Source organism: Pseudoduganella rivuli (assembly GCF_009674485.1).
GTDB classification, from domain to species: domain Bacteria; phylum Pseudomonadota; class Gammaproteobacteria; order Burkholderiales; family Burkholderiaceae_D; genus Rugamonas; species Rugamonas rivuli_B.
In genome coordinates, this window is record NZ_WKJJ01000035.1 from 1 (window position 1) to 50,584 (window position 50,584).

General features: G+C 62.2%; 45 protein-coding genes. 17 read left to right on the top strand and 28 right to left on the bottom strand.

The features are described from left to right. Both GJ700_RS33025 and GJ700_RS33030 read right to left on the bottom strand, forming a co-directional pair. The coding region (locus GJ700_RS33025; protein WP_195764088.1) for an Hpt domain-containing protein at positions 1-458 on the bottom strand (458 nt) is incomplete at its 3' end. Then, positions 458-1,297, bottom strand: a complete 840-nt coding sequence (locus tag GJ700_RS33030; RefSeq protein ID WP_154382158.1) for a protein phosphatase CheZ — start codon at positions 1,295-1,297, stop codon at positions 458-460. The genes GJ700_RS33030 and GJ700_RS33025, both read right to left, overlap by 1 nt. Positions 1,298-1,715: 418 nt before the next feature. Between GJ700_RS33030 and GJ700_RS33035 the strand changes: the two genes are divergently transcribed. The 7 genes from GJ700_RS33035 (at position 1,716) to GJ700_RS33065 (ending at position 7,060) form a co-directional block, all read left to right on the top strand. Further along, positions 1,716-2,183 carry a universal stress protein gene (locus tag GJ700_RS33035; RefSeq protein WP_154382160.1) on the top strand — a complete coding sequence of 156 codons (468 nt, stop codon included), beginning with the start codon at positions 1,716-1,718 and terminating at the stop codon, positions 2,181-2,183. A 64-nt stretch (positions 2,184-2,247) separates the two neighbouring features. Continuing rightward, the gene (locus tag GJ700_RS33040) at positions 2,248-2,892 is read left to right on the top strand and encodes a response regulator (protein WP_154382162.1); all 645 of its coding nucleotides are present in this window, start codon (positions 2,248-2,250) and stop codon (positions 2,890-2,892) included. A gap of 230 nt (positions 2,893-3,122) precedes the next feature. Continuing rightward, positions 3,123-3,977, top strand: coding sequence for a Crp/Fnr family transcriptional regulator (locus tag GJ700_RS33045; RefSeq protein ID WP_154382163.1), 855 nt, complete (start codon positions 3,123-3,125; stop codon positions 3,975-3,977). Between the two features lie 133 nt (positions 3,978-4,110). After that, complete coding sequence (gene hemP, locus GJ700_RS33050; RefSeq protein WP_154382165.1) at positions 4,111-4,305, top strand: hemin uptake protein HemP; 195 nt, start codon at positions 4,111-4,113, stop codon at positions 4,303-4,305. Between the two features lie 188 nt (positions 4,306-4,493). Then, positions 4,494-4,775 carry a hypothetical protein gene (locus GJ700_RS33055; protein WP_154382230.1) on the top strand — a complete coding sequence of 94 codons (282 nt, stop codon included), beginning with the start codon at positions 4,494-4,496 and terminating at the stop codon, positions 4,773-4,775. Positions 4,776-4,786: 11 nt separating this feature from the next. Further along, complete coding sequence (locus GJ700_RS33060) at positions 4,787-5,992, top strand: DUF2325 domain-containing protein (protein WP_195764089.1); 1,206 nt, start codon at positions 4,787-4,789, stop codon at positions 5,990-5,992. 99 nt (positions 5,993-6,091) lie between these two features. Next, entirely contained in the window at positions 6,092-7,060 is a 969-nt protein-coding gene (locus tag GJ700_RS33065) for an IS1595 family transposase (RefSeq protein ID WP_154382167.1), read from the top strand. Between the two features lie 86 nt (positions 7,061-7,146). Here GJ700_RS33065 and GJ700_RS33070 read toward each other — a convergent pair whose 3' ends face one another. The 6 genes from GJ700_RS33070 to GJ700_RS33095 all read right to left on the bottom strand — a co-directional run bounded on the left by GJ700_RS33070 (position 7,147) and on the right by GJ700_RS33095 (position 14,678). Further along, positions 7,147-9,903 (bottom strand): TonB-dependent receptor plug domain-containing protein, encoded by a 2,757-nt coding sequence (locus tag GJ700_RS33070; protein ID WP_154382169.1) that lies wholly within the window; start codon positions 9,901-9,903, stop codon positions 7,147-7,149. 353 nt (positions 9,904-10,256) lie between these two features. Then, positions 10,257-11,636: a sulfite reductase subunit alpha gene (locus GJ700_RS33075; protein WP_154382171.1), complete on the bottom strand. Its 1,380-nt coding sequence runs from the start codon at positions 11,634-11,636 to the stop codon at positions 10,257-10,259. 3 nt (positions 11,637-11,639) lie between these two features. Then, positions 11,640-12,671 (bottom strand): FAD:protein FMN transferase, encoded by a 1,032-nt coding sequence (locus GJ700_RS33080; protein WP_154382173.1) that lies wholly within the window; start codon positions 12,669-12,671, stop codon positions 11,640-11,642. 22 nt (positions 12,672-12,693) lie between these two features. Then, a complete protein-coding gene (locus GJ700_RS33085; protein WP_154382175.1) occupies positions 12,694-13,509 on the bottom strand; it encodes a DUF4198 domain-containing protein in 816 nt (271 codons plus the stop codon). A 14-nt stretch (positions 13,510-13,523) separates the two neighbouring features. Next, a complete protein-coding gene (locus GJ700_RS33090; RefSeq protein WP_154382177.1) occupies positions 13,524-14,036 on the bottom strand; it encodes a DUF2271 domain-containing protein in 513 nt (170 codons plus the stop codon). Between the two features lie 9 nt (positions 14,037-14,045). After that, positions 14,046-14,678: a PepSY-associated TM helix domain-containing protein gene (locus GJ700_RS33095; RefSeq protein WP_154382179.1), complete on the bottom strand. Its 633-nt coding sequence runs from the start codon at positions 14,676-14,678 to the stop codon at positions 14,046-14,048. 245 nt (positions 14,679-14,923) lie between these two features. On the opposite strand from GJ700_RS33095, the gene GJ700_RS33100 reads away from it, so the two are divergent. Beyond that, the gene (locus GJ700_RS33100) at positions 14,924-17,218 is read left to right on the top strand and encodes a catecholate siderophore receptor Fiu (RefSeq protein WP_371868238.1); all 2,295 of its coding nucleotides are present in this window, start codon (positions 14,924-14,926) and stop codon (positions 17,216-17,218) included. 100 nt (positions 17,219-17,318) lie between these two features. Here GJ700_RS33100 and GJ700_RS33105 read toward each other — a convergent pair whose 3' ends face one another. The 9 genes from GJ700_RS33105 to GJ700_RS33145 all read right to left on the bottom strand — a co-directional run bounded on the left by GJ700_RS33105 (position 17,319) and on the right by GJ700_RS33145 (position 30,304). Continuing rightward, positions 17,319-17,600: a KGG domain-containing protein gene (locus GJ700_RS33105; RefSeq protein WP_371868239.1), complete on the bottom strand. Its 282-nt coding sequence runs from the start codon at positions 17,598-17,600 to the stop codon at positions 17,319-17,321. 313 nt (positions 17,601-17,913) lie between these two features. Further along, complete coding sequence (gene pdeM / locus GJ700_RS33110; protein WP_154382184.1) at positions 17,914-18,579, bottom strand: ligase-associated DNA damage response endonuclease PdeM; 666 nt, start codon at positions 18,577-18,579, stop codon at positions 17,914-17,916. Next, the gene (locus tag GJ700_RS33115; protein ID WP_229507392.1) at positions 18,576-21,053 is read right to left on the bottom strand and encodes a ligase-associated DNA damage response DEXH box helicase; all 2,478 of its coding nucleotides are present in this window, start codon (positions 21,051-21,053) and stop codon (positions 18,576-18,578) included. Before GJ700_RS33115 ends, pdeM begins: the two co-directional genes overlap by 4 nt. A gap of 113 nt (positions 21,054-21,166) precedes the next feature. Beyond that, a complete protein-coding gene (locus tag GJ700_RS33120) occupies positions 21,167-22,801 on the bottom strand; it encodes an ATP-dependent DNA ligase (RefSeq protein ID WP_154382188.1) in 1,635 nt (544 codons plus the stop codon). Next, complete coding sequence (locus GJ700_RS33125) at positions 22,794-23,846, bottom strand: ligase-associated DNA damage response exonuclease (protein ID WP_229507389.1); 1,053 nt, start codon at positions 23,844-23,846, stop codon at positions 22,794-22,796. The genes GJ700_RS33120 and GJ700_RS33125 overlap by 8 nt, the downstream gene beginning before the upstream one ends. Positions 23,847-23,855: 9 nt before the next feature. Beyond that, positions 23,856-25,592 (bottom strand): RecQ family ATP-dependent DNA helicase, encoded by a 1,737-nt coding sequence (locus GJ700_RS33130; RefSeq protein WP_308700732.1) that lies wholly within the window; start codon positions 25,590-25,592, stop codon positions 23,856-23,858. Between the two features lie 85 nt (positions 25,593-25,677). After that, positions 25,678-28,155 carry a hybrid sensor histidine kinase/response regulator gene (locus GJ700_RS33135; protein WP_154382190.1) on the bottom strand — a complete coding sequence of 826 codons (2,478 nt, stop codon included), beginning with the start codon at positions 28,153-28,155 and terminating at the stop codon, positions 25,678-25,680. Next, the gene (locus GJ700_RS33140; RefSeq protein ID WP_371868240.1) at positions 28,152-29,261 is read right to left on the bottom strand and encodes a hybrid sensor histidine kinase/response regulator; all 1,110 of its coding nucleotides are present in this window, start codon (positions 29,259-29,261) and stop codon (positions 28,152-28,154) included. The genes GJ700_RS33135 and GJ700_RS33140 overlap by 4 nt, the downstream gene beginning before the upstream one ends. 206 nt (positions 29,262-29,467) lie before the next feature. Next, positions 29,468-30,304, bottom strand: coding sequence for an HDOD domain-containing protein (locus tag GJ700_RS33145; RefSeq protein ID WP_154382192.1), 837 nt, complete (start codon positions 30,302-30,304; stop codon positions 29,468-29,470). Between the two features lie 203 nt (positions 30,305-30,507). On the opposite strand from GJ700_RS33145, the gene GJ700_RS33150 reads away from it, so the two are divergent. Next, entirely contained in the window at positions 30,508-31,176 is a 669-nt protein-coding gene (locus GJ700_RS33150; RefSeq protein ID WP_371868241.1) for a substrate-binding periplasmic protein, read from the top strand. 22 nt (positions 31,177-31,198) lie between these two features. Here GJ700_RS33150 and GJ700_RS33155 read toward each other — a convergent pair whose 3' ends face one another. Next, positions 31,199-32,203, bottom strand: coding sequence for a hypothetical protein (locus tag GJ700_RS33155; protein ID WP_154382196.1), 1,005 nt, complete (start codon positions 32,201-32,203; stop codon positions 31,199-31,201). A gap of 396 nt (positions 32,204-32,599) precedes the next feature. Here GJ700_RS33155 and GJ700_RS33160 point away from each other — a divergent pair, with 396 nt between their 5' ends. From GJ700_RS33160 to GJ700_RS33170, 3 genes are all read left to right on the top strand, one after another. Next, positions 32,600-33,493: an SGNH/GDSL hydrolase family protein gene (locus tag GJ700_RS33160; RefSeq protein ID WP_154382198.1), complete on the top strand. Its 894-nt coding sequence runs from the start codon at positions 32,600-32,602 to the stop codon at positions 33,491-33,493. Between the two features lie 376 nt (positions 33,494-33,869). Further along, a complete protein-coding gene (mutS, locus tag GJ700_RS33165; RefSeq protein ID WP_154382200.1) occupies positions 33,870-36,590 on the top strand; it encodes a DNA mismatch repair protein MutS in 2,721 nt (906 codons plus the stop codon). Further along, on the top strand, positions 36,587-37,546 hold the full coding sequence (locus tag GJ700_RS33170) for a hypothetical protein (RefSeq protein ID WP_229507390.1): 960 nt from the start codon (positions 36,587-36,589) through the stop codon (positions 37,544-37,546). The genes mutS and GJ700_RS33170 overlap by 4 nt, the downstream gene beginning before the upstream one ends. 11 nt (positions 37,547-37,557) lie before the next feature. On the opposite strand, the gene GJ700_RS33175 is transcribed toward GJ700_RS33170, so the two are convergent. Continuing rightward, a complete protein-coding gene (locus GJ700_RS33175; RefSeq protein WP_154382201.1) occupies positions 37,558-38,103 on the bottom strand; it encodes an FKBP-type peptidyl-prolyl cis-trans isomerase in 546 nt (181 codons plus the stop codon). A 79-nt stretch (positions 38,104-38,182) separates the two neighbouring features. Here GJ700_RS33175 and GJ700_RS33180 point away from each other — a divergent pair, with 79 nt between their 5' ends. The 3 genes from GJ700_RS33180 (at position 38,183) to GJ700_RS36370 (ending at position 40,376) form a co-directional block, all read left to right on the top strand. After that, positions 38,183-39,307 carry a ribosomal protein uL16 3-hydroxylase gene (locus tag GJ700_RS33180; protein WP_154382203.1) on the top strand — a complete coding sequence of 375 codons (1,125 nt, stop codon included), beginning with the start codon at positions 38,183-38,185 and terminating at the stop codon, positions 39,305-39,307. A gap of 11 nt (positions 39,308-39,318) precedes the next feature. Further along, complete coding sequence (locus tag GJ700_RS33185; protein ID WP_229507391.1) at positions 39,319-39,816, top strand: DUF7931 domain-containing protein; 498 nt, start codon at positions 39,319-39,321, stop codon at positions 39,814-39,816. Positions 39,817-40,106: 290 nt separating this feature from the next. Further along, a complete protein-coding gene (locus GJ700_RS36370; protein WP_154382205.1) occupies positions 40,107-40,376 on the top strand; it encodes a hypothetical protein in 270 nt (89 codons plus the stop codon). A gap of 223 nt (positions 40,377-40,599) precedes the next feature. Here GJ700_RS36370 and bamC read toward each other — a convergent pair whose 3' ends face one another. The 9 genes from bamC to GJ700_RS33235 form a co-directional block, all read right to left on the bottom strand. Then, a complete protein-coding gene (gene bamC / locus GJ700_RS33195; protein WP_154382207.1) occupies positions 40,600-41,760 on the bottom strand; it encodes an NlpB/DapX family lipoprotein in 1,161 nt (386 codons plus the stop codon). Positions 41,761-41,800: 40 nt separating this feature from the next. Then, positions 41,801-42,679, bottom strand: a complete 879-nt coding sequence (dapA, locus tag GJ700_RS33200) for a 4-hydroxy-tetrahydrodipicolinate synthase (RefSeq protein WP_154382209.1) — start codon at positions 42,677-42,679, stop codon at positions 41,801-41,803. Between the two features lie 151 nt (positions 42,680-42,830). Then, entirely contained in the window at positions 42,831-43,382 is a 552-nt protein-coding gene (locus GJ700_RS33205; protein WP_154382211.1) for a class I SAM-dependent methyltransferase, read from the bottom strand. A gap of 31 nt (positions 43,383-43,413) precedes the next feature. Continuing rightward, positions 43,414-44,616, bottom strand: a complete 1,203-nt coding sequence (locus tag GJ700_RS33210) for a tryptophan--tRNA ligase (RefSeq protein WP_154382213.1) — start codon at positions 44,614-44,616, stop codon at positions 43,414-43,416. Between the two features lies 1 nt (position 44,617). Beyond that, a complete protein-coding gene (locus tag GJ700_RS33215; protein WP_371868242.1) occupies positions 44,618-45,271 on the bottom strand; it encodes a site-2 protease family protein in 654 nt (217 codons plus the stop codon). Positions 45,272-45,352: 81 nt separating this feature from the next. Further along, positions 45,353-45,976 (bottom strand): L-threonylcarbamoyladenylate synthase, encoded by a 624-nt coding sequence (locus GJ700_RS33220; protein WP_154382218.1) that lies wholly within the window; start codon positions 45,974-45,976, stop codon positions 45,353-45,355. Positions 45,977-45,994: 18 nt separating this feature from the next. Further along, positions 45,995-46,879, bottom strand: coding sequence for a protease HtpX (gene htpX / locus GJ700_RS33225; RefSeq protein WP_154382220.1), 885 nt, complete (start codon positions 46,877-46,879; stop codon positions 45,995-45,997). A gap of 61 nt (positions 46,880-46,940) precedes the next feature. Next, complete coding sequence (locus GJ700_RS33230) at positions 46,941-47,777, bottom strand: 3',5'-nucleoside bisphosphate phosphatase (RefSeq protein WP_154382222.1); 837 nt, start codon at positions 47,775-47,777, stop codon at positions 46,941-46,943. A gap of 59 nt (positions 47,778-47,836) precedes the next feature. Continuing rightward, a complete protein-coding gene (locus GJ700_RS33235; RefSeq protein WP_154382224.1) occupies positions 47,837-48,715 on the bottom strand; it encodes an alpha/beta fold hydrolase in 879 nt (292 codons plus the stop codon). 223 nt (positions 48,716-48,938) lie between these two features. Between GJ700_RS33235 and GJ700_RS33240 the strand changes: the two genes are divergently transcribed. Continuing rightward, positions 48,939-49,463, top strand: a complete 525-nt coding sequence (locus GJ700_RS33240) for a gamma carbonic anhydrase family protein (protein WP_154382226.1) — start codon at positions 48,939-48,941, stop codon at positions 49,461-49,463. 3 nt (positions 49,464-49,466) lie between these two features. Continuing rightward, positions 49,467-50,432, top strand: coding sequence for an Hsp33 family molecular chaperone HslO (hslO, locus tag GJ700_RS33245; RefSeq protein WP_154382228.1), 966 nt, complete (start codon positions 49,467-49,469; stop codon positions 50,430-50,432). Positions 50,433-50,584 lie beyond the last annotated feature (152 nt).

Here is a 50,584-nt window from a genome sequence, read left to right on the forward strand (position 1 = left end):
GGGGCCGGCGTCGCCGCGACCGGCGCGGCGGTTGGCGCCGGTGCGGCCGGGGCCGCCTTGGCCGGGGCGCTGGTCTTGCCTTCAATCGCATCCTTGAGGATGGCTTCCAGGTCGGCCGGCATCGCACCCAGGCTTTCCGCTGGTGCGCCGTTGTTCAGCTCCGACAACTGGTCGGCCACGAACCCGGAGGCCATCAGCGCCGCCTCGATCGACAGCGGCGTCACCGGCGCGGCGCCGGTACGCAATGCGTCGAACAGATTTTCCGTCAGGTGGCACGCCGCCACCAGCGCCGGCAAGTTCATGAAGCCGGCGCCGCCCTTGATCGTATGGAACGAGCGGAACACGGCATTCAGCGTTTCCTTGTTTTCGGGGTCGCGTTCGAGGCGCAACAGGTGTTCTTCAACATTTACTGCCAGGTCCATCGCCTCGACGACGAACTCCTTGAGCATATCGTCCATTAGAATCCCAGATCGGCAAGAAGGTCATCGACACTGTCCTGGTTCAGCGCAATCGTCGGTACGGAAGGACCGCTCATCAGCTGCACCTCTTTTTGCGCCATCTTCTCGCGCTTGTCGGCCGGCGCGTTGTCGCGCAGCAGCTGTGCCAGTTCCGATTCCACCGTCTTGGTGATGACCACCACTTTCTTGATCAGCTGGCCCGTGATGTCCTGGAAGTCCTGCGCCATCATGATTTCCAGCAAACGGGCTTTTTCCGCCTCGGTGGCTTCGGACACGGCCGCCGCGAAGGCGCGGGAGTCACCCGCCAGCACCTTGAATTCGTCGATCGACAGCTTGCCGGCAAACAGCGCGGCCCAGCGGTCTTCCATTTCCTTGGATTTTTTCGACAGCACATCCTGCGCCGGCATGCCGTCGTCCAGCGTGTTGAGCACCTTGTTGGCGGCCTGTTCGGTCAGCGACGCCACATATTCCAGGCGGTCTTGCGCATCGCCGATTTGCGCCGACGCTTCGGTCAGCGCCTTGTCGTAGCCCAGCTCGCGCAGCGAGTCGTGCAACAGGCGCACGATGCCGCCCAGGCGCTCAAACATCGGGTTGCCGTCGTGGTCGCCTTCGGCTGCGACCGCTGGCGCCGCTTCAGTGGCGGAGGCAGCAGGTGCAGCTGCTGCGGCCGGGGCCGCTTCCGGCGTACGGGAAGCGGCAACTTCGTCAAACAGGCTTTCCAGGTCATCTTCCGCTGAAGCTGCCGGCGCCGGAGCCGGCGCCGCTGGTGCTGGATCTGCGGCGCGTTGCGCAGACACTTCATCAAATAGTGCGTCGAAATCATCAGCGGCGTTGGTCATTCCTGCTTCTCCATGTCTGTATTGGTTGCTGCATATACTGCATCACTGCTGTTTTACCTGGGCGCGGGCATTTAATTGATGATGCCCGGCAATATCAAAACCGCTGGTGCGAGTTTAGCAGGGCGCAAGCCGGTTGTTCAATCGCCGGTACCGGAAAGCCGCTCACCATCCCCCTGCGGCGTGGGTAAAACCAAGTTTACTGTTGTATTTGCAGATACTATCATCGCTCGCCGGGCGCAGGGGCGCAATGCATGACAATTCGATGCTTCTATGCAAAAAAGACATCCCTGGCCACATTCAATTTGCGCTATACCCACGGGTTTATTGACAATTATCAAGACGTTATCACCCTACCATGGTCCAATCCGGGGCTACAATGAAGGTGCCAGCGCCATCTTCAGAGGGAAAGGAGTTCGATATGTACCGGAAAATCCTCATTACCACCGACGGTTCCGCGGTATCCAGCATGACGGCTTGCGCGGGCGTGAAATTCGCCCAGCAAATGGGGGCGGAAGTATTGGCGCTGTTTGTCGCGCCGGAATATCAATACCCGATCTATGTGGAAATTATCCCGCCCAGCTATCCCAGCGAAGAGGAATACCGCGCGGCGATGCAGCGCGCCGGACGCGAACACGTGCAACCGATCCTGGACGCGTGCGAAAAGAAAGGGCTGGCATGCCACGGCATCACGGCCTTTGCGGAAAGCGCGGCGCAGAAAATCGTCGATGTGGCCAACGAACATGGCTGCGACCTGATTTTCATCGGTTCGCACGGCCGCAGCGGCTGGGGCCAGCTGCTGCTGGGCAGCGTCACCAACAAGGTGCTGTCCCACTCGAAAATCCCGGTGCTGGTGCACCGTTTGCTGAAAGAACCCCTGCCGGATTAATCCGGCGATCCAAAACCGGGCGGCAGTGATCCAGTGACTATCTGCCGCCACTGACAAGGCCAACATGATTCGCATAGTCATTGCTGACGACCACACCATCATGCGCGAAGGTCTGAAGCGCATCCTCGACGGAGCGCCGGACATCGACATCACCGGCGAAGCCACCGACGGCTTCGAAGTTCTCAACCACGTGCGCCAGGGCGGCTTCGACTTGCTGCTGCTGGACTTGTCCATGCCGGGCCGCAGCGGTGTCGAGCTGATCCGGCAAATCAAGAGTGAAGCGCCCAAGCTCAACATCCTGATCCTCACCATGCACGAGGAAGAGCAATATGCGGTGCGCGCGATCCGCGCCGGCGCGCAGGGCTACCTCACCAAGGAAAGCGCAGGCACGCAACTGGTGGGCGCGATCCGCCGCGTCGCCTCGGGTCGTCCCTACATCAGCACGGAAGTGGCGGAACAGCTGGCGCTGAACATCATGATGCCTGGCGAGCACTTGCTGCATAAACAATTGTCGGACCGGGAATTCGAAGTGTTTTCCCTGCTGGTGGGCGGCAAATCCATCACAGACATCGCCAACGGCCTGCATTTATCCGTGAAAACCGTCAGTACGCACAAGACCCGCATCATGCAGAAAATGGGCATGAACTCATTGTCTGAGATGGTGCAATACGCCGTCGCACACCGCTTGCTGGCGCCGTTCAAGACGTAAATCCCGCTTCCCGGCGCGGCCTTTCGTTAGGAAAATTCCTACAAGGCTGCGTCGACTCCTACCCGTATATTCAGCGCCCGCTGATATCCGTGCTTGGCCTCGGTTGGCATACTGAAACCATTCAAAAAGTTGCCGAATAGTTATAACTCGTGGTCAATACACGTAGTGATTCCTATATGGCACGACAACCGACAATGTCCCAGGGATGGACCAAGCTACAGGAGATCACCATGCAGTCCACACATCTATCCGATTTACGTCCGGCAACAGCGCAGCCCACTGGCGCAGAAGCCGGCCGCCAGCGTCAAGGCCGCCTCTGGTCGAATCTGCGGGAAGTTTGCGACTTGCTCCATATTCCGACCACCAACATCCCGTCCAGCGACGAGCTGTTGTTCCAGCATGTGCAATTCAAAATGGGCCAGCGCGTCCACACCATCGGCCAAGCCTTCGATACGCTGTTCGTCGTCAATTCCGGCTTCCTCAAAACCGTGCTGATCGATGAATTCGGTAATGAACAGGTACTGAGCTTCCCCATGAAGGGCGACATGATGGGCGTCGACGGCATTCATACCCGCCATTACGCATCGGAAGCCGTGGCGCTGTCGGATTGCGACCTGATCCTGCTGCCGTTCCGCAAGCTGGCGGCGCTGGGCCGCGCCCACACGGAACTGGAAAACCTGCTGTATGGTGTGATGAGCCGCGAACTGGTGCGCGAACAAACCATGATCGGCATGCTGGGCGCCCTGTCGGCCGAAGCGCGCGTGGCGCGATTCCTGGTGTCGCTGGCGGACCGGTTTGCCGCCATGGGCTACTCCAGCAAACTGTTCAACTTGCGCATGACGCGCCATGAAATCGGCAGCTACCTGGGCTTGACGCTGGAAACCGTCAGCCGCACGCTGTCGGCCTTTAATGAAGTGGGCTTGATCAGCGTGGACCAGCGCACCATCGGCATCAAGGATGCGGACGCGCTGAAAAACCTGCGCCGCCTGCCACCGTCGCGCTCGCGCAGCCGCCAGCGCGCAAGGGCCGAAGCCACCGCCGCGGCTGCGTCAGTCGGCCCCGCGGTGCAACTGGCCACCGCCTGACTGCCGCACCGCCAGCATCGGCCCGCTTCGGCGGGCTTTTTTTATATCGGTCCCTGTAAAATTCACTTGCAAAGTTAATAGCAATGCTCAATAATAAAAATGAGAATCATTATCATTTATTAGGAGCCATTGCATGCACAGTGCCAAAAATACGTCGCCTCTCACCGTCGTCCCGGCTACCCCGGTGACGTCCAACGAGCCCGCTCCTGTCCGTCGCGTCACCAGCGCCGCGCTGATGCAAGACCAGCGTGAAGTGGAAATCGAACACAACAACAAGATTTACCGCCTGCGCATTACCCAGCTGGGCAAACTGATTCTGACCGCTTAACGCCCCTGGTCCCCGTCATACCTGCAACGCCGCACCACCAGCAACACCTGCCAGCCATCCGTCCCGCGCGGTAGCCAGCCTCCTCACGTATCCGATTTCGCAAGGAGAGCCTGATGGCCAGCATTGACCGTACCGATCCGCTTAGTGATCCGCTTAGTGATCCACTTCGTGATTCCCTCTTCGATCCCATGCCGGGCCAGCGCCCGGAACTGATGCTGTCCGCCGTGCTGCACTTGATGTCCCATTACACAGCCAACGCAGGCGAAGGCGGCTGCGTCAAACTCGCCTCGGTGATCGAGCGCCATTTGAAAGCCCTGGCTACGCTGCCCGGCCTGGCGCCCGTCCTCGCCGCCACGTGCCAGCAACTGTCGGAACAGTGGGCCGGCGAGGTGGAACGGGCCATGCCTGCACAGGAAAGCTTCCTGGCCCGCATCATGGCGCGCCATCGCACTCCGGCGCCCGCGCTGTAACGGAGGACGCCATGTGCGACAAGCATCAACCGGAACCCGCCATGCAGCAGGTTCCACAACCGCAGGCAGCGGCACAATCGTCGCGCCGCCGCAAGCTGTGGGAACTGGCCCCAGCCTGTCATTGCCCGCTGGTCGGCGTCGGCATGCCGCTGGCCGCCTTGCGCAAGCTGGTCGGCAAGGTCACCGGCGGCACCGTGATCGCCGGCGACTACGACGTCCATGTCGGCGTCGTCACGGAATGCGGCGCCCGCAACCGATTGTCCGAAGCGCTGCAAAAAGAACTGGACCGGCGCTACGCCCCTGTCTTGCAGCGCTTCCGCGCCGCCCGGGATACCGGACAGGTGGCCGCCCTGTGGCACGCGGCTGTCGCGCGCGGCGACGTGGCCGGCGCCTTCTGGGCCGCGCTGACCCATGCGCGCTGCACCACGGAACTGGAAGAACAGATGTGCCGCGACCTGCACATGATCCAGCACCAGGCCGGCGCCTGCGTCCGGGCCGATCTGGCGCGCTTCAGCGCCACCGTGGATGAGAACGCCCAGTTGACGCGCGAAATGGCGCGCCTGCAGCAGCGCCACGCCGCGCTGCAACAAGAGTGGCAGGCGGAGCGCGACCGCCACGGCGCGCAAATGATGCAGTTGCGCGCGCAGGTGGTGGGCCGCGACAGCCTGGCCGATTCGCTGCGCCACGAACTGGAACAGTTGCGCACGTCGATCCCGGGTCTCGAAACGCGCGACCGCCTGGCGCAGCGGCTGGCGCTGGCCGATGACCGGGAACGGGCGCTGCGCCAGCAAGTGCAGGATTTAAAACAGGAATTGGAGGCGCTGCGGCAAGAACGACGGCACGAACAGGCGCGTGCCCCTGGCATAACAGACAACCTGCCGCCGGCGCCGGCGGAACCGCACAACGTCATCTGGCTGTCGCAGCGCAACGTGCTGTGCGTGGGCGGCCGCAGCGGTAACGTGGCCAGCTACCGCGCGCTGGTGGAACAGGCGGGCGGCCAGTTCGCGCACCACGACGGCGGACTGGAAGACAATGTGGCGCGGCTGGAAGCAAGCATGGCGGCGGCCGACCTGGTGATTTGCCAGACCGGCTGCATCAGCCACAGCGCCTACTGGCGCGTGAAGGATTACTGCAAGCGCACCGGCAAACGCTGCGTCTTTGTCGACAACCCCAGCGTGTCGAGCCTGGCGCGCGGACTGGAAGAAGCCGGCGCCTGACCGTCCGCCGGCAATGAAAAGGCGCTGTCTGCAACTTTCGTGGAACTCTGCTTTTCGCTCCCGGTCCAAGCAATATCATCCCGGGACTGGAGACAGATCATGGAAACGCAGGCATTCGCATCGCTGTTGGCGCAACTGGCGTTACTGACTTCACGGCAATGCGCCCAGGTTCAGGTGCGGCTGGGGCAGACCGACGCCAGGCAGCACGTGGGCAAGCTGCTGGACCAGGCGGCGCAGGAAAAACTGTGCTGTCCGCGCTGCGCCGGCACCCGCTGGTACCGGCACGGCCGCGAAAGCGGCCTGCAGCGCTACCGCTGCCGCACGTGCGGTAAAACCTTCAATACGCTGACCGGCACGCCGCTGGCCAGGCTCCACTATAAGGAACGCTGGCTGGCCTACCTCGACGGCATGCTGGCGTCGCACTCGCTGCGCCATGCCGCCAGCCGCCTCGGCGTGCACCGCAACACCACGTTCCGCTGGCGCCACCGCTTCCTGGCGCTGCCGCGCACTGACCGCGCACCGCTGCTGCATGGCATTGCCGAGGCCGACGAAATGTTCTTGCTGGAGTCGCAGAAGGGATCACGCCACCTGGACCGGCCGCCGCGCCGCCGGGGCGGGCACGCACGCCGGCGCGGCATTTCACACGAGCAGGTGTGCATCCTGGTGGCGCGCGACCGCAACGGCCGCACGCTCGACTTCGTCACCGGGCGCGGCGCGCTCACCAGCACCGCCCTGCACCAGTGCCTGCGGCCGGCGCTCGATCCCGACATCCTGCTGGTGACCGACGCCAACGCGGCTTACCGCGCCTTTGCCCGCGAGAGCGGGATCACCCATGATGCGGTCAACCTTCGCGCCGGTGTGCGCACGCGCGGCGCGCTGCATGTGCAAAACGTCAACGCCTACCACAGCCGTTTCCGGGCCTGGCTGCACCGTTTCCACGGTGTCGCCACGCGCTACCTGCCGAACTACCTGGGCTGGCGCTGCATCCTTGATGCACATCGCATCGATACCGCGGAATCTCTGCTTAAAGCGGCAATTGGACTCTTTCCACGGTTTGCGGGGACATAGCCAATGAAAAAGCCCCGCTAGGCTCGCGCCTGCGGGGCTTTTTTTGACCGTCTGGCCACTTGCGCGGCCAGCATTCCAGGCTTCGATTAGAAGTTGTAGGAACCGGTCAGGTAGAACGTACGGCCCATCGTGTCTGCGTAACGCGGGTCGTAGCCAACCTGGTGGCCCGACGATGCACGCAGCGTCAGAGGCGGATTGCGGTCGGCGATGTTCTTGATGCCGGCGCGCAGCGAAGCCGCTTTGGTGATGGCCCACTTGCCTTGCCAGTCGAAGGTCAGGTACGACGGAACGTGCAGGCGCAGCGTTTCGTTGACCTTGGTGTTCATGTTACGCACCGACTGCTCCGCATCGGTGTAACCGTTGCGGTAGTTGGCCACCAGCGAGTTGCTGAACGCGCCGGTTTCCAGCGTGTTGGTCCAGCGAACGATGTGGCGGAACGACACGGCATCATCGATACCGAAGAAGTTCATGTCGTTGGTCCACACATTGCTGGTGCCTGGCACGGTGTAGTCAGCCTTCAGCAGGTAGGTGCCTGCCAGCGTCGAATCCAGCTTGCCGAAACCGAAGCGGTGACGGTAAGTGGTTTCCCAGTCAATACCCTGGTTGTGGGTCTGGCCAATGTTGATCGACAGCGTTTTCTTCGCCCAGTAGGTGTTGCCGGTCGACGGTTCGGTGTAGGTCGTGAACAGTTCACGGAACTTCACTGGATCAGCAAAGATCTGCGCTTCGTTGACGGACGACACGGCGTCACGCAGTTTCACGTCCCACAGGTCAGCCTGGATCGAGAACGACGCGGTCGGCTCGATACGGAAGCCCAGCGTGTATTGCTTGGATTTCTCTGGCTTCAGGTTTTCGTTGCCGCCCGAAATCACGTTGTACTGGGTCTTGCCGATACGGCAGAAGTTCGGGTTTTCCTTGGCCAGGTTGGCCGGGCAATCCCACGAGCTGGCGGTGAAGCCTGCGTTAACCAGCGGCTGGCCGATGTCCAGCATCGAAGGCGCCTTGAAGCCGGTGCCGTACGAAGCGCGGAACAGCATGGTTTGCGACGGCTGCCAGCGTGCCGACACCTTGTAGGTCGACGACGACTCTTTGGCACCCATGGTGCGGTTGGCGATCGCGTTCTTCACGGCTTCGAACGTGTCGTAGCGCGCCGCGCCGCTGATTTCCAGGCCCTTGATGACTGGAGCATTCACCTCGGTGAATACGCCGTAGTTGTTGCGCTCCAGGTCATACGCTGGCGAAGCGTTGAAGTTGTAGATCATCGTGCTGTCGGCGTTTGGCGTCTGCACGTAGTGGTAGTTACGGTAGTCACCGCCCACTGCGATCTGTGCTTTGCCGCCTGGCAGCGAGAACAGTTCGCGCGAACCGTGCGCATCGATACTCTTCAGGGTGGTCGACGCTTCACGGATCGAGCCATGGAAGATCGAGTTGGCGATCAGGGCCTTGGTGGCGTCCGATTGCGCGCCGATCGGAGCGAATGGATCGAACTGGTTCTTGGCCAGCATGTCGCGGAACTCGGTGTTCTTGGCGTAGCCGCCGACGTAGCGCTCGTCGATCTTGTTGCGCGACCAGGTCAGGCCGGTACCGAAGTCCCAGGCGCCGACGGTGCCTTCAGCACCAACCACGAAGTTGGCCGAGTCGGTCAGGGTCTGGCTGGCGCGTGGACCCCAGTCGTAGGTACGGTAGTTACCCGAAATGGTGCGGATCGCGGCTTGCTGCGCGGTGGTCAGGTTTGGCGCCACGTACTTGGTGTACATGTCGGTACCTTTGGTGATCGTGAACGGCGCGGTGTTCGCCGCGATACGCGCGGTCAGGTCCAGGCGCGAGAAGGCCATTTCCGTGAACACGTTGATGTCCGGGGTTGCCTTGAACGTTGCCTTGCCGAAGAACGAGTCACGCTTGCTCTCTGGTACCACTTCAACCATGGTCACGAAGTCGAATGCGCAGTTCTGCACGGTTGCGGTGTTGACCAGCGATTCGTAGTTCAGGGCCGGGCATTTGCCGTTGGCTTTCAGGAACGGGCTGAAGCCGACTGGCGACAGTTTGCTGTCGGCCGTGAAGGCGACGGAAACGTTCGCTGGAATGGTCGCGGTGCTGGTACGGTCGTAGACGTACGGCGTGCCATTGTGCATGAATGGCAGGTACGCGGTCTTGGAGAACTCGCGGTCGGTCGATTTCATCGCCGCCTGTTCGTCGTGACGGTACGACATCAGCACGTTGTAGCGGTTTTCTTCCAGGTCGCCGAAGCCGTAGGTCAGCGCAGCGTAGCTGTTGCGGCCGGCGCCGGACTGGCCAGGCTGGCGGTATTGCGCTTCAACGTTGCCGCCTTGCATGTTCTTCTTCAGGATGAAGTTGATCACGCCGCCGATGGCGTCGGAACCGTACAGGGCCGAAGCGCCGTCGGTCAGGATTTCAACGCTCTGCACCGCGCTCATTGGAATCGCGTTCAGGTTGATCGTGGAGCCGGAACCTTGTGGCGCGATACGGCGGCCGTTCAGCAGCACCAGCGTGTACGATTCGCCGATACCGTGGATGTTTGCCGAAACGCGGCCACCCGAGTTGGTGCCGGCGGCGACTGCTTCAATGGTGAAACCTTGCATCGAAGGCAGCGCCTGGATCAGGTCGGCAACGGTGGTCGCGCCCGATTTTGCGATGGCTTCTTGCGACAGGCGCTGCACTGGCAGTGCGCCTTCCACGTTGATGCGCTTGATCGCGGAACCCGTGATTTCAACTTTCTGGATTTGTTCTTCCGCGCCTGCTGCGCCGGCGAACAGGGCCGAACCGGCCAGGACTGCGAGTGCCAGGCGCACGTGACGGGCGCCGATCTTCTCTTGCAAATTCATTCATTACTCCCTGTAATGTGGGTGAAAAACAATGAGCAAGGGGAATGCAAATGCAAAAACGTGCCTGGCGGTCTGTCAGATCGTATGCGGGGAAAAACGCAGGAAATGGGACGAGAACTAGCTCAGCGACGGGTGCAGGAACTACCAGCCATTGCTCAATGGGAACGGATTATGCAAGGCTTTTATGGTGCAAGGACAGGTTTTTTCGACAATTCCGTTACATATCAGACATGAAATTGCAATAAAAGTAGAATGTTTAGAAAACTTTGTATCAGATCAAATTTAATTCCGGTTAACTGACCTAAAAACGAAGACAATAGTTGTGAATTCACAACAGCCAAACTATTGTTTAATTAATAAACATCTCTCTTGTAGCGATTTTCAGTTATCAGATCATCCAATTTGTCACGCCCCAGGATATCGCTCAACGCCCGGTCGACGCCGGCCGCCATGCCTTGCAAACTGCCGCACACGTAGATCGCCGCGCCTTGCGCCACCCAGTCGCGCAAGGCCGCGGCCTGCGCGGGCAGGATGTCTTGCACGTACCGGACGCAGCAGCCCTGCCCGCCGGCATCGCGCGACCAGGCCACGTCCAGTTGCTGCAATTGACCGGCCGCGCGCAGCGCGTCCCATTCGTGGCGATAGTGATAGTCGTGCTGGGCGTGGCGCTCGCCAAACAGCAGCCAGTTGCGGCCGTGTCCCGCCAGGGCCCGCGCCCGCAAATGGCCGCGCAGACCGGCAATGCCGCTGCCGTTGCCAATCAGGATCAGGGGCCGGTGTTCATTACCGTCCAGGCGGAAATGGCGGTGCTGGCGCACGCGCATTTGCAGGGTGGCGCCGACGGGCGCTTCGCGGCACAGCCAGCCTGACGCGACGCCGGCGCCCCGCTCTCCATGCAAATGCAGGCGCACCAGCAAATGCACGCGGCCGTCCGACGGGATCGACGCGATCGAATATTCGCGCGGCTTGTCCGGCTCGGCAGGGGCCACCACCTGCACCAGGTCGCCCGATTGCCAGTCCGGCAGCACGCCGTCTTCCGGTTCCAGTTCAATGTGATAAATCGGCGCCCCGCTGCTGCCTTCGTTGAGCCAGTGGCGCTCCGCCAAGCGCCACGCGCCAAACGCCGGTGCGCTCCAGTCCGGCGCATCGGTGGTGCCGGCCAGGTGGCTCAACGCATGGCGCCACGCCGCGATGGCGCTGTCCGCCAAGCGGTCCGCCTCGATGCGTTCCACCAGCGGCCGGGCGCCCTGCTGTTGCAGCCACGTGTCGAGCGCCCTTCCAAAACCACAATATTGCCCGTAGCTGCTGTCGCCCAGCGCCAGCAGCGCGTAGTGCAACTGCGGCAATGGCATCGTTCCCGTCATGATGCGGCCGACAAACGCCGCTGCCGCGTCCGGCGCATCGCCTTCTCCATACGTGCTGACAATGAACAGGATGCGCTCGGCCTGCTGTAGTTCGTCTGCGGACAGCGCCGACAGCGAACACAGGCGCACGGGCAGGCCCGCCAGGCGCAGGGTTTCCGCCGTCTGCGCGGCCAGTTGCTCGGCATTGCCGGTCTGGCTCGCATGCGCGACGATCCAGCCGGGGCCGGCTGCCTGCACCGCGGCGCGCCCGGCGGCTTCTCGTGCCGTTCGGCGGCGCCAGTCCAGCAACGGCGGTGCGCAGACCAGTCCATAGCTGATCAGGCAAGCTGCCGCCAGCGCCAGCCGGGTGGTATCGAGGGTGAGGATCATCGGTTATTCTTCTTCGTCCAGCATGGCGCGCATCGCGCTGCTGAACAATTCAGTACAGGCTGGGCCATCGCCCGTGCGCAGCACGAAGCGCGCCGCCAGGCCCTGCCGCTCCGCCAGCGCCAGCCCCTGTTCAGGACCGAGCACCGTCAAGGCGGTGGACCACGCATCGGCCGCCATGCATTGGGGATGGACGACGGTCACGGACGCCAGTCCGTTGCAGACCGGCATTGCGGTACGGGGGTCGATGGTGTGCGCATAGCGCCGGCCTTCATGCATGACAAACTTGCGGTAATCGCCCGAGGTGGCGACCGACAGGCCGTGCAGCGCCAGCACCATGTCGTCCAGTCCGCTGCCGGGCAACGGTTCCAGTTCCACCCACCACGGCTGCCCGTCCGGCCGCATGCCCGCTCCCCGCAACTCGCCGCCCACTTCAACCAGGAAATGTTTGACGCCGTGATGGGATAAAAAATAGGCGAGGCGGTCGACGCTGTAGCCTTTCGCAACGGCCGACAGGTCCAGCTGCACGCCCCCCGGCTGCAACGCGCGCCGGCGGTCGGGGTCGAGTTGAATGCGGGCAGCCTGGCGCTGTTCGCGCAGCAGGCGGATGTCGTTGGCGTCCGGCGGGGTATATGAATTGTCGCTGTGACGCTTGCCAGCGTTATCGGGTCCAAAACCCCAGCGATTAACGATGTGTCCGGCAGACGGATCGTACGCCTCGCCACTGAGCCGCCCCACGTCCACCGCAAAGGTCAGCACATCGAAAAACGCGCGGGGCAGCACGTGCCAGCTGCCGGCCGCCGCGCGGTTGAAGCGGCCCAGGTTCGAGTCCGGTTCCCAGTGGCTCATTTCCGCCACCACGATATCGAGCTGCTCCTGCAGCAATGCGTGCAAGCCATCCGGCGCCGGTTTGCCGGGCGGCGCGGCCAGCCGCACCGACCACGTGGTGCCCATGCTGTGGCCGGTGAAATCGTGCACGGCCGCGCCGGCCGGCGCCGGGTCGGAGGCGATATGGTTCGGCAATAAAACCCGGCGCATGGCGATCCTGCTCAGCTCCGGCTTATTGCGGCAACACTTCCACGGTGGCCGCGTACGAGGCGCGGCGCGGCACGACGGGGCGCGGCTGGCCCGGCTGCGGCGCCGCCATCGCCGGCCAGCTCGACGTCACCAGGTACATGCCTGCTTCCGGCAACGTGAACGTGATTTCACCTTTCGCATCCGTGCTTTGGCGGATTTCGCCCAGGGTGCCTCGGTAGCGCACGCCGCCCGGGATCAGGCTGAACGCCTGGTTGGCGGCGGGTTTGCCATCCAGCAGGAAGCGCCACGTGGCTTTCTCACCGGCGTGCATGTCGTTCGGGTGCGTGACCGGCACCAGTTCCAGGCCCGCGCCGGTTGGCTTGAAGACCGCGTCATCGGTCTTGTTGGCCGAGACGAACGTTTCCAGGCGGCTCTCCGTACGCGACACTTTCACGTCTTCCGCGCCGGCCGGCAGGTTTTTCAAATCCGCCTCGGCGCCACGGAACATCTTGTTTTCGCCATTGAGCTTGTAGCTGGCCAGCACGTTTTGCGACACCACCGACACTTTATAGGTGCCCGCCTTGGCCATCTGCACGTCGAAGGTCGAGCGCAGGCGACCCGTGACCGCATTCTTCGGTTCCACTTTGGCGCCGTCGGGTCCCGTCACGGTCAAGCCGTCCAGCTTCAGCGGCTGGTGGTCGATGGTAAACAAGTCTTCGGAAATGGCGGCATCCACCGTCACCCACGCATCCTTCGATTCCACCATCGTGGTCGATGGCAGCAGCCAGGGTTTGTGCGCGTACGCGTTCAGCGCGAAACCGGCCAGTGTCAGCGCCAGCAGTGGTTTGGTTGGGTTCATCAAAGCCGTTCTCCTTATTTATATAGTACGGTGACGTTGCCCAGCTCTTCCTTGCCCTTCGCCGTGCCCAACTGGCCCGGTTTCAACGGCAAGGTGAGCGGCACTTTGACGAGTTCGCGGCCGCCCGATTCGCGCGCCGCTTCCATCACCAGTTGATACTGGCCGGCCGGCAATTTGTCGATCGTGGCCGACGCCGCGTTGAACGTCAGCGTGTGTTCGCCCGGTGCGCGCGTCGCGCCGGACACGCCATCCATCGGCAACGTCACATCGCGCCCGGCCTTGCGCCACCACTGGCGCATGTCCTTGACCCACTTGGTGCCGCCATTGTCTTTTTTCTTTACGTCATACAGCACGGCCAGGTTGGTCACCACTTTCTGGTCCGCGTTTTCCAGCCAGGCGGCCACGTAAGGACGGTGGTATTCCGCCACGTTCAATTGCGGGATTTCAAACTTGACGGCCAGGTCGGCCGCCATGGCCTGGGCGCCGGCCAGCGGCAGCGTCATGGCGATGGAGTAGCGTAATTTCATGGAAAGACCTTAATGAATAAACAGCAAAGCAATGACAAACGGCACCAGCACGCCGAAGCCGACCACCGGCCACGTCGATGGGCGGTTGGCCGCGTGGAACTTCAATATCAGGAAACCGGTAATACAGAACACCAGGCAGCAGACGGCGAAAATATCGATGAACCAGTTCCAGGCCACGCCCGTATGGCGGCCCTTGTGCACGTCGTTGAGCCAGGAAATCCAGCCCCGGTCGGTATTTTCGAATTCCGCGGCGCCGTCTTCCAGACCGATGCGCACCCACGCATCGCCGCCGGCTTTCGGCAGCGGCACATACACTTCATCCACCGACCATTCCGCCGCGCGCCCGCCCACGTTGACCGACCATGTATCGCGCAGCCACTGTTCAGCCGCGTCCGGCAATGCATCCTTGGCGCCGTCGTGTGCTTCCGCATACGCCTTCAATTGCGCCACCAGCGGCGCAGGAACCGTGGCTTGCTTGCGCGTGACGGCGGGCCTGGCTTCGATTTGCGACGCATGGTTCAACGTGATGCCGGTAATACTGAACAGGAACATGCCCATCAGGCACAGCGCGGAGCTGATCCAATGCCATTGGTGCAGGTTTTTCAGCCAGACCGCGCGGCTGGCTTGCTTGGAAACGCTCAAGGGAATGCTTTCTTATTAGTGGGATACAGCCAGCGACTCGAAAATGATAATGATTATCATTTGCAGAGTCAATCAAACCTTCGGAAATTTACATAAATCTACTTTCATTGCTTGTATATTGCCAAATCATTGCGGCAAGTATTGAAAATGATAGTGAGAACGATTATCATTTACATCACTTGCCAGCCCATCCCCTCTCCGGACCAGCCAGCTTTCACATCCCTGAAACCCGCCTGGAGATTTTCGTGTCCGTCATCCGCAGCCGCAAGCACAATCCTGCCACCCAACCTCTGCTCACGCAGTCCATGCTGAACCACGCCCGGCTGAATCAGTCGCTGCTGGCGCTGGCCGCCCTCAGCCTGCCGCTGGCCGCATCGGCCCAGCAGGAAAAAACCATGTCGGAGGTGAAAGTCAATGCAGCAGCCGACGTGCCCTTCAAGGCCGACAAGGTGTCGTCACCGAAACTGACGCAACCGCTGATCGACACCACGCAAACCATCTCCGTGATTCGCAAGGAAGTGTTGCAGGAACAAGCGGCCTCGTCGCTGGTGGAAGCACTGCAAAATACGCCGGGCATCACCTTGCAGCTGGGGGAAAACGGCAATACCAGCGCCGGCGACACGTTCCAGATGCGGGGCTTTTCCGCGCAATCGTCGATCTTTGTCGACGGTATCCGCGACCTGGGCGCCGTCACGCGCGACGTCTTCAATATCGAGCAGATTGAAGTATCGAAAGGCCCGGCGGGCGCCGATATCGGCCGTGGCGCCGCCGCCGGCTACATCAACCTGTCGTCCAAGCTGCCGCAGCGTGAAAACGCGGTATCCGGCACGATCGGCTACAACTCCGGCGAAAAAGCCCGCGCCACCGCCGACCTGAACCGGATCATCGGCGACAACGCGGCATTCCGCCTCAACGCGATGGCGGAAGATGGCGGCCTGATGGGCCGTAAGGTCATCGACAAGCAGCGCCACGCGATTGCCCCGTCGCTCGCCTTCGGCCTGGGGACACCCACCCGCGTCTATATCTATTCGCAGCACGTGCGCTCGGAAGGCACGCCCGACGGCGGCATCCCGGCCATTGGCATCCAGGGCTTCAATCCAATTTTCACGGGCGCCGATGCCGCCGCCACCATGGCCATTGCCCGCTCCGCGCCGCGCGTCGGCCGCGAAGCATACTATGGCTACGGCAGCGACCATGAAAAGATGGATGCCGACATGGCGACCGTGAAAATCGAACACGAGCTGGGCGCGAAAACCACGCTGACCAACGTTACCCGCTATGGCCGCTCCAGCATCGACCGCATCCTCACCGGCATCAATGCCATTACCCCGACGGGCGGCGCCAACACCGCCACCTGGACCATTGCCCGCACCCGCCAGAGCGTGCTGCAGGAAAACAAGATCCTCGCCAACATCACCAACGTGGTGTCGGAATTCGCCGCCGCCGGCTTGCAGCATACAGTATCGGCCGGCCTGGAATTCATGTCGGAAGAACAGACGGGCCTGGGCCGCACGGGCCTGGGGACCACCACCGGCGCCAACCTGTACGCGCCGAATCCGAACGACGTGCTGGCCGCCTACAACCCGGTGCTGAGCGGCCAGGCCACGATCGGCAAGACCACCACCGCCGCCGTATATGCGTTCGACACCATCAAGCTGAGCGACCAATGGCAAGTCAACGGCGGCCTGCGCTCAGAGCACTACAGCGCCGAGACACTGCAAGCGCCGGCCGTGGGCGCCACCGTCGCCGCACCGCGCGTGACCAAATCCGACAACCTGAACAGCATGAAAGCCGGCATCCTGTATAAACCGGCCGACAATGGCAGCATTTACCTGTCGTATGCAACGTCCTACCTGCCACCGGGCGGCAACAACTTCACCTTGGCGGCCGACAACGCCAACAGCAATGCCAATGCCGCGCTGGATCCGCAAAAGACCACCAACCTCGAGCTCGGCACCAAGTGGGACGTGATTGAAAAGCAGCTGGCGCTGACGGCCGCACTGTACCGCACCGATAACAAGAATGAATTCACGCTGCAGGACGCCACCACCAACGACGTGTCGCAGCTGGGCAAACGCCGCGTGCAAGGGATCGAGCTGGGCGCGGTCGGCCAGATCACCCGCAACTGGAGCATCATCGCCGGCCTGGCCACGATGGATACCAGGATCCTGCAAGGCACCACGTTGAACAATGCGGTCGGCGCGGCCACCCGCTGGTCGCCGGACTTCACGGCAACCTTGTGGACCAGCTACAAGTGGAATGACGCGCTGAGCTTCGGCGGCGGCGTGCGCCACACGTCCGAGCAAAAACGCGTGGTCGATCCGGGCGCGAACATGGCGACCCAGAATACGCCGGCCATCCCGGCCTACACCGTGGCCGATGCCATGGCGTCGTTCAAGGTCAGCCGGAACGTCAGCCTGCAATTGAACGTGTATAACCTGTTCGACAAATTCTATGTCGGCACGCTGAACAACGGCGGTTCGCGCGCCACTGTCGGAGCGCCCCGTTCGGCGCAGCTGACGGCGAACTTCCTGTTCTGACGGGCATGACCATCCCCGCACAAAGCGGGGTGGTCGTCCCCGCGCAAGCAGGGATCCATGCTGCGTATCCTGCCTGCAGCCCATGCGGGCTGCGGCGGATTTATTGCTTGTTCTGATTATTCTGTTCGCCCTGTCGCTGGCTGCCGCCGTGCTGGCTGGCTGGCTGGCTCGATTGCGCGCCCAGGCTGTCGGCGCTGGCCTGGTTGCCGGCGGTATTCTGGCTGGCGCCACTGGCCGATGCGGTCCGTGCGCTCTGGCTGTTCTTATGGCTCATGCTGCCGGCGCGGCGCGCCTCTTCCGGCGTGAATTCATGCGCCGTGCCTTTCTGGTGGGCGGCGCGGCCGCCCTGTGCTGCAATTTCCCGCTGTCGTGCAGGGTCCATCGATGCAAAGCCGCGGTTGCTGGTATCACCGCTCTGCTTGTTGCCTGACTTATTGTCTGACTTATTGCCGGATTGATTCCCGGCCTGGTTCCCTGACGCCGCCTCGCGTCTGCCTGCATTGTTGTCGCCTTGTTTCGATGATGCCATCACATTCTCCTCTGTTTCGTTGTACTACATTGTGGAACCCTGACTAAGCTGTCAGTAAAGCCCTTACAGGGGCGATTTCATGGTAGATCAACGCTGTTGAGGAAGACATAGGACTCATGCAGCAGGCAATGTAGGAGCAGTCCTACGATGAGTGACTATCTTTTTCTTACGTACCGGATGTAATTTTTCCTACAGAAAAAACTGCATCACCAGCGACAACAAACACGCGGTCGCCGCCGGCCAGTCGCATGGCGTGGCCACCCGTGAAGGCGCCAAATGCAGGCAAGACCGTTCGCTGCACCCCGGCAGCAAAACAGGGCAAGCGCAACGCATCGCGCCCGTCGGACAAGCGGTACACCGGGTGGATATGGCCGGCGATCACGTGGCCGGTTCCGGCCGGGAAATCCGGGTGGTGGCAAAACGCGAACGGCGCCACGTGGTAGGGCTCATCGACGATATCGAGCGCCAGTTGCGCGGCCGGATCGCCCGCGTGACGGTCATGGTTGCCGCGCACCACCGTGACGCGCAAACCCGCATGGCGCGCGCGCCATGCCAGCAAGGCGTCGGTGGCGGCATGGGCCGCCTGCGCATGCAGGAAGTCGCCGAGGAAGATCAGGTGCGCCACGTCCACCGCGGCCAGCGCCGCGTCGAGCGCCGCCAGGTTTTCCTGCGTCGTCCCGTGCGGCACCGGCACGCCGTGGGCGCGGAAGGCGGCGGCCTTGCCGAAGTGGATGTCGGCCACCGCCAGCAGGCGCTCGCGCGGCCAGTACAGCGCCTTGTGCGGCAACAGTTGCACCCGCTCTCCACTGAGCTCGGTTTCGTGCACGCTCATGCGTCCTGCTCCGGTCGCGCGGCGTGTTCCAGTTCGCGCAACATGCGTGCCACCCGGTCCGCCAGTTTTTCCGTGCTGAGTTTTTCGCGGAAGCGTTCCACCATCAGTGCAAAGCCGAACGGCGTGGCGCGCTTCACGGCGTGAAAGGCGATGGCGCGCCGCTGCAATTCCTGCAAGGTGGCGCGCAACCGGCCCAGCTCCAGTTCCTGTTCCAGCACTTCGCGCTGCGCCTGCGTCAGCAGCAGGTTGCCCGCATCGTGCTTGCGGAACACGTCGAAGAACAGCGACGACGACGCCTGCAACTGGCGCGCGCTTTTGTGCCCGCCCGGATAGCCCTGGAACACCAGTCCGGCGATGCGGGCGATGTCGCGGAAGCGGCGCTGCGACAACTCCGCCGCATTCAGGCTGGCCAGCACATGTTCCAGCAAGTGGCCGTCATCGAACAGCGGCGCGCCCGGCCAGTCGAATGCTTCGGGCGCCAGCAACTCCAGTCCGTAATCGTTGACCGAAATGGAAAACGTGGCGGGCTGCGCCTGCGCCAGGCGCCACGCCAGCAATGACGCCAGTCCCGTATGCACGGCGCGCCCGGCAAACGGATAGAGAAACAGATGGTGGCCTTCGCGCGAGCGCAGGCTCTCCACCACCGTCACATCCGGCCCCGGCAACGCGGACCAGCGCTGCTGCACGTCCAGCAAGGGACGCACCGCCAGCATTTCCGGACCGTCGAACACGCCATGCGCTGCGCGCTGCAATTGCGCCAGCACGGCGTGCGCCAGTTCCGACGACAGCGGCATGCGTCCGCCCTGCCAGCGCGGCACCGCCCCCTTGGCGCCCTGCGCGCGCCGCACATAGGCCGTCATTTCATGCACGCGCACGAATTCCAGCACGCGGCCGCCGAACAGGAAATGGTCGCCCGGTTTCAGGCGCGCGATGAAAGCTTCCTCCACGGTGCCGAGGCGCGCGCCGCGCAGGAATTGCACGTGCATGCTGGCGTCCGCGACGATGGTGCCGATGTTCATGCGGTGGCGGCGCGCAATGGCGGCGTCGCGCACCCGCCAGACCCCCTGTTCGTCCGGCTGCACCCGATGGTATTCCGGATACGCCGTCAGGCTCTGGCCGCCGCGCGCCACGAAGTCCAGCGCCCACTGCCATTCGTCGTCCTGCAAATGGCGGTACGACCACGCGCCGCGCACTTCCGTTTTCAACGCGTCCGGCATGAAACCGCCGCCGGCCGCGATGGTGACCAGGTGCTGCACCAGCACATCGAGCGGCTTGTCCGGCGCCATGCGCGCTTCAACGCGGCGTTCCTTGACGGCCTGCTTTGCCGCCGCCGCTTCCAGCAATTCCAGGCTATGCGTGGGCACCAGCGTCACGCGCGATACGCGCCCCGGCGCGTGGCCGGAGCGCCCGGCCCGCTGCAGCAGGCGCGCCACGCCTTTCGCGCTACCCACTTGCAGTACGCGCTCAACCGGCAGGAAATCCACGCCCAGGTCCAGGCTGGAGGTGCAGACGACCGCCTTCAACCTGCCATCCTTCAGCCCCTGCTCGACCCACTCGCGCACGGCCTTGTCCAGCGACCCGTGGTGCAGCGCCAACATTCCGGCCCAGTCCGGCCGGGCCAGCAACAGGTTCTGGTACCACAGCTCTGCCTGCGAACGGGTATTGGTGAACACCAGCGTGGCGGCGTGGCCGTCGATTTCCTCCACCACGCGGGGCAGCATCGACAAGCCCAGGTGGCCGGCCCAAGGAAAGCGCGACGGGTGCTGCGGCACCAGCGTATCGACCACGATGTCTTTCGGCGTGGCCCCTTCGACCACGACCGCGTCGCCGGCCGCGCCGCCGGCCAGCACGTGCAATGCGCGCTCCAGGTTGCCCAGGGTGGCGGACAAGCCCCACACGGGCAGGCCGGGCCGCCAGGTGCGCAACCGCGCCAGCGCCAGTTGCACTTGCACGCCCCGCTTGTTCCCCACCAGTTCATGCCATTCATCGACCACCACCAGGTCCAGTTGCGCGCAATGTTCTTGCGCATCGGGGCGGCTCAGCATCAGCGACAGGCTTTCCGGCGTGGTCACCAGCGCTTCCGGCAGGCATTTGGCCTGGCGCGTGCGCTCGGCGGACGACGTGTCGCCGGTGCGCGCGGCAATCGCCCATGCCGGCTGCAGGTCGTCCCCCGCCGCTTGCACGCTGCGCAGGGTGTCGGCCGCCAGCGCCCGCATCGGCGTAATCCACAATACGCGCAAGCCCCGCCGCTGGCGCCGATGCGCATCCTGCTGCGCGCCGCGCAGCATGGCGGCAAACCAGGCGGCATAAGTCTTGCCGGCGCCGGTGGTGGCGTGCAGCAGGCCGGAGCGGCCAGCCAGCACCGCTTGCCATACGTCGCGCTGGAACGGGAAGATGGTCCAGCCGCGCCGGGCGAACCAGTCTTCTGCGGCCGCCAGCGCATCCTCCGCGCGCATGCCGCTCAAGCCGGCCATGCCGCTCTTTCCCGGCGATGGCTTGTGCGCGCCCGTCGGCACCAGCGCCGGCGCGGGAAGCGCCGCCAATGCGGCGGCGGCGGCCTTGCCGCGCAACTGGCGCGCCAGCCGGCTCATGGGGTGGGCTCCAGCAGCGCCTGCAATGTCGCCAGCGTATCGGCATCGTCCACCGTCTTGTCGGTGCGCTGGCGCAGGATGCGGGGAAAGCGCACGGCAATGCCGGACTTGTGGCGCGGCGAACGGGCGATCCCTTCAAAGCCGATTTCAAACACCATGGTCGGCCGCACGCTGCGCACCGGGCCGAAGCGCTCGATCGTCGTGCGCCGTATGGCCTGGTCGACCGCCGCGATTTCCACGTCGGTCAGGCCGGAATACGCTTTCGCGAATGGCACCAGCTGGCGTTCGCCGTTGGCGTCATGCCCCCATACGGCAAACGTGTAGTCCGTGTACAGCGACGCGCGCCGCCCATGCCCGGCCTGGGCATAGACCAGCACCGCATCCACGCTGTACGGATCGATTTTCCACTTCCACCACGTGCCCACGTCGCGCGTGCGGCCGACGCCATAGCGCGCGTCGCGCGCCTTCAGCATCAAGCCTTCGACGCCGCGCGCGCGCGATTGCACGCGCAGCGCGGCCAGCGCTTCCCAGCTGTCGGCCACCACCAGCGGCGACAAGCGCAACGCGGGCGATGCAACTTGCCGGACCACCTGTTCCAGCAGCTCGCGGCGCTGCTGCTGCGGCAACGATCGCACGTCGGCGCCGTCCCGTTCCAGCACGTCGTACGCCACCAGCACGGCGGGAAATTCCGCCAGCAATTTCGCGGAAACCGCCTTGCGCGCGATGCGTTTTTGCAGGTCGGCAAACGGCGCCGGCGCATCCATGCCGTCGCGCCAGACCAGGATTTCCCCGTCGATCACCGTGCCGTCCGGCAGCCGCAGCGCCGCCAGTTCCGGATAGCGGTCCGTGATCAATTCTTCGCCGCGCGACCACAGCCACACCTGTCCATCCCGCGCCACCAGTTGCGCGCGCATGCCGTCATATTTCCATTCCGCTTGCCAGTGCCCGACGGGGCCCAGCGTGGCGGGGTCGCCGGCCAGCGGGTGCGCCAGGAAAAATGGATATGGCTGGCCGCCCCGCTGTGCGTGCTCATCGTCGTGCGGCGCCGCCGTCAACTGGAGGAATGCCGCCCCCGTCGGACGCGCGCGGCCATCGGTCCATCCCATCAGCCGTTGCGCAATGACTTTCGCATCCACGCCGGACAGCGCGGACAGCGCCCGCGTCACCAGCAGGCGCGACACGCCGACGCGGAAGCCGCCGCCGATCAGTTTGACCAGCAGGTAGCGCTCGCGGGTTTCCAGTTGATCCAAATAGTCGAACAGCGCGGCGCGGATGGTTTCCGGCGCGGCGCCCCGCAGTGGCGCGATGCGCTGCTCGACCCACTCGGCCAGGCCCGCGTCGCTGCGCGCGCGGGGCGCGGGCAACACCAGCGCAATGGTTTCCGCCAGGTCGCCGACCGCGTGGTAGCACTCGTCGAACAGCCATGTATCGAGGCCCGCGCATTCGGTCGCATACTGGCGCAGCAATTTGACGGGGACTGCCTGGCGCGGCTTGCCGCCGGCGAGGAAATATACGGCCCATGCGGCGTTGTCCGGCGCCGCGTTGCGGAAGTATGCTTGCAGCGCGTCCAGCTTGCGCGCCGTGGACGTGGTGTCGTCCAGTTCCCCGTACAGGCGCGCGAACTCACGCATCGGCGCCCTCTTGCCGGCCGGCGGTCTGCGCGGCGCTTTCCCCGTCGGCACCTTCCTCTTCGGCGCCGTATTCCGTTTCGAAGGCGCCCGCATCGTAGCCGTTCTGGCGCAGCCAGCGCACCATGACGGGCACCGAGCCATGGGTCACGATGATCCGCCCGGCGCCGGTCGCCTTGATCGCCGCCATCAGGCCCGGCCAGTCCGCATGGTCCGACAGCACGAAGCCCCGGTCGACGCCGCGCCGCCGGCGCGCGCCCCGCACCAGCATCCAGCCGCTGGCAAATGCATCGCTGTATTCGCCAAAGCGCCTGATCCACGGCGAGCCCGCCGCCGATGGCGGCGCCAGCACGATGGCGCGCCGCAGTTCGTCGCGCGCCACGTCGGTCACCATCCGGGTAGCCGGCAACGCCACGCCGGCGTCGCGGTAGACGCGGTTCAGCGCTTCCACCGCGCCATGGCAGACAATCGGTCCCTGCGCGGCATCCAGGCCGCTCAGCATGCGCTGCGCCTTGCCGAACGCGTAGCCCAGCAAGACGCTGGCGCGGCCCTGCGCCGCATTGCGCGCCCACCAGGCATTGATGTCGGCGTAAATTTCCTGCTGCGGCACCCAGCGGTAAATCGGCAGGCCGAACGTGGATTCCGTGATGAAGGTGTGGCAGCGCACGGGTTCGAACGGCACGCAGGTGGCGTCCGCTTCGACCTTGTAGTCGCCGGAGGCGACCCACACTTCGCCCCGGTATTCCATGCGGACCTGGGCGGAACCGAGCACGTGGCCGGCCGGGTGCAGCGAGATGCGCACGCCGTTGTGCTCGACCGCGTCGCCATAGGCCAGGCCGTCGGCGGCGATGTCGCCCAGCCGCGCGCGCAGGATGCCCAGGCCCGGTTGTGCAGTCAGGTAATGCGCATGGCCGATACGCGCGTGGTCGGAATGGGCATGGGTAATGATGGCGCGCGCGACGGGGCGCCACGGGTCGATGTAAAAGTCGCCCGGCACGCAATACAGTCCCTCGCTGCGCACCACCACCATATCGCCGCGGCCGCCCATGCGCGCTCCTTATAAAGTTTGCACATACTCGGCGAGGAACGTGCGGGGTTCCTCGCCGGGAAAAGCGATCGTCACCTGGTCCCCCGCCACGGCCAGCACGGTGCCCACGTCGTACTTGGGCACCCGCACCCGGCTGCCCACCTGCACTGCCGGCGGCTGCGGCGCAGGCGATTCGGTCCCCATGTCCGCTTGCATGTTGGCCAATTCGTCTTCATCGAACGCCACTTGCGGCGGCGTGATGCAATTGTCGCAGCAGCCGCAATTGTCCATGCCGTCCTCGTTGGCGTCAAAATAGTCGAGCAGCAGCTTCCAGCGGCAATAGCCGCTTTGCGCATAGGCCACCATGTGTCCCAGCGCCGCGCGGTCGCGCTCCTGCTTGTCCTGGTATACGCCGGCCAGCCGCGCATAGTGTTCAGCGCTGGACGGGGGCTGGCACGGCAGCCATGCCAGGCTGCGGTTGTGCCGCAACATGCCGCCATCCTTCAACAGTTTCAGGCACACGTGCAGCCGGGATTGCGGCAACTGCGATTCGGCCAGCGCATCGCGCAACGCGGCAAATGCCACGGGCTTCGGCGGCGCGGCGCCGTCGCCGGCCAGCGCGCACACCGACGCATGCACGGCGGCCAGTTCCACCGCATTCGGATAGGCGCGGACCAGGAAAAACTGCTGCAGCCGCTTGTCGTCCTGGAAGTACAGCAACGTGCAATCGGCCGGTTCGCCGTCGCGTCCGGCCCGGCCCGATTCCTGGTAATACGCTTCCAGGCTGGCCGGCACCTGCAAGTGGATCACGAAACGCACGTCCGGCTTGTCGATGCCCATGCCAAAAGCATTGGTCGCCACCATCACGCGCCGCTCACCGCTCATGAACCATTGCTGGTGCAGCTTGCGCTGCGCGGCCGGCAGCCTGCCGTGGTACAGGGCCACGCTTTCGCCGGCCTCCTCCAGCATGGCGTACAGTTGTTCGGCCGCCTTCACCGTCGCGGCATACACGATGCCGGCGCCCGCGCCGGCACGCACCATCTCCAGCGCCTGGGCCAGTTTTTCGCCGCCGTTGGTGCTCTGTAAAACACGGTAATAGAGGTTGGCGCGGTACATGCCCGTATTGATGACCCTCAGGTCATCGATGCCCAGTTGCTGGCCGATATCGGCCACCACGTCGTCCGTTGCGGTGGCGGTCAGCGCCAGCACGGGTGGACGGCCCAGCGCGGCAACGGCGGCCCCGATGGCCAGGTAGGCGGGGCGGAAATCGTGGCCCCATTGGGAAATGCAGTGCGCTTCATCGATGACCACCAGCGACACGGACGATGCGCGCAGCAGTTCCAGGAACTCTTCCGTAGCCAGCCGCTCCGGCGTGCAGAACACGATATCGCTGGCGCGGCTGCGGATGCCGGCCAGCGCTTCCAGCTCCTCCGCACGGGGCAGGCTGCTGTTCACTTGCGCGGCGCGGATGCCCAGTTCCTCGAGTTTGTCGAGCTGGTCTTGCATCAGCGAGATCAGCGGCGACACCACCACCGTGGTGCCCGGCAACAGCGATGCGGGGATCTGGTAACACAGCGATTTGCCGCCGCCGGTCGGCATGATGGCCAGTGTATTGCATCCGGCCAGCACGGAATCGATGACTTGCCGCTGGCCCGGGCGCAATGAACCCACGCCGAATACGCGGCGCAGCAAATCGTTGATGAGCACAGCGCGCGTATTGCCAGTCTTGCGCGCGCCGTGCATCGGATGAACTCCAGCCTGGGCCATGGCGCCTCCGCAGCGATAACAGCCAACAGCATAACCGCCGCCCTCCCCGTCCCCTATAGGACTGCGGCTGGCAAGCGCGTAGGAGTCAGGAGTTGTCCAGCGCCGCCTTCAAGTCCATCAAGTCGTACGGCTTGCGCAAGACTGTCGCATGCAGGCCGGCCTGGTCGAGCGCATCCTTGCCATAGCCGGTGGAGAAGATCACGCGCACCGCCCGGCCGGATTCGCGCACGCGGCGCGCCAGGTCGATACCGGAAATGCCGGGCAGGCTGATGTCGGTGAACAGGACATCGACGTCATGTTCCTGCAGCAATTGCCATGCTTCCTCGCCATTGCACACGCCGTTCACGGTATGGCCCAGCATGCCGATCAATTCGCACACCATGGCCTGCGAGTCGGCATTGTCTTCCACCACCAGCACGCGCAGCGACTTGTCGTCGATGGGCGGCTGCGGCGGCAGCAAGCCCACCGCCGCTTCCAGCTGGCGCTGGCGCGCCGCGATTTCCTGCTCGCGGTTATTGAACACGTGGCGCAGCTTGCGCGCCAGGTCTTCGCGCCGGTATGGCTTGCTCAGCAATTCCAGCCCCGCGTCCAGGCGGCCGCCGTGCACGATGGCGTTTTGCGGATAGCCGGACGTAAACAGCACGGCGATATCGGGCTGCATTTCGCGCGCCGCCACCGCCAGCTCCGGGCTGCGCAAGGCGCCCGGCATCACCACGTCGGTAAACAGCAAGTCGACATGCTGGCGCTTCAGCAATTCCATCGCATCGGCGCCGTTTTCCGCCGACAGTACGCGGTAGCCCAGCGCCGCCAGCATATCGAGCACGACGGCGCGCACGCCCGCATCGTCTTCCACCACCAGGATGGTTTCCGAGCCGCCCAGCTCCTGTTCGCGCCCTTCCCGCACCGGCTGGTGCGATTCCTCGCTGTGGCTGCGCGGCAAATATATCTTGATGCTGGTGCCCTGCCCGACTTCGCTGTGGATCTTGATGTGCCCCCGGCTCTGCTTGACGAAGCCATAGGCCATCGACAGGCCCAGGCCCGTCCCTTCCCCCTCACGCTTGGTGGTGAAGAACGGTTCAAAGGCGCGCTGCAACACTTCGGGCGTCATGCCGGAACCCGTGTCCGTCACGGACAGCATCACGTACTGGCCGGAAGGCACATCGAGCAAATTGTTGACGTAATACTCGTCCAGCACCGTGTTGCCGACCTCGATGGTCAGGCGTCCCGCGCCCTGCATGGCGTCGCGCGCATTGATGGCCAGGTTCAGGATCACGTTTTCAATCTGGCCCGGATCGACCAGCGTATTCCACAAGCCGCTGCCGACCACGGTGACGATCTCGATGGCTTCGCCCAGCGTGCGGCGCAACAGGTCGTCCATGCGGCTGACCAGGCGGCCCAGGTCCGATACCACCGGCTGCAACGGCTGGCGCCGCGCAAAGGCCAGCAATTGCGACGACAGGCGCGCACCGCGCTCGACGGCGGCAATGGCCATGTCGAGCCGCTTGCGCGCCATGACGTCGCCGCCCGCCTGCAATTGCAGCAGGTGCAAATTGCCGGAAATAATTTGCAGCACATTGTTGAAATCGTGCGCGACGCCCCCTGTCAACTGACCCACGGCTTCCATTTTCTGGGATTGGCGCAGCGCTTCTTCCGCCTTGTCGCGCTCGGCGATTTCACGGCCCACGCGCTGTTCCAGCGTATCGTTCAAATCCCGCAGCGCCGCTTCCACGCGGCGCCGTTCCGTGATGTCGGTCTTGACGGCGATCAGCGCCTGCGGCTGGCCCGCCTCGTCGTCCAGCCGGCTCATGCTCGAAGAAATCCACACCCAGTTGCCGTCCGGCTTGAAATACCGTTTTTCCAACGTAAATGGCTGGCCGGTCGCCACCAGCCGCTTGACCAGCGCGCGGTTTTCTTCCAGTTCATCGGGGTGGATGATGTCATCCATGTGCAGGCCCAGCATTTCGTCCTCGGTGCGGCCCAGCATGTGGCACAGCGCACCGTTGACGCGGCGGAAGCGTCCCGTCAAATCCAGTTCCGACAAGCCGACCGACGCCTGGCCGAAGATGGCGGCCAGCCTGTCCTGGCTGGCCCGCAGCGCCTGCTCGGTTTGCTTGCGGCCCGTGATATCGAACGACACGCCGATGTAGCGGCGCGGCTCGCCTGCCCGGGTCACCACTTCGCCTTGCCGCGCCAGCCAGCGCATTTCGCCGGTGTCCGCGCGGCGGATACGGTATTCCGTGTATTCCAGCGGATTGTCGTCACGCATGCGCTGCGGGCCCAGCTTTGCGCGGTCGCGCTCATCAGTCAGGCCAATCAGCATGTCCGCCGTCACCTCCACGCCGGGCGCCAGCCCCCACAGCCGGCGGTACGTGGCCGACACCACCATCCGCCCCGTGTCGGGAAACCATTCGAAACTGCCGATGCCGCCCGCTTCCTGCGCCATGCGCAGGAATTCCTCGGTCACCGAACGGTTGCCATCGTGGCTGCCCAATGTGGCAAACGCCGCCGCGTCCTGGGCGCCGGGCAGCAATGTGGCAACGAACTCTTGTGGAAAAGCGCTCATGGATGCGGCTCCGTGACGGGCCTGCGCGGCGCCTTGAATGTAAACACTGTCCCTTCCTCCTTGCTCGATGCCACCACGATGTCGCCGCCATGGGCGGCAATGAACATGCGGGCCGTGTACAGCCCCAGGCCCAGGCCCTGGCCTGACTTGCGGGCGCCGCCGCGTTGATAGGGTTCAAATATGCTGCCAAGCAATTCCGGCGCGATTTCGCCGCGGTTGGCCACGCTGATGGTGATGCTGTGCGGATCATTGCCATCGACCGTGACGTGCACCGGCGTGTCCGGTTCACCATGGGTCAACGCATTGCCCATCAGGTTGGACAGCACTTGCGACATCATGCCGCTGTCGCAGACGCCGACCGGGTCGCCCGTGGTTTCCACTGTGATGCGCGACGGATGGTCGGGTGTGGCGAATTCATCGGCGAGCAGCCGGCACAGCGCGCCATAGTCCGCATCGGACAGTTCGGGGCGCATATCACCCGAGCGGATGCGGGCCAGGTCCAGCAACTGGTCGACCATGTGCGCCATGCGCTTGGCGCTGCTCTGGATGCGCTGGGCCGTGACCGCCACTTTCGGGTGGTCCGTCATCATCGGCAACAGCATGGCGCCATTCATCACAACCGACAGCGGCGTGCGCAAGTCATGCCCCAGCACGGCGGTAAACAATTCATTGAGGTGCAGCGAACGCTTCAGTTCTTCCAGCTGCGCGGACAATTGCCGCTTTTGCTGGTGCAGTTCGACAAACACGTTGACCTTGTTGACCAGCACCTGGCCGTCGAACGGCTTGAACAGGAAGTCCACGGCGCCCGCTTCATAGCCACGGAACGTATACGCCTGGTCGCGCGCGGCGGCCGTCAGGAAAATCAGTGGTATCGCGCGGGTCCGTTCACTTCCCCGCATCAGCTCGGCCAACTCGAAGCCGTTCATGTCCGGCATTTGCACGTCGATCAGCGCCAGCGCCACATCGTGCTCCAGCAACAATTCCAGCGCTTGCGCGCCGGACGACGCGGCCAGCAGGGTAACGTCCGGGCGCGTCAACAGCGCCGCGACAGCGGTCAGATTTTGCTCGACATCGTCGACTACCAGGATATTGATTGGTGCATTCACGGTGGCATTCTGTTAAGTGGCACAGCCTGCTCGATACTACCAAGTTTGCGCAGGCGCTCGCGCATGGTTGCCAATATTTTCTTTTGCACAACCTTATTTGCCATTATGCCACTTCTTTGTAACCGCCGCGTACAGGCGCGTTCCAACCGTGCGGCACGTGCGCACGGTTGGAGAATACGAAGAAAATCAATGGAACAGAGGGAGGATCAGACCAGCAGCGCGCTGCTCATCGACTTGGCTTCTTCGTTCGACTCAAACAGGATATCGTCGATGGCGCTGTTGCCCTTGAGGTAGGCATCGACTGCGGCCGTGCGGCCCAGCACGGCGTCGTTGCACCAGACCAGCGGCGCGCGCTGCGGCGCCAGGCGCTTGGCCAGCAACAGCGTGTCGCGCAAGCCGTGCGGCGGAATCGACATGGCGCCGCCACGCAGCGAGACGATGGCGGCCGCCACCGGCTCCGGCACTTGCAGCTTTTTCAATAACTCGCGCGACAGGATTTCATGGATGGCGCCCATGCGTTCGTCCGGATCGTCCAGCAAGCCCGGCATGGCGTCGGCGCGCGCCAGCAGATAAAAGCCCGCCACTTCGTGCATGATGCCGGCGAACATGGCGGTATCGGGATCGACCTGGGTCAGTTCGCGGCCCAGTACATGGGCCAGCGCCGCCACCGACGCGCAGTGACGCCACAATTGTTCGGCCTGGGCGCGCAGTTGCGCATCGCGGATGCGCGCGCCGAACTGGCGCACCACCATGGCGGACGCCAGCGAATACAAATTACGGTAACCGACCCGCATCACGGCGGCGCGCGCACTGGTCACTTGCGGGCCGCCATTGCGGGTGAACACGGCGGAATTGGCCAGAGCGACGGCGCGGGCCGCCAGCACCGGTTCGGCCAGCACCTTGCGGATGGCGTCTTCGACATGGCAATCGGGATCCGCCAGCGCCTGCTGCAACTGGAGCGCCGCATTCACGCTGGTGGGAAATGCCAGCTGGCCGGTGCGCGCCTCGGCCACAACCTGAGCGTAATCTCTGAGTTTTTCCATTCATTGATTATAGCGTGCGGCATAACCACTCATAGGGCGTGAAAGCGACGAATTGTTACATGGCAGCATTTTTTGTTGCAATACGGATTCCCGGCATGGTGTGGGCAAGATTGCACCCATGCTATATTTTCCCTATGAGAGCCTCTGTTGCCGCCCTGCTCGTACTGTTGTTTAACTGTTGCGCAGTTGCACATGCGGAAGTGGTGAATGTGTATACCAGCGCCAACTTCGCGCCGCTGGTGATCAACCATGCCCGTGGCATCTATGTCGACCTGGTCGAACACTTGAACCAGCAGCGCTTGGGCGACCTGACGTTTAAACTGACTTATCTGCCCCGCAAGCGGCTGCAAATGAAACTGGAACAAGGCAGCATGGACGGCATCGTGATCGGCATGATGCCGCAATGGCTTGATGATGTCGGGCAAAAGAAATACCTGTGGACCGCGCCGTTTGCCGTCGACCGCTTTGTGCTGGTATCGCGCACCGGTTCCGGCATTGACCCGAATGCCGCCGTTTCCGTGTCGGGCCGCTCGATCGGGCTGGTGCTGGGTTATGTGTATCCCGGCATCGACGAGTGGATCGCGCGCTACGGCCTGGTGCGCAACGATGCGTTAAGCGAAGACATCAACCTGGAAAAGCTGCGGCTGGGCCGCGTCGATTGCGTGGCCGTGGCGGAATCCGTGGCCCGTTATTACCTGAAAACCCATGCGCTGTCAGATCAATTCCAGCTGGCCGACTTGCCCGGCCAGCAAACGGAACGCCGTTTCCTGATTCCCCATTCCAAGGCCGCTGTGTACGACAAGCTTGCGCCCGTCATCCGCAGGCTGAAGGATGACCCCGTGTGGCAGCGCAGCGCCAGCAAGTACCAGTAGACATATGACACCTTTGTCCAAGTTACAGTAAAAACCAAGGCAAGCGATTGCCATCCCTCTTCTGATAACGCCAATAGGTGACTTCTGACCGAGGGACCTCTAGCACCATATTCTCAAGATCTCGAACAATAAACGTATCGTTCGTCTTAAGTATCAAGAAAATCTCTTTCGAAGATTCTAAGCGTTTTTGCAACGCTAAATCTTTCGTTTCCAGTACTATCGGCAAATCTCCACCATATCCAACATTACGCAACAGGCTTGCATACTCAAACGGTTGCATCATCAGAGCAATTGCCCCGATAAAGTATGCCACTACCAACAAAGCAGCAGAAATCCAAGTTGATGCAGGAATTAATATAGCAGAAAACACTATAATAAAATATGGAATAGTGAGAACTTTCGCCCATTTTTCTCCAGTTACATCCTTCCAAATAATTTCCTTTTCCGATATTGAGAACAGGAAAAGCATTAATGCCGCAACCACCAGGCTGGCCAACAATACTATAAACCAGCGTTTCTTAAGGGATAGTTTTCTAGGATCCCACTGAACTATTTCTCGATTTATAAAAGCATCATCTCCAAACCATAAACGTAAGCTCTTCTTTAATCTTTCACTCCATATTATGGGAAGAAGAAAAAACCGCAGCACAAGATAGGTAACACTAAATACAACTGCCGCACCAAAAAGCAAAAAAATGCTACCGATGGACACCATTGCACTCAAATATGGAACACCTTCAAAGGGAACTCTCACGCCAAACTTAAACGCATACCTATATGTTGCATATTCACTTATCAACCCTAGCGCATGCGCACTAAGCAAAGTTACCAATGCTGTAATAATTAATTTTAATGGAAAGCCCCAGGGAATAAAGCCCTTCACTTTTTCAAATCGAAACATTATCTCACTCATACTCACAAGTAAAAAAAACGACAAATGCCCGCGTCCAGGGCTGACGGATTGACCAACAACCAGCGGGAAGGCGCGAAGTGGTCGAAGTTCGCGACCTCCGGCAGCATCCCCCATGAGGATAGCTTTCGATCAATGTCAACTGACCAAGAGGTTCTCAGCATGCCCCGCCCCCGCATTGCTCGCGAAGTTGCGCCCATAACGCCGCTTTTCATTGCGTTTTGCAAGCGTCTGAGAAGAGCAACAGGGTGGGCCATAAAGTAGAGAAATCGCAATAAATAATCCTAAGAAACGGATTTCAGTTTAATAATTATCAATCAATAGTCAAATTTCTAGCGTGTTCCTACGTCGGCCGGGATCGAGGTCGAGCGCTCCTTTCCGATCCGTAAAGCGAGCAAAAACGCGTCAAGATCCCTTGAAATCCACCCTGAGAAAGTATGCAAAAAAGCTGCCCCGCAGGGATGATCGCCGGACTTGTCCGTGAAAACCTCTTAGCCGCATGAAGGAGCCAGCATGAGCGCCAACCTGAACGCCAACGAATACGCGCAGCATAAGAAACAGATTCAAGAGGATCTCGACAAAAGAATCGCGAAATATCGAGCTCGGACTGGCGCTCAAAAAATGATGCTGAAGGAAGCCACTCTCGCTGGCCCCAAGCCGCTCAACCTGCTGGCGCAGGGAGACAGTTGGTTTGACTATCCCCTTCCTCCGTTGTCCCATAGCGATATCATCGCCCACCTTGAGGCGATGCCACTCTCCCCAAGTATCCTGAACCTCGCCCACCACGGGGAGGCCGCAGAGGAAATGCTGGGGGTTCAAAAGCTGCGCCGTTTGACCGAGCAGCTCAACGCGCCGCACCTGAACGCTCCCTTCGACGCGATTCTATTTTCCGGCGGCGGCAACGACTTGGTCGGCGATCAATTCCGGCTTTGGCTTAACAACGCGGCGGAGGTGTCATCAGATCCGGCCCAAGGTCTCCGGCCCGCTCGCGTCGATGCGATCTTTGGCATCGTAAAAGCGGCTTATGAGGATTTGATCAGCGCTCGGAATCAGGCCGCGCAAGCGCAAAATCGTCGCATTCCCATTTTCACGCACAGCTACGATTTCGCGATCCCGACGGGCAAAGGTGTTTGCGGCGCCGGCCCGTGGCTCAAGCCCAGCCTGGACGATCGTGGCTGGGACAAGGAGACCGGGAAAGCGATTGTCCATCAGTTGTTGGCGCAATTCGCGGACCTGTTGACTCAGCTTCAGAACGCTCATAAGGATTTTTTCCACATCGCCACACAAGGTGCTTTGACCAGCGTGAGCCAATGGGACAATGAGCTTCATCCCACCCCAAAAGGCTTCGCGCTGGTATCGGCCAAGTTCGTCGCGGCTTTGCGGGCCGAGTTCCCCGGACGAATCTAACGTTCTTGCGCGGCTTCGAAATTGCACTATGATCGGAACGCTACGGCTTAGTGGCTAGACGCCCGGCGTTCTCACCGTACCAAGCACTAACCGCTCTGCGGTGTCAGTCACCAAACGGACTACCCGCTCGGGGAAACCTCAATTGGAAGAGAGGGAGCGAATCGCCTGAAGCGCAGTCCAGTCAACAGCCGCGCACTCGGCACTTCTCGCTTGAGAAATCCTTTGCCGCTCAACTGGTTTCGGCGCATGGCTTTCACCAGGAAGTCGGCATCATTCCCGAGCAGCGCAGCCTGACGGCAACACAACATCAGCGTTCTACTGCGGACACGGTAAAATGTCGGCCTTACCGCTGTCATGCAATAACGAACACACCACGATGACCACTGTTCCCGCCGAAATCAACGCCGCCGCCATCAAAGCCAGTCCGACCGAGAAGGTTACGCCAATGATGCAGCAATACCTCCGCATCAAGGCCGAGCATCCCACCATGCTGGTGTTTTACCGCATGGGCGACTTTTACGAGCTGTTCCACGAAGATGCGGAAAAAGCGTCGCGCGTGCTGGGCATTACGCTGACGTCGCGCGGCTCGCAAAACGGCCAGCCGATCAAGATGGCGGGCGTGCCGTTCCACTCGCTGGAAGGCTACCTGGCCAAGCTGGTGAAAATCGGCGAATCGTGCGCGATTTGCGAGCAGATCGGCGATCCGGCCACCAGCAAGGGGCCGGTCGAGCGCAAGGTGATGCGCGTCGTGACGCCCGGCACCTTGACCGACGCGGACCTGTTGCCGGAAAAAGCGGAGCGCCCGCTGCTGGCGATGTGCGTGATCAGCCAGCGCAAGGTGGCGACGGCGGGCCTGGCCTGGCTGTCGCTGGCCAGCGGCGCGCTGAAACTGATGGAATTTTCCGGCGATGCACGCACGGTGTCGATGCGGCTCCAACAGGAACTGGAACGCATCGCCCCGGCGGAAATCCTGCGCGGCGATGAAGCGGAATTGTTCGACGAATCGTCTGAAAACCGGGCGCCGTCGTGCCACGTGAACCGCGTGCCGGACTGGCACTTCGACGTGGTGTCGGGCCACAAGGCGCTGATGGAACAGTTGAGCGTCTCGACCTTGACCGGCTTTGGCGCCGACGGCCTGGGCGCGGCCTTCGGTTCGGCCGGCGCGCTGCTGCGCTATGCGCAGTCGACCCAGGGCAAGGGGCTGCAGCACGTCAATTCCATCACGGTGGAAACCGAATCGGAATTCATCGGCCTCGACGCCGCCACGCGCCGCAACCTGGAATTGACGGAAACCATCCGTGGCCAGGAATCGCCCACCTTGTTCTCGCTGCTGGACCATTGCCGCACCGCGATGGGTTCGCGCCTGCTGCGCTACTGGCTGCACCATGCGAAACGCGAACAGCGCGTGGCGCGCTCGCGCCACCAGTCGATTGCCGCGCTGGCGCAGGCCGACGTGACGGGTTCGCTGTCGCACGTGCTGGCGCAAGTGCCGGATATCGAACGCATCACCACCCGCATCGCCCTGCTGTCGGCCCGTCCGCGCGACCTGGCCAGCCTGCGCGACGGCTTGCAGCAATTGCCGGCGCTGCGTCAACTGGCCCAGCGCGCCGTGCACCCGGACCATGGCGCCGACGGCGCCGAGCTGCTGGGTTCCCTGGCAACCGCGCTGGCCACGCCGGAGCAATGCCTGGACTTGCTGGTGCGCGCCGTGATGCCGGAGCCAAGCACCCTGGTGCGCGACGGCGGCGTGATTGCGCGCGGCTTCGATGCGGAACTCGATGAATTGCGCGGCCTGTCGGAAAACGCGGGCCAGTACCTGGTGGACCTGGAAACCCGCGAACGGGCCCGCACCGGCATTGCCAACCTGCGCGTGGAATACAACAAGGTGCACGGCTTCTATATCGAAGTCACCAACGGCCAGGCCGACAAGGTGCCGGACGATTACCGCCGCCGCCAGACGCTGAAAAACTGCGAACGCTACATCACGCCGGAACTGAAAGCGTTTGAAGACAAGGCGCTGTCCGCGCAGGACCGCGCGCTGGCCCGTGAAAAAATCCTGTACGACCAGTTGCTGGCCGACCTGGCGCCATCGATCGGCACCCTGCAGGGCATCGCCCAGGCGCTGGCGCAGCTCGATGCGCTGACCGCGTTGACCGACCACGCGCTGCGCAACAACTGGTGCGCGCCGCAACTGGTGGCGGAACCGTGCATCAATATCGTCGAAGGCCGCCACCCGGTGGTGGAAGGCCAGATCGAACGCTTCATCGCCAACGATTGCCGCCTGGTCAACGACCGCCGCCTGCTGCTGATTACCGGCCCGAACATGGGCGGTAAATCCACCTTCATGCGTCAGGTGGCGCTGATTACGCTGCTGGCCTATGTCGGCAGCTATGTGCCCGCGACCAGCGCCACGATCGGCCCGATCGACCGCGTGTTCACCCGCATCGGCGCAACCGACGACCTGGCGGGCGGACGCTCGACCTTCATGGTGGAAATGACGGAAGCGGCGGCCATCCTGAACGGCGCGACGGAACATTCGCTGGTGCTGATGGATGAAATCGGCCGTGGCACGTCGACCTTCGACGGCCTGGCGCTGGCCTGGGCCATTGCGCGCCACTTGATCGACACGTCGCGCAGCTTCACGCTGTTCGCCACCCACTATTTCGAACTCACGCAGTTGCCGGAGAACCATCCGACCGCCGCCAACGTGCACCTGTCCGCCGTCGAACACAAGGATTCCATCGTGTTCCTGCACGCGGTGCAAAGCGGCCCCGCGTCGCAAAGCTACGGCTTGCAGGTGGCGCAACTGGCCGGCGTGCCGCAAGGCGTCATCAAGGCGGCGCGCAAGCACCTGGCGCGGCTGGAAGCGCAGGCGCTCGATGCGCAGCCGCAGATGGACTTGTTTGCCGCGCCGGTGGCCGACGCCAACGACGATGAAGCGCCAGCAGTTACCGCTGCCGCCGCGCCGGCCGACGATCCGGCCCTGCGCGACTTGCTGTCCGCGCTGGACGACCTCGATCCGGATGCGCTGACGCCGCGCGAAGCGCTGGAACGACTGTACCAGTTGAAGAAACTGGCGGAGCCGGCGCTCGCATGATACGGCGCGGCGCGCTTGCTTCGCTGGTGGCGGCGGCCATCCTGGCGTCCGCGCCGGCCACGGCCGCGCTCTCCGCCGACGGCGGTGTGGCGCAGCCTGCGCGTCCGTTCCAGTTCACCGTCATCGGCCATCCTTTCCGCGCCACGTCCGATGAAAACCTGCTGCGGCGATCGATCACGGAAGCCAACCAGGACAAGCCCGCGTTTATCGTCGCCACCGGCATCAAGGCGCAAACGGAAGCGTGCAGCGACCGGTTGTATGCGCAGCGGCGCGACATCCTCGACGGCAGCCCGCGGCCGCTGGTGTTGCTGCCGGCCGGCAGCGACTGGGCAGGCTGCCGCAATTCCGCCGGCCGTTCCAATGCCATCGAGCGCCTGAACCGCGTGCGCGAAGTGTTTTATCCCGACAACCAGTCGCTCGGCGTGCGCCGCATCACGCTGACGCGGCTGTCGGCCAACGTGAAATTCCGCAGCTATGCGGAAAACGCCTACTGGGAACAGGGCGGCGTGCTGTTTGCCACGCTCAATATCCCCGACAACAACAACCACTATTTGCCGGAAGCGGGCCGCAACAGCGAATACGAAGACCGTCTGGTGGCCAACCGCGCGTGGCTGCACCGGCTGTTCCTGATGGCGCAGCGGCGCAACATGGAGGGCCTGGTGTTGTTTACCGACGGCGATATCAAGGCCCACGTGGATGAAGGCTTTTCACTGCTGTCCGGCTTTTCCGCCAAACAGGATGGCTATGCCGCCGTGCGCAAGCAGGTGCGCGCGTTTGCGGAAAAATACCAAGGGAAAGTGCTGCTGGTCGACAGCCAGGGGGAACCGAAAGCGACGCCGGCCATCACTTGGCGCGGCAACCTGGGACGACTGGGGGTGGGAGGCGAATGGGAAACCGTGCGGGTCCAACCCGGCACGGCTTCCCTGTTCAGCCTGAAGGACGCGGACAGTCCTTGATTCAATCCTGATTAATGGATCGGGTGCGAACGGAAGTGGTCGCCCTCGTCGCCGTCATCTTCGTCTTCGTCATGGTGGTGATGGCCATGGGCGCCATGCACGTGTTCGTGGGCGATTTCCTCATCGGTGGCGGCGCGCACGTCGACCACGGTCAGTTCAAAGCGCAGCGCCATGCCGGCCAGCGGGTGGTTACCGTCCAGCACCACCTTGTCGTCGGCAATCTCGGTGACCGTGAAGATCATCGCGTCTTCGCCATCATCACCTTCCGGCATGCCTTCGAATTGCATGCCCACTTCCAGCGGTTCCGGCAGGCGGTTGCGCGGCTCGACCTTGACCAGCGACGCGTCATAGTCGCCGAACGCATCTTCCGGTTCGATCTGGATGGTCGACGAATAGCCGGCTTCCTTGCCGTCCAATTCTTCCTCGATTTTCGGCAGCGTGTTTTCGTAGCCACCGTGCAGGTAAACCATAGGCTGGCGACCGTCTTCGATCAGGTTATTCTGCGCGTCGGACAGTTTGTAGTTCACGGTCACGACGGTATTCTTGGCGATCTTCATATGGCTTCCTTTCTGATATAAGCACCCGGGATTATACCTTGTCCGACAATAGGGGCCGGATCGGAAGTTATAATGCGGTATGAAAAAACTGACCCTCTTAGGCGACATCACGCCGGCGCAATTCCTGCGCGACTACTGGCATAAAAAACCCCTGCTGATCCGCCAGGCCGTGCCCGGCTTCAAGCCACTGCTGAGCTTTGACAAGCTGGCAGAACTGGCCACCAGGAACTACGTGGAATCGCGTCTCGTGACTTTGAAGGACGGTCACTGGGACATGCAATACGGCCCGCTGGAAAGCCTGCCGCCCCGCACGCAAAAAGAATGGACCATGCTGGTGCAGGGCGTGAACTTGCAGGACGCCAAGGCCGATGCGCTGCTGCGCGAATTCCGCTTCGTTCCGGACGCCCGCCTGGATGACTTGATGGTGAGCTTTGCCACCGATGGCGGCGGCGTCGGCCCCCACTTCGATTCGTACGACGTGTTCCTGTTGCAGGCACAAGGCCAGCGCCGCTGGCGCATCAGCGCGCAGAAAGACCTGAGCCTGATCGAAGGCTTGCCGCTGAAAATCCTCAGCCACTTCGAAGCAGAAGAAGAATTCGTCCTCGAACCGGGCGACATGCTGTACCTGCCGCCCCATTACGCGCACGACGGCGTCGCCATCGGCGATTGCCAGACTTATTCGATCGGTTTCCGCTCGCCGTCGTACCAGGAACTGGGCGAGAACTTCCTGCAATTCATGGCCGACTCCATCGATCTGCCGGGCCGCTATGCGGACCCGGACTTGCAGGCATCGGCCAAGCCGGCGGAAATCCCGAAGCACATGCTGGAAACCATTGCCGACGAATTGAACAAAGTCCAGTTCACGGCGGATGACATCACGATCTTCCTGGGCGAGTACCTGTCGGAGCCAAAACACAATGTGTTCTTTACGCCGGTGGAAAAACCGCTGACTTTAGAGAAATTCCTCCAATCGGCGGCAAAGAAGGGCTTGGTGTTGTCCCGGAAGACACAAATGCTTTATCGCGGCAACAATATCTTCATTAACGGCGAATCGTTTGCCATCGGCCGCGCGGACAAGGCCACCCTGGTGGCGCTGGCCAACGATCGCCGCCTGGATGGCGCGGCGTTGGCGGCCGCGTCGGACGATGTCATCGACGCGCTGTACGCGTGGTATGGCGATGGCTGGCTGGAGTTTGCAGCCTGAAAGGAAACAGTATGGAAATGCAGTCAGACAGCATGGAAAAGCGCGTGATCCCCTTCGATACGCGCGCGGCCTTTCAAGAACAGCTGCGCCAGTGCATTTCCAGCGCCCGCCTTACCCTGCGGCTGTTCGATCCCGACTATTCCCTGTGGGAACTGGGCAGTACGCAGATGGATGGACTGTTACGGCACTTCCTGTCGCATCACGGCAAACTGGAACTGGTGGCGCATACCAATGCGGAGCTGGAGCGCCATGCGCCCCGCTTCCTGCGGTTGCTGACCGATTACAGCCATGCGATTGAATGCCGGCTGACGGCGCCGTCGCTGAAGCAATTGACGGATTCGTTTTGCGTGGCCGACGGGCGCCATATCGTGCGGCGCTTCCATTCCGACCACTTGCGGGGCGAAGCAGTATACGATTCCGAGCCGGATACGCAAGTCCCCCTGGAACGTTATGCGGCGATATGGGCTGAGACCATACCCGGTTTGCGTGCGGGAACTACTGGACTCTGAGGCTTATCGATGTAGAATGCTGCCTGTTCGACAGTATGCCGGTAATGCCCGTTAAAGCGAGCAATTGGCTGAAGTAGCAATTATTGCGCTAATGCAAAATAGTTGTGAAATCGGCTTTTTTTGCTATTGCGGCGCACCAAAAATCGCTATAATATTGGGTTAGGAAGTTTTTGTTGTCTGTCATGCACCTTGTGGTACGAAGGCTTACGAAGACACCCTAATGAGCGATAATTACCGGTAATTATTCATCGCAACATAGTTGTTTATTTTTGAATTAATTAAGGAAAATCATGAAAAAATCCCTGCTGATCGCCTCCCTGCTGGCCGTTGCTCTGGCTGCTTGCTCGAAAAAAGAAGAAGCTCCTGCACCAGCTCCAGTAGCAACCCCAGCCGCTGAAGCCCCAGCAGCTGCTCCAGCTCCTGCCGCTGCTCCAGCCGCTGACGCTGCTGCTGCTGCCGCTACCGCTGCTTCCGACGCTGCTGCTGCCGCTTCGGCTGCCGCTTCGGCTGCTTCCGCTGCTGCTTCGGCCGCTGCTGCTGCTCCAGCTGCTTCGAAGTAATCTTCGACAGTGAAAAGAACCGGCCTGCGGGCCGGTTTTTTTTCGCCCGTACTTCCCACGACATAGCCACTAGCTATCACCACACCACCGCACGATAGTGCTATTGGGGCCAGGCCCCATCATGTCGACTATGTCGCAGCGCGAAAAAACGGCGAGAATCGCCGCGAACATAAAAAAACCGGCCCTCACGGAGCCGGTTTTTTGTTACTACTTGTAACCGCTGTTATTTCAGCTGTTCGTGCAGCAACGTCAGAATCTTCTCGCCGGTTGGCGTCAATTCCGGTTTGCCGTCATTGGCCAGCACGCCGACTTTGCTGTTGCCGCCCTCGCCGGCCTTGACCGTGATGCGGTAGCGCTGCGCTTCCTTATCCTTGTCCGAATTCCAGCTGAACAGTTTCGAGAAGAAGCCCTTCGCCGTGCCGGCATCCTGGTCCACATAGCGGACGAAGTAAATGCCGTTCACGCGATCGCGGTCTTCCACCGTGAAGCCGGCGCGGTCCAGCGCCAGGCCCACGCGGCGCCACGAGCGGTCGAAGCCTTCGTCGACTTCCACGTGGCGGGTGTCGCCAGCGCCTTTCAGCCACGCGTGCAGCGGTTGCAGCGCCGCGTTGTCCACGGCCGTGCGCGCCTGCGCTTCATCCTTGCCCGCACCCAGCTTGGTCATCAGCTTGGCCAGGAACAGCGCTTCCAGGTTCGGGTCGTTCGGACGCGCGGTCCACTGCGTGGATTCCTTTTGCGCACCAACGATGACTTCCTGTGCGCCGCGGTGGCTGATGTAAATTTCCGAAGTGCCGTCCGGCAGGCGCTCGAGGCGGGTGCGGTACTTGTCACGCTCGCCGCTGCCATACAGGCCATCAAATACCTTGCCGATGGCGTTGCGCACGAAGTCTTGCGGGATCTTCGCGCGGTTCTCATTCCATTCCGTTTCCAGGATGCCCGCCGCCGGCGCATCCACCGCCAGGGTGAAGCCCGACTCTTCCCAGAAGCTCTTCAGCTGCGGCCACAATTGCTCCGGCGTCTGCTTGACCACCAGCCAGCGCTGGTTGCCGGCGCGTACCACGCGCACGCTGTCGGAACCGGTGGTGGCGACATCATTCGATGGCGCTGCTTGCACAGCCGCAGGGCCGGCGCCACGCGCCGCGTTGTAACCGGACGCCGTGGCCACGCCACGGTTCGAATCCGGCAGCGAATAGCGGTTATCTTTCTGCAATTGCGTCAAATCAGGCGGGACATCCAGGGTGCTGGCTTTCTTTGCCGATTTGTAATCCACCTTGTCGGTGCCAACCACCGAGCTGATCATGCCGCAACCGGTCAGGCTGACGGTAAGGGCGGCCAGGACCAGGCCGCGCTGCGGAGTAAGGGAAGCTGTCTTGCGAATAGTCATGTTTTACTGGAATGAGAGTCCACTCAGGCGCGGTGGGGGCTCAGTTAATCAGGCCGGCTTCGCGCAGCGCGCTGCGCACGGACTCGTGGAACTCGGATGCCAGCGGCACCAGTGGCAGGCGGATGCCGGCGGGCATCATGCCCATTTCCGTCAGCGCCCATTTCACCGGCACCGGGTTCGGTTCGATGAACAGTTTCTGGTGCAGAGGGAATACTTTATTGTTCAGTTCCAGCGCCTTGGCGATATCGCCTTCCATCGCGGCCTTGCACATTTCGTGCATGATTTTTGGCGCGACGTTGGCAGTCACGGAAATGTTGCCCTTGCCGCCAGCCAGCATCAGTGCCAGGGCGCTCGCATCGTCGCCCGAGTAGACAGCGAACGATTTCGGCGCCAGGCGCAGCAAGTCCAGGCCGCGGCCGATATTGCCGGTGGCGTCTTTCACGCCAATGATGTTCGGGATTTGCGCCAGGCGCAGGATGGTCTCGTTCGACATGTCGGCCACGGTACGGCCAGGCACGTTGTACAGGATCACTGGCAAGTCCACCGCTTCGGCAATCGCCTTGAAGTGCTGGTACATGCCTTCCTGGGTCGGACGGTTGTAGTAAGGAACCACTTGCAGGGTCGCATCCGCGCCCGCTTCTTTCGCGTATTGCGTCAGCTTGATGGCTTCCGCAGTCGAATTGCCACCGGCGCCGGCGATGATTGGAATGCGGCCCTTGGCATATTCAACCGTCGCTTTGATCAGTGCGCAGTGCTCTTCGACACTGACCGTCGCCGATTCACCCGTGGTGCCGGCGATGACGATGGCATCCGTGCCTTCGGCAATATGCCAGTCGACCAGCTTGTTCAAACCCGGATAATCCAGACTGCCGTCTGCGTTCATCGGGGTGACAATTGCTACTATGCTGCCCTTAATCATAGGAGTGATAACAGAAAGAATTTAAAACAACGATTGTAGACGATAGCCTGCCGCAGGTGGCTGGCATATCACATATATTCACATATTCAGTAAGTACGCAAAAATTCTTGTGAGTTCTGTTCGTCATGATTTCACAATAATTTCTCTATACTTACTTAAATGACGGCAAAAGTGCCGCAACGCGCGGGAATTCCGGCTTCACGGCCACGATCCGCTGGATCAGCGCCGGTTTCGGCGATTCCACCAGGCCATCCTCGAAAGCAATCACGCGCAATCCGTGCTGCGCGGCCCACGCCAGCAGTTCGCCTGGCGTCAACAGGTAATCCGGGTTCGACGGTTTGCCGAACTGGCCATTGCCTTCAGAAAAAGTTTCATAAATTAAAACGCCATTCGGCGTCAGACTTGCCACCAGTTCCGCGATCAGCGGACGGTGCAGGTAATTGGTCACGACGATGCCGGCAAAACGCTCGGGGCCGAAGGCCCAGACCGCATCCGCCGCTTCCAGGTCGATTTGCGACGTGACGATACCGGGGCCGGCCGCTTCCGCAAGCGCGTCGGCATTCTGGTCCACGGCCACCACGGCATGCCCCAGCGCCGCCAGGTGGCGCGCGTGGCGGCCCGTGCCGCAAGCCAGGTCCAGCACGTCGCCGCTGGGAATCAGGGGCGCGAAGCGCTGCACCCACGGGGAAATCACATCAGTCATTCACATCTCCTGCGGACTGGACATCCACTTGTCAAAAATAACTCAGTCCCATTGCTTCGCGCACGTCGCGCATGGTTTCCTGGGCCAGCTTGCGGGCCGCGTCGTTGCCATCGGCGACGATCGCGCGCACCAGCGACGGGTCGTCCAGGTATGGCTGGGCGCGCTCGTGCATCGGCTCCTGTTCCCGGATGATAGCGTCAATCACGGGCTGTTTACATTCAATACAGCCAATCCCGGCCGACTGGCATCCTTTCACCACCCATTCCTGCGTCGCGTTGTCGGAATACACTTGGTGGAATTGCCAGACCGGGCAGCGCGCCGGTTCGCCCGGGTCGGAGCGGCGCACGCGGGCCGGATCGGTCGGCATGGTGCGGATTTTCTTCGTGACGACATCCTTGTCTTCACGCAGCGCAATCGCATTGCCATAACTCTTGGACATCTTGCGGCCATCGAGTCCCGGCAGCTTGGACGCGGCCGTCAGCTTGGCTTGCGGTTCCACCAGGATCAGCTTGCGGCTGCCTTCCAGGTAACCGAACAGGCGCTCGCGGTCCACCATCGACAGGCTGTGCGCATCGTCCAGCATGGCCTTGGCCTGCTCCAGCGCTTCGGCGTCGCCATCCTGCTGGAATTGCGTGCGCAATTCGTTGTACAGCCGGGCCCGCTTGCTGCCCAGCCGCTTCACGGCTTCCTGCGCTTTTTCCTCGAAACCCTTTTCTTTTCCATACAAATGATTAAAACGGCGCGCAATTTCGCGCATCATTTCAATATGGGGCACCTGGTCTTCGCCCACCGGCACTTCACTCGCGCGGTAAATCAGCACATCGGCGGCTTGTAGCAGCGGATAGCCGAGGAAGCCGTACGTTGCCAGGTCTTTATTGGCCAGATTTTCGATCTGGTCTTTATAGGTCGGGACCCGCTCGAGCCAGCCCAGCGGCGTCGCCATCGACAGCAGCAAGTGCAATTCCGCGTGTTCCGGCACCCGCGACTGGATGAACAGCGTCGATTGCGACGGGTCGATGCCGGCCGCCAGCCAGTCCACCAGCATGTCCCACGTCGAGCGCTCGATCACGCTCGGGTCGTCATAGTGGGTGGTGAGCGCATGCCAGTCCGCGACAAAGAACAGGCAAGGCTGCTCCGCCTGCATCTTGACCCAGTTGGTCAGGGCGCCGTGGTAGTGGCCCAGGTGCATGGTCCCGGTGGGACGCATGCCGGAGACGACTCGGTCGGGATACATATCAGGTCAGCAAAAGGGTCAGGGGATACACGATCACGGTGAACAGCCAGACCGTGATCGCCACCAGGGTGCCCAGGAACGGCGTCAGCAGGCCCGTATAGCTGAGCAGGATCAGGCCGAGGAACACGAACGGGCCGTAACGCTCGATCCGCGCAAACGGGCGCGCCAGGTCCAGCGGCAACAACGACGTCAGGATGCGTCCGCCATCGAGCGGTGGCACGGGAATCAGGTTGAAGGCGCACATGACGGCATTGGTCTTGATGCCCGCGTCGGCCACTTTCAGCAGGAATTCTTCCTGCACGCCAAACGCGATGAGCAGCACCAGCATCACCATCCAGCCCACGCCCATGGCAAAGTTGGCGGCCGGACCGGCGGCGGCGACAAAGCCCATCTGTTTCTTGGGGTTGCGCAAGCGGCTGTAATCGACCGGCACCGGCTTGGCATAGCCAAACGCCATGTGCGTGCTCAAATACAGCAGCAGCGGCAGGATGACGGTGCCGAACAAATCGATGTGATGGATCGGATTGACGCTGAGACGGCCCTGCTGCTCGGCAGTGGGATCGCCAAAATAGCGGGCGGCATAACCGTGCGCGGCTTCATGCAGGGAAATGGCAAACAGAACAGGAATCGCGTACACCGCGATGTTCTGCATCATGTAACTGAAATCATTCATATGGGGGAAGATTCTACCAGACCGGCTCGGCCGGCCCGGTGGGAGGTGATCTGGAGAAAGTTTTTACATGCCCAGCACGGCGGGATCGCCCTGCCCCTGCCGCACCAGTTCCGGCTCGTCGCCGGTCAAGTCCACCACGGTGGTCGGTTCGAAGCTGCAGGCGCCGCCGTCAACGATCAGGTCGATTTGTTTTTCCAGCCGCTCGCGGATCGCTTCCGGATCCGTCAACGGATCGTCATCGCCGGGCAGGATCAGCGTGGTGCCCAACAGCGGTTGCTGCAATTCGCCCAGCAGCATTTCCACGATCGGTGTTGCCGGCACGCGCAAGCCGATGGTCTTGCGCGACGGGTGCGACAGGCGGCGCGGCACGCAGCGGGTCGCTTCCAGGATGAAGGTGAACGGCCCCGGCGTGGCGGCCTTCAGCATGCGGAACTGTTTATTATCGACGCGCGCGTAAACGCCGATTTCACTTAAATCGCGGCACAGCAGTGTCAAATGGTGTTTTTCATCGATGCCGCGGATGCGGCGCAAGCGTTCGACGGCGGCTTTATCGTCCAGGTGGCACACCAGCGCATAGCAGGAATCGGTGGGCAGCGCGACGATGCCGCCGCCGTGGATGATTTGCGCCGCCTGCTTGATCAGGCGCAGCTGGGGATTGACTGGGTGGACCTGGAAATATTGGCTCATATATTCGTTGTAAGGCCGTTAGCGCGGCAATCTTTGCAAAGCGGCAATCCGCTCTTCCATCGGTGGGTGGGTGGAAAACATGGCCGACCAGCCGCCGCCACTGGCAATGCCGGAAGCCGCCATATCCTGCGGCAAGGCGCCAGGCTGCATGCCCCCCAGGCGCATCAGCGCATGCTGCATCGGCACGCTGTTGCCCATCAGTTTCGCGGAACCCGCATCGGCGCGGAATTCACGCTGGCGCGAGAACCACGCCACGATGATCGAGGCCAGCAGGCCGAACAGGATTTCACAGATCACGGTGGTGATGGTGTAGCCGATGCCTGGACGGTAATCGTCACTGTCGCGGCGGCCGCTCAGGGCGCTATCGACAAAGTAGCCCACCACGCGGGCCAGGAACACGACGAAGGTATTGACCACGCCCTGGATCAACGTCATGGTCACCATGTCGCCATTGGCGATGTGCGCCACTTCGTGGCCCAGCACGGCTTCGACTTCTTCGCGGTTCATCGATTGCAGCAAGCCTGTCGACACGGCCACCAGCGCGGAATCCTTGAAGGCGCCGGTGGCGAACGCATTCGGTTCGCCTTCGTAAATCGCCACTTCCGGCATGCCGATGCCGGCGCGTTGCGCCAGTTGCTGCACGGTCGAGACCAGCCATTGTTCGATGGAATCGCGGGGCGTGTCGATGACGCGGGCGCCCGTGCTCCATTTCGCCATGGTTTTGCTCATCAAGAGCGAAATGATGGCGCCGGTGAAACCAATCACCAGCGAATACGCCATCAGGTTACCCAGGTTTAAGCCGCCATAACCGCCCGGTCGCGCGATGCCCAGCACGGACAGCACGATGGACAGCACCACCATCACGGCCAGATTGGTTGCGATAAACAGGACGATACGTTTCATAGTGAGCTCGCAGGCTTTTAATCCGCCCCTTAGATGCGGATGACGTGGCGCAAAAACAAGTTCAGAACCAGTCGTGCCAGACTGGTTTCACATTGGCCGGCAATGGCGGCAATTCAGCAAAGCTGACGCGCGCTTCGCCCGGCGCATGGAAATCCGTGCCGCGCGACGCCAGGAAGCCATAACGGTTGGCCAGTTCCGCATATTCCGGATACTGGTCCGCCGTATGGCTGCCCGTCACCACCTCGATGGCGGCGCCGCCCATTTGCTTGAATTCATCGAACAGCACACCTTGCGCCATGCTGGAGAATTTGTAGCGGCCCGGGTGGGCAATCACGGGAATGCCGCCCGCGCCGGTAATCCACTGCATCGCCTGTTCCAGCGACGCCCAGCGGTGTTCCACATAGCCCGGCTTGCCTTCGGCCAGATAGCGCTTGAACACTTCCGGCACTGTGCGGCACAAGCCCAGTTCCACGATATAGCGGGCAAAGTGGGTTCGGGAAATCAAGTCGGGATTATCGACATACTTCAGCGCGCCCTCGTAGGCGTCCGGGATGCCGTGCAGCGCCAGCTGGCGCGCGATTTCATGGCCGCGGCGATCTCGGCCGGAGCGCGTCTGGTGCAAGCCCTGCACCAGTTGCTCGTTGTTTTCATCGATTTGCAGCCCGACGATATGGACGGTTTCATTGGCCCACGTGATGGAAATTTCCACGCCCGTCACAAAGCGCATGCCCTGGTCGCCGCCGGCCGCCAGGCGCGCGGCGGCAATGCCGCCCACTTCGTCATGGTCCGTCAGCGCCCACACGTCCACGCCGCCCGCGCGTGCCACCTGTGCGACTTTCGCGGGCGGCAGTACACCGTCTGAGACGTTGGAATGGCAATGAAGGTCGACTTTCAACATACAGTTACAAATGGCCGGGGACAAGGGAAGCCATCATTGTACCCCGCCCCGGCAAATTGTCAGGCGAGAAACTCTTCGATCATGGCCGCCAGCAATTCCGGCTGATCGTGGTGCAGCATGTGGCCCGCGTTGTCGATCATTTTCGCGGTCACGTTGGCCAGGTGGCCCAGGCGGCGATCCACTTCCACCCGCGCCTCTTCCTTCGGCCCCATCCACAGCCACATATTGGTATGCGACGCTTCCACCCACAGCACGGGCGCCGTGATCGCGCGCCAGCACGCCATGACTTCTTCCACGTGGTACAGCAGCGGACTGATGCGCTTGTGGGCAGGATCGCCAAGGATGCGCCACTGGCCATCGACGTCCTGCGCCGACCAGTGTTGCGCCAGGAACGCGGCGCGGTCGTCGCGCAGGCGCGGATTGGTTTTTTGCAGGCGCGCCGCCACGCCGGCCAGGTCGGGATAACCCTTCATTTCCTGCGGCTCCAGCAATTCATCCATCCATTTCGCATAGCGGGCCGGGGCCTGGTCCGGCGTGGTGGATTTCAGGCCAAAGCCTTCCAGGTTGATCAGGCGGCGGATGCGGGCCGGGCGGGCGCCCGCATACAGCCCGACGATATTGCCGCCCATGCTGTGGCCCAGCAGGTTGACGGCGCCTTCCGGCTGGTAATGGCGCAGGATGGCGTCCAGGTCGCCCAGGTAATCGGGGAACCAATAAGTATCGACTTTCGGCGACTCGGTCAGCCCAAAGCCGCGCCAGTCCGGCGAAATCACATGCCAGTCACCCTGCAGGCAATCGGCCACGAACTGGAACGACGCCGACACGTCCATCCAGCCATGCACCATGAAAATCTTTGGTGCGCCTTCCCTGCCCCAATGGCGGATATGCGTGCGCACGCCGCGCACATCGATGAATTCGGACCGGGAAGGTTTATGCATTTATTTTCACCTTGAAAGTGACGCGCATGGCGCCATATGGGGCAACTGAAGAAACAACGGAAGCTAGGATGATGTGTTTCCTGGCGGCCAGTCCAAAGCTTAGCACGATCGTGCGAAAATCGCAGGCAGGCGCCCTGGCCACCGTCCATTTTGCCGGGTTTTGGCGGTCTCGTCGTAAGCTCGTCGTAAAATAGCGGTATTCCCCTCTCGTTGAAGGCATTCCATGACGATTTACCAACTGGGCGATCACGCGCCCGACATCGATGCATCCGCTTTTGTCGCCGACAATGCCACCTTGATCGGTAAAGTCACGCTGCGCGCCAATGCATCGGTTTGGTATGGCGCGACTTTGCGCGGCGATAACGAACGCATCACGATCGGCGAAAACAGCAATGTGCAGGAAGGCGCCGTCATGCATACCGACATGGGTTACCCGCTCGACGTGGGCAATAACGTGACGATCGGCCACCAGGCCATGCTGCATGGCTGCACCATCGGCGACGGGTCGCTGATCGGCATCCAGGCCGTGGTCTTGAATGGCGCGAAGATCGGCAAGGGCTGCCTGGTGGGCGCCGGCGCCCTCGTCACGGAAGGCAAGGAATTTCCGGACAACCAGCTGATCATCGGTTCGCCGGCCAAGGCCGTGCGCACCCTGACGCCAGAGGACGTGGCGCGCCTGCAAGGCAGCGCCGACAGCTATGTGCAGCGCGGCCGGCTGTTCAACACGCAACTGAAAAAATTAGGATAAACAATGAGCAAGACCCCAGACCTCGCGACCAGCCAGGATACGCTGCAAAAATTCATCTTTGAAAACGCCTCCGTGCGCGGCGAGCTGATCGACGTCTCCGCCACCTGGCGCGAAATCCAGGCCCGCCACGACTACCCCGCGCCGGTACGCCGCCTGCTGGGCCAGATGGTGTCGGCGGCCGCCCTGCTGTCGGCCAATTTGAAATTCAACGGTTCCATCGTCATGCAAATCCATGGCGACGGTCCGGTGCGCCTGCTGGTGGTCGAGTGCGATTCGCAACTGCGCCTGCGCGCCACGGCCAAGCTGCGCCACGAAGCGGTGGTGGACGACGATGCCGGCCTGACCAAGCTGCTCAATGAAAGTGGCAAGGGCCGCTTCATCATCACGCTCGATCCGGCTGAAAAAGTGCCGGGCCAGCAACCGTACCAAGGCATCGTGCCGCTGGACGCCGACGACGTGGCCACCGTGATCGAACACTACATGCTGCGCTCCGAGCAGCTCGACACCCGCATGTGGCTGGCCGCCGATGACAGCGTGTCGCGCGGCATGCTGCTGCAAAAGCTGCCGCACCATGGCGGCAAGGCCGAAGCGCAACCGGTGTCGGCCGAAGAAGCGCTGGAAACGTGGAACCGCGCCGTGGTGCTGGGCTCCACGCTGAAAGAAGAGGAAATGCTGGGCACCACCATCGACGTGCTGATGCAGCGCCTGTTCTGGGAAGAGACCATCCGCATCTTCGATCCCGTGCACCCGTCGTTCCACTGCAGCTGCACCCGCGAAAAAGTGGGTAACATGCTGAAGACGCTGGGCCAGCCGGAAATTGACAGCGTGCTGGAAGAACTGGGCACGGTCGCCATCAATTGCGACTTCTGCGGCAAGCACTACGACTTCGACAAGGTCGATTGCGCGCAACTGTTCGCCAGCAATGAACCGGCCGAAGTACTGATCCACGCCGGCGACGCCAAGCACTGACCATCATCACGCCCGGGACGGAATTCCGTAGAACCTATGATGTAAAAGAAAGAGCCGTCGGCATAACGATTTCCTAAACTGGAGGTGCTAACCAATCCAAATAAGGGGATCATCATGCAAACGGCTCAAACTCATTTTACGTCGATTGAATT

Excerpts from the sequence above, each read along its gene's own strand:
- GJ700_RS33175 (WP_154382201.1), bottom strand. The coding sequence starts at position 38,103 with ATGAAGATCGCCAAGAATACCGTCGTGACCGTGAACTACAAACTGTCC.
- pdeM (WP_154382184.1), bottom strand. The coding sequence starts at position 18,579 with ATGAGCGTGCACGAAACCGAGCTCAGTGGAGAGCGGGTGCAACTGTTG.
- hslO (WP_154382228.1), top strand. The coding sequence starts at position 49,467 with ATGAGCAAGACCCCAGACCTCGCGACCAGCCAGGATACGCTGCAAAAA.
- GJ700_RS33170 (WP_229507390.1), top strand. The coding sequence starts at position 36,587 with ATGATACGGCGCGGCGCGCTTGCTTCGCTGGTGGCGGCGGCCATCCTG.
- GJ700_RS33155 (WP_154382196.1), bottom strand. The coding sequence starts at position 32,203 with ATGGGGGATGCTGCCGGAGGTCGCGAACTTCGACCACTTCGCGCCTTC.
- GJ700_RS33210 (WP_154382213.1), bottom strand. The coding sequence starts at position 44,616 with ATGTATCCCGACCGAGTCGTCTCCGGCATGCGTCCCACCGGGACCATG.
- GJ700_RS33220 (WP_154382218.1), bottom strand. The coding sequence starts at position 45,976 with ATGAGCCAATATTTCCAGGTCCACCCAGTCAATCCCCAGCTGCGCCTG.
- GJ700_RS33230 (WP_154382222.1), bottom strand. The coding sequence starts at position 47,777 with ATGTTGAAAGTCGACCTTCATTGCCATTCCAACGTCTCAGACGGTGTA.
- GJ700_RS33045 (WP_154382163.1), top strand. The coding sequence starts at position 3,123 with ATGCAGTCCACACATCTATCCGATTTACGTCCGGCAACAGCGCAGCCC.
- GJ700_RS33085 (WP_154382175.1), bottom strand. The coding sequence starts at position 13,509 with ATGAACCCAACCAAACCACTGCTGGCGCTGACACTGGCCGGTTTCGCG.
- GJ700_RS33030 (WP_154382158.1), bottom strand. The coding sequence starts at position 1,297 with ATGACCAACGCCGCTGATGATTTCGACGCACTATTTGATGAAGTGTCT.
- htpX (WP_154382220.1), bottom strand. The coding sequence starts at position 46,879 with ATGAAACGTATCGTCCTGTTTATCGCAACCAATCTGGCCGTGATGGTG.
- GJ700_RS33160 (WP_154382198.1), top strand. The coding sequence starts at position 32,600 with ATGAGCGCCAACCTGAACGCCAACGAATACGCGCAGCATAAGAAACAG.
- GJ700_RS33135 (WP_154382190.1), bottom strand. The coding sequence starts at position 28,155 with ATGAGCGCTTTTCCACAAGAGTTCGTTGCCACATTGCTGCCCGGCGCC.
- GJ700_RS33060 (WP_195764089.1), top strand. The coding sequence starts at position 4,787 with ATGTGCGACAAGCATCAACCGGAACCCGCCATGCAGCAGGTTCCACAA.
- hemP (WP_154382165.1), top strand. The coding sequence starts at position 4,111 with ATGCACAGTGCCAAAAATACGTCGCCTCTCACCGTCGTCCCGGCTACC.
- GJ700_RS33240 (WP_154382226.1), top strand. The coding sequence starts at position 48,939 with ATGACGATTTACCAACTGGGCGATCACGCGCCCGACATCGATGCATCC.
- dapA (WP_154382209.1), bottom strand. The coding sequence starts at position 42,679 with ATGATTAAGGGCAGCATAGTAGCAATTGTCACCCCGATGAACGCAGAC.
- GJ700_RS33115 (WP_229507392.1), bottom strand. The coding sequence starts at position 21,053 with ATGGCCGGCTTGAGCGGCATGCGCGCGGAGGATGCGCTGGCGGCCGCA.
- GJ700_RS36370 (WP_154382205.1), top strand. The coding sequence starts at position 40,107 with ATGAAAAAATCCCTGCTGATCGCCTCCCTGCTGGCCGTTGCTCTGGCT.
- GJ700_RS33075 (WP_154382171.1), bottom strand. The coding sequence starts at position 11,636 with ATGATCCTCACCCTCGATACCACCCGGCTGGCGCTGGCGGCAGCTTGC.
- GJ700_RS33120 (WP_154382188.1), bottom strand. The coding sequence starts at position 22,801 with ATGCGTGAGTTCGCGCGCCTGTACGGGGAACTGGACGACACCACGTCC.
- GJ700_RS33130 (WP_308700732.1), bottom strand. The coding sequence starts at position 25,592 with ATGGCCCAGGCTGGAGTTCATCCGATGCACGGCGCGCGCAAGACTGGC.
- GJ700_RS33065 (WP_154382167.1), top strand. The coding sequence starts at position 6,092 with ATGGAAACGCAGGCATTCGCATCGCTGTTGGCGCAACTGGCGTTACTG.
- GJ700_RS33070 (WP_154382169.1), bottom strand. The coding sequence starts at position 9,903 with ATGAATTTGCAAGAGAAGATCGGCGCCCGTCACGTGCGCCTGGCACTC.
- GJ700_RS33185 (WP_229507391.1), top strand. The coding sequence starts at position 39,319 with ATGGAAATGCAGTCAGACAGCATGGAAAAGCGCGTGATCCCCTTCGAT.
- GJ700_RS33055 (WP_154382230.1), top strand. The coding sequence starts at position 4,494 with ATGCCGGGCCAGCGCCCGGAACTGATGCTGTCCGCCGTGCTGCACTTG.
- GJ700_RS33125 (WP_229507389.1), bottom strand. The coding sequence starts at position 23,846 with ATGGGCGGCCGCGGCGATATGGTGGTGGTGCGCAGCGAGGGACTGTAT.
- GJ700_RS33090 (WP_154382177.1), bottom strand. The coding sequence starts at position 14,036 with ATGAAATTACGCTACTCCATCGCCATGACGCTGCCGCTGGCCGGCGCC.
- GJ700_RS33035 (WP_154382160.1), top strand. The coding sequence starts at position 1,716 with ATGTACCGGAAAATCCTCATTACCACCGACGGTTCCGCGGTATCCAGC.
- GJ700_RS33180 (WP_154382203.1), top strand. The coding sequence starts at position 38,183 with ATGAAAAAACTGACCCTCTTAGGCGACATCACGCCGGCGCAATTCCTG.
- mutS (WP_154382200.1), top strand. The coding sequence starts at position 33,870 with ATGACCACTGTTCCCGCCGAAATCAACGCCGCCGCCATCAAAGCCAGT.
- GJ700_RS33145 (WP_154382192.1), bottom strand. The coding sequence starts at position 30,304 with ATGGAAAAACTCAGAGATTACGCTCAGGTTGTGGCCGAGGCGCGCACC.
- GJ700_RS33235 (WP_154382224.1), bottom strand. The coding sequence starts at position 48,715 with ATGCATAAACCTTCCCGGTCCGAATTCATCGATGTGCGCGGCGTGCGC.
- GJ700_RS33080 (WP_154382173.1), bottom strand. The coding sequence starts at position 12,671 with ATGCGCCGGGTTTTATTGCCGAACCATATCGCCTCCGACCCGGCGCCG.
- GJ700_RS33040 (WP_154382162.1), top strand. The coding sequence starts at position 2,248 with ATGATTCGCATAGTCATTGCTGACGACCACACCATCATGCGCGAAGGT.
- bamC (WP_154382207.1), bottom strand. The coding sequence starts at position 41,760 with ATGACTATTCGCAAGACAGCTTCCCTTACTCCGCAGCGCGGCCTGGTC.
- GJ700_RS33215 (WP_371868242.1), bottom strand. The coding sequence starts at position 45,271 with ATGATGCAGAACATCGCGGTGTACGCGATTCCTGTTCTGTTTGCCATT.
- GJ700_RS33105 (WP_371868239.1), bottom strand. The coding sequence starts at position 17,600 with ATGGACCCTGCACGACAGCGGGAAATTGCAGCACAGGGCGGCCGCGCC.
- GJ700_RS33205 (WP_154382211.1), bottom strand. The coding sequence starts at position 43,382 with ATGACTGATGTGATTTCCCCGTGGGTGCAGCGCTTCGCGCCCCTGATT.